The 54870-nt window shown below is 58.8% G+C and carries 63 protein-coding genes, 1 CRISPR repeat array and 1 riboswitch (2 of these 65 only partly in view); of the genes, 14 read left to right on the forward strand and 49 right to left on the reverse strand.

Annotated features, from left to right (window positions below):
• Positions 1–643: a CRISPR direct-repeat array (repeat unit 28 nt; unit sequence TTTCTGAGCTGCCTGGGCGGCAGCGCAC) (it extends 3046 nt beyond the left edge of the window).
• 129 nt (positions 644–772) lie between these two features.
• The 6 genes from cas6f to cas1f all read right to left on the reverse strand — a co-directional run bounded on the left by cas6f (position 773) and on the right by cas1f (position 9139).
• Positions 773–1342: a type I-F CRISPR-associated endoribonuclease Cas6/Csy4 gene (gene cas6f, locus IE061_RS08295; RefSeq protein WP_193461393.1), complete on the reverse strand. Its 570-nt coding sequence runs from the start codon at positions 1340–1342 to the stop codon at positions 773–775.
• A 3-nt stretch (positions 1343–1345) separates the two neighbouring features.
• Positions 1346–2371 (reverse strand): type I-F CRISPR-associated protein Csy3, encoded by a 1026-nt coding sequence (gene csy3 / locus IE061_RS08300; RefSeq protein ID WP_193461394.1) that lies wholly within the window; start codon positions 2369–2371, stop codon positions 1346–1348.
• 15 nt (positions 2372–2386) lie between these two features.
• Complete coding sequence (csy2, locus tag IE061_RS08305; protein WP_193461395.1) at positions 2387–3355, reverse strand: type I-F CRISPR-associated protein Csy2; 969 nt, start codon at positions 3353–3355, stop codon at positions 2387–2389.
• Positions 3348–4724 carry a type I-F CRISPR-associated protein Csy1 gene (csy1, locus tag IE061_RS08310; RefSeq protein ID WP_193461396.1) on the reverse strand — a complete coding sequence of 459 codons (1377 nt, stop codon included), beginning with the start codon at positions 4722–4724 and terminating at the stop codon, positions 3348–3350. The genes csy2 and csy1 overlap by 8 nt, the downstream gene beginning before the upstream one ends.
• Before the next feature lie 87 nt (positions 4725–4811).
• Entirely contained in the window at positions 4812–8156 is a 3345-nt protein-coding gene (cas3f, locus tag IE061_RS08315) for a type I-F CRISPR-associated helicase Cas3f (protein WP_193461397.1), read from the reverse strand.
• Positions 8153–9139 carry a type I-F CRISPR-associated endonuclease Cas1f gene (gene cas1f, locus IE061_RS08320; protein ID WP_193461398.1) on the reverse strand — a complete coding sequence of 329 codons (987 nt, stop codon included), beginning with the start codon at positions 9137–9139 and terminating at the stop codon, positions 8153–8155. The genes cas3f and cas1f overlap by 4 nt, the downstream gene beginning before the upstream one ends.
• Positions 9140–9296: 157 nt before the next feature.
• Here cas1f and IE061_RS08325 point away from each other — a divergent pair, with 157 nt between their 5' ends.
• From IE061_RS08325 to IE061_RS08345, 5 genes are all read left to right on the forward strand, one after another.
• A complete protein-coding gene (locus IE061_RS08325; protein WP_230478412.1) occupies positions 9297–9965 on the forward strand; it encodes a hypothetical protein in 669 nt (222 codons plus the stop codon).
• A gap of 158 nt (positions 9966–10123) precedes the next feature.
• A complete protein-coding gene (locus IE061_RS08330; RefSeq protein ID WP_167385702.1) occupies positions 10124–10273 on the forward strand; it encodes a hypothetical protein in 150 nt (49 codons plus the stop codon).
• Positions 10270–11004 (forward strand): metal ABC transporter ATP-binding protein, encoded by a 735-nt coding sequence (locus IE061_RS08335; protein ID WP_016915809.1) that lies wholly within the window; start codon positions 10270–10272, stop codon positions 11002–11004. Before IE061_RS08330 ends, IE061_RS08335 begins: the two co-directional genes overlap by 4 nt.
• The gene (locus IE061_RS08340) at positions 10988–11878 is read left to right on the forward strand and encodes a metal ABC transporter permease (protein ID WP_193461399.1); all 891 of its coding nucleotides are present in this window, start codon (positions 10988–10990) and stop codon (positions 11876–11878) included. Before IE061_RS08335 ends, IE061_RS08340 begins: the two co-directional genes overlap by 17 nt.
• A 22-nt stretch (positions 11879–11900) precedes the next feature.
• Entirely contained in the window at positions 11901–13028 is a 1128-nt protein-coding gene (locus IE061_RS08345) for a metal ABC transporter solute-binding protein, Zn/Mn family (protein WP_193461400.1), read from the forward strand.
• 20 nt (positions 13029–13048) lie between these two features.
• Here IE061_RS08345 and IE061_RS08350 read toward each other — a convergent pair whose 3' ends face one another.
• Positions 13049–13936, reverse strand: coding sequence for a LysR family transcriptional regulator (locus IE061_RS08350; RefSeq protein WP_193461401.1), 888 nt, complete (start codon positions 13934–13936; stop codon positions 13049–13051).
• Positions 13937–14119: 183 nt separating this feature from the next.
• Here IE061_RS08350 and ampC point away from each other — a divergent pair, with 183 nt between their 5' ends.
• Positions 14120–15271 carry a class C beta-lactamase gene (gene ampC, locus IE061_RS08355; RefSeq protein ID WP_373294958.1) on the forward strand — a complete coding sequence of 384 codons (1152 nt, stop codon included), beginning with the start codon at positions 14120–14122 and terminating at the stop codon, positions 15269–15271.
• Positions 15272–15407: 136 nt separating this feature from the next.
• Positions 15408–16100 carry a cupin domain-containing protein gene (locus tag IE061_RS08360; protein ID WP_039180601.1) on the forward strand — a complete coding sequence of 231 codons (693 nt, stop codon included), beginning with the start codon at positions 15408–15410 and terminating at the stop codon, positions 16098–16100.
• On the opposite strand, the gene IE061_RS08365 is transcribed toward IE061_RS08360, so the two are convergent.
• Positions 16081–16446 (reverse strand): DUF6164 family protein, encoded by a 366-nt coding sequence (locus IE061_RS08365; protein WP_193461403.1) that lies wholly within the window; start codon positions 16444–16446, stop codon positions 16081–16083. The two genes, IE061_RS08360 and IE061_RS08365, sit on opposite strands and share 20 nt — an antisense overlap.
• A 1-nt stretch (position 16447) precedes the next feature.
• Positions 16448–16981, reverse strand: a complete 534-nt coding sequence (gloA, locus tag IE061_RS08370) for a lactoylglutathione lyase (RefSeq protein WP_096921639.1) — start codon at positions 16979–16981, stop codon at positions 16448–16450.
• Between the two features lie 206 nt (positions 16982–17187).
• Here gloA and IE061_RS08375 point away from each other — a divergent pair, with 206 nt between their 5' ends.
• From IE061_RS08375 to IE061_RS08405, 7 genes are all read left to right on the forward strand, one after another.
• Positions 17188–17562, forward strand: a complete 375-nt coding sequence (locus IE061_RS08375) for a DUF2237 family protein (protein ID WP_039180609.1) — start codon at positions 17188–17190, stop codon at positions 17560–17562.
• Positions 17563–17682: 120 nt separating this feature from the next.
• Positions 17683–18027: a hypothetical protein gene (locus tag IE061_RS08380; protein ID WP_039180612.1), complete on the forward strand. Its 345-nt coding sequence runs from the start codon at positions 17683–17685 to the stop codon at positions 18025–18027.
• A gap of 48 nt (positions 18028–18075) precedes the next feature.
• Positions 18076–18167, forward strand: a riboswitch (TPP riboswitch).
• 26 nt (positions 18168–18193) lie between these two features.
• Positions 18194–19003, forward strand: coding sequence for a hydroxyethylthiazole kinase (gene thiM, locus IE061_RS08385; RefSeq protein WP_193461404.1), 810 nt, complete (start codon positions 18194–18196; stop codon positions 19001–19003).
• On the forward strand, positions 18993–19607 hold the full coding sequence (gene thiE / locus IE061_RS08390; RefSeq protein ID WP_039180618.1) for a thiamine phosphate synthase: 615 nt from the start codon (positions 18993–18995) through the stop codon (positions 19605–19607). The genes thiM and thiE overlap by 11 nt, the downstream gene beginning before the upstream one ends.
• On the forward strand, positions 19604–20524 hold the full coding sequence (locus IE061_RS08395; protein WP_016915797.1) for a LysR family transcriptional regulator: 921 nt from the start codon (positions 19604–19606) through the stop codon (positions 20522–20524). Before thiE ends, IE061_RS08395 begins: the two co-directional genes overlap by 4 nt.
• Positions 20525–20616: 92 nt before the next feature.
• Positions 20617–21027, forward strand: coding sequence for a DoxX family protein (locus IE061_RS08400; RefSeq protein ID WP_016915796.1), 411 nt, complete (start codon positions 20617–20619; stop codon positions 21025–21027).
• Between the two features lie 53 nt (positions 21028–21080).
• Positions 21081–21818, forward strand: coding sequence for a DODA-type extradiol aromatic ring-opening family dioxygenase (locus tag IE061_RS08405; protein ID WP_144984202.1), 738 nt, complete (start codon positions 21081–21083; stop codon positions 21816–21818).
• Here the strand turns inward: IE061_RS08405 and trhP are convergent.
• From trhP to rplA, 40 genes are all read right to left on the reverse strand, one after another.
• Complete coding sequence (gene trhP, locus IE061_RS08410; RefSeq protein ID WP_039180623.1) at positions 21811–23166, reverse strand: prephenate-dependent tRNA uridine(34) hydroxylase TrhP; 1356 nt, start codon at positions 23164–23166, stop codon at positions 21811–21813. The genes IE061_RS08405 and trhP overlap by 8 nt on opposite strands.
• Positions 23167–23267: 101 nt before the next feature.
• Entirely contained in the window at positions 23268–24143 is an 876-nt protein-coding gene (locus tag IE061_RS08415) for a DMT family transporter (RefSeq protein ID WP_039180630.1), read from the reverse strand.
• Positions 24144–24221: 78 nt separating this feature from the next.
• A complete protein-coding gene (locus IE061_RS08420) occupies positions 24222–25523 on the reverse strand; it encodes a D-alanyl-D-alanine carboxypeptidase family protein (protein WP_144984196.1) in 1302 nt (433 codons plus the stop codon).
• Positions 25524–25852: 329 nt separating this feature from the next.
• Positions 25853–26239 carry a 50S ribosomal protein L17 gene (gene rplQ, locus IE061_RS08425; RefSeq protein ID WP_016915791.1) on the reverse strand — a complete coding sequence of 129 codons (387 nt, stop codon included), beginning with the start codon at positions 26237–26239 and terminating at the stop codon, positions 25853–25855.
• A gap of 39 nt (positions 26240–26278) precedes the next feature.
• On the reverse strand, positions 26279–27274 hold the full coding sequence (locus IE061_RS08430) for a DNA-directed RNA polymerase subunit alpha (RefSeq protein ID WP_016915790.1): 996 nt from the start codon (positions 27272–27274) through the stop codon (positions 26279–26281).
• Between the two features lie 125 nt (positions 27275–27399).
• Positions 27400–28020: a 30S ribosomal protein S4 gene (gene rpsD / locus IE061_RS08435; RefSeq protein WP_016915789.1), complete on the reverse strand. Its 621-nt coding sequence runs from the start codon at positions 28018–28020 to the stop codon at positions 27400–27402.
• Positions 28021–28032: 12 nt separating this feature from the next.
• Positions 28033–28419: a 30S ribosomal protein S11 gene (gene rpsK / locus IE061_RS08440; RefSeq protein ID WP_009099028.1), complete on the reverse strand. Its 387-nt coding sequence runs from the start codon at positions 28417–28419 to the stop codon at positions 28033–28035.
• A 52-nt stretch (positions 28420–28471) separates the two neighbouring features.
• Positions 28472–28828 (reverse strand): 30S ribosomal protein S13, encoded by a 357-nt coding sequence (gene rpsM, locus IE061_RS08445; protein WP_039180640.1) that lies wholly within the window; start codon positions 28826–28828, stop codon positions 28472–28474.
• Positions 28829–28949: 121 nt separating this feature from the next.
• On the reverse strand, positions 28950–29063 hold the full coding sequence (gene rpmJ, locus IE061_RS08450; protein ID WP_081139244.1) for a 50S ribosomal protein L36: 114 nt from the start codon (positions 29061–29063) through the stop codon (positions 28950–28952).
• A 50-nt stretch (positions 29064–29113) separates the two neighbouring features.
• Complete coding sequence (gene secY / locus IE061_RS08455) at positions 29114–30445, reverse strand: preprotein translocase subunit SecY (RefSeq protein WP_016915787.1); 1332 nt, start codon at positions 30443–30445, stop codon at positions 29114–29116.
• The gene (gene rplO / locus IE061_RS08460; RefSeq protein WP_016915786.1) at positions 30446–30880 is read right to left on the reverse strand and encodes a 50S ribosomal protein L15; all 435 of its coding nucleotides are present in this window, start codon (positions 30878–30880) and stop codon (positions 30446–30448) included.
• Positions 30881–30883: 3 nt separating this feature from the next.
• Complete coding sequence (rpmD, locus tag IE061_RS08465; RefSeq protein ID WP_009723888.1) at positions 30884–31066, reverse strand: 50S ribosomal protein L30; 183 nt, start codon at positions 31064–31066, stop codon at positions 30884–30886.
• A gap of 6 nt (positions 31067–31072) precedes the next feature.
• Positions 31073–31573: a 30S ribosomal protein S5 gene (rpsE, locus tag IE061_RS08470; RefSeq protein WP_016915785.1), complete on the reverse strand. Its 501-nt coding sequence runs from the start codon at positions 31571–31573 to the stop codon at positions 31073–31075.
• An 11-nt stretch (positions 31574–31584) separates the two neighbouring features.
• Positions 31585–31935 carry a 50S ribosomal protein L18 gene (gene rplR, locus IE061_RS08475; protein ID WP_008959159.1) on the reverse strand — a complete coding sequence of 117 codons (351 nt, stop codon included), beginning with the start codon at positions 31933–31935 and terminating at the stop codon, positions 31585–31587.
• A gap of 9 nt (positions 31936–31944) precedes the next feature.
• Positions 31945–32475 carry a 50S ribosomal protein L6 gene (gene rplF / locus IE061_RS08480; RefSeq protein WP_016915784.1) on the reverse strand — a complete coding sequence of 177 codons (531 nt, stop codon included), beginning with the start codon at positions 32473–32475 and terminating at the stop codon, positions 31945–31947.
• 9 nt (positions 32476–32484) lie between these two features.
• Positions 32485–32877 carry a 30S ribosomal protein S8 gene (gene rpsH / locus IE061_RS08485; RefSeq protein WP_009723892.1) on the reverse strand — a complete coding sequence of 131 codons (393 nt, stop codon included), beginning with the start codon at positions 32875–32877 and terminating at the stop codon, positions 32485–32487.
• 32 nt (positions 32878–32909) lie between these two features.
• Complete coding sequence (gene rpsN / locus IE061_RS08490; protein ID WP_026001935.1) at positions 32910–33215, reverse strand: 30S ribosomal protein S14; 306 nt, start codon at positions 33213–33215, stop codon at positions 32910–32912.
• Between the two features lie 10 nt (positions 33216–33225).
• Complete coding sequence (rplE, locus tag IE061_RS08495) at positions 33226–33765, reverse strand: 50S ribosomal protein L5 (RefSeq protein WP_016915781.1); 540 nt, start codon at positions 33763–33765, stop codon at positions 33226–33228.
• 18 nt (positions 33766–33783) lie between these two features.
• Entirely contained in the window at positions 33784–34098 is a 315-nt protein-coding gene (rplX, locus tag IE061_RS08500) for a 50S ribosomal protein L24 (RefSeq protein ID WP_009723895.1), read from the reverse strand.
• Between the two features lie 14 nt (positions 34099–34112).
• Complete coding sequence (gene rplN / locus IE061_RS08505) at positions 34113–34484, reverse strand: 50S ribosomal protein L14 (RefSeq protein WP_009723896.1); 372 nt, start codon at positions 34482–34484, stop codon at positions 34113–34115.
• Between the two features lie 51 nt (positions 34485–34535).
• A complete protein-coding gene (gene rpsQ / locus IE061_RS08510; protein WP_009723897.1) occupies positions 34536–34796 on the reverse strand; it encodes a 30S ribosomal protein S17 in 261 nt (86 codons plus the stop codon).
• Position 34797: 1 nt separating this feature from the next.
• Positions 34798–34989: a 50S ribosomal protein L29 gene (rpmC, locus tag IE061_RS08515; protein WP_016915779.1), complete on the reverse strand. Its 192-nt coding sequence runs from the start codon at positions 34987–34989 to the stop codon at positions 34798–34800.
• The gene (gene rplP / locus IE061_RS08520; RefSeq protein ID WP_007112000.1) at positions 34989–35402 is read right to left on the reverse strand and encodes a 50S ribosomal protein L16; all 414 of its coding nucleotides are present in this window, start codon (positions 35400–35402) and stop codon (positions 34989–34991) included. Before rplP ends, rpmC begins: the two co-directional genes overlap by 1 nt.
• Positions 35403–35417: 15 nt before the next feature.
• A complete protein-coding gene (gene rpsC / locus IE061_RS08525) occupies positions 35418–36125 on the reverse strand; it encodes a 30S ribosomal protein S3 (protein ID WP_016915778.1) in 708 nt (235 codons plus the stop codon).
• Between the two features lie 11 nt (positions 36126–36136).
• The gene (gene rplV / locus IE061_RS08530; protein WP_010626471.1) at positions 36137–36469 is read right to left on the reverse strand and encodes a 50S ribosomal protein L22; all 333 of its coding nucleotides are present in this window, start codon (positions 36467–36469) and stop codon (positions 36137–36139) included.
• An 18-nt stretch (positions 36470–36487) separates the two neighbouring features.
• The gene (rpsS, locus tag IE061_RS08535; protein WP_009098993.1) at positions 36488–36763 is read right to left on the reverse strand and encodes a 30S ribosomal protein S19; all 276 of its coding nucleotides are present in this window, start codon (positions 36761–36763) and stop codon (positions 36488–36490) included.
• A 33-nt stretch (positions 36764–36796) separates the two neighbouring features.
• Positions 36797–37627, reverse strand: a complete 831-nt coding sequence (gene rplB, locus IE061_RS08540) for a 50S ribosomal protein L2 (protein WP_016915777.1) — start codon at positions 37625–37627, stop codon at positions 36797–36799.
• Between the two features lie 17 nt (positions 37628–37644).
• On the reverse strand, positions 37645–37941 hold the full coding sequence (gene rplW, locus IE061_RS08545; protein WP_016915776.1) for a 50S ribosomal protein L23: 297 nt from the start codon (positions 37939–37941) through the stop codon (positions 37645–37647).
• On the reverse strand, positions 37938–38543 hold the full coding sequence (rplD, locus tag IE061_RS08550) for a 50S ribosomal protein L4 (protein WP_096921646.1): 606 nt from the start codon (positions 38541–38543) through the stop codon (positions 37938–37940). Before rplD ends, rplW begins: the two co-directional genes overlap by 4 nt.
• A gap of 15 nt (positions 38544–38558) precedes the next feature.
• Entirely contained in the window at positions 38559–39197 is a 639-nt protein-coding gene (rplC, locus tag IE061_RS08555; RefSeq protein ID WP_016915774.1) for a 50S ribosomal protein L3, read from the reverse strand.
• A 150-nt stretch (positions 39198–39347) separates the two neighbouring features.
• Positions 39348–39659 (reverse strand): 30S ribosomal protein S10, encoded by a 312-nt coding sequence (gene rpsJ / locus IE061_RS08560; protein ID WP_009098983.1) that lies wholly within the window; start codon positions 39657–39659, stop codon positions 39348–39350.
• Between the two features lie 159 nt (positions 39660–39818).
• Positions 39819–41012, reverse strand: a complete 1194-nt coding sequence (gene tuf / locus IE061_RS08565; protein WP_039180669.1) for an elongation factor Tu — start codon at positions 41010–41012, stop codon at positions 39819–39821.
• Between the two features lie 29 nt (positions 41013–41041).
• Positions 41042–43165 (reverse strand): elongation factor G, encoded by a 2124-nt coding sequence (gene fusA / locus IE061_RS08570; RefSeq protein WP_193461405.1) that lies wholly within the window; start codon positions 43163–43165, stop codon positions 41042–41044.
• A 167-nt stretch (positions 43166–43332) separates the two neighbouring features.
• Complete coding sequence (gene rpsG / locus IE061_RS08575; protein ID WP_016915771.1) at positions 43333–43803, reverse strand: 30S ribosomal protein S7; 471 nt, start codon at positions 43801–43803, stop codon at positions 43333–43335.
• A gap of 141 nt (positions 43804–43944) precedes the next feature.
• Positions 43945–44319 (reverse strand): 30S ribosomal protein S12, encoded by a 375-nt coding sequence (rpsL, locus tag IE061_RS08580; RefSeq protein WP_009098973.1) that lies wholly within the window; start codon positions 44317–44319, stop codon positions 43945–43947.
• Between the two features lie 196 nt (positions 44320–44515).
• The gene (rpoC, locus tag IE061_RS08585) at positions 44516–48730 is read right to left on the reverse strand and encodes a DNA-directed RNA polymerase subunit beta' (protein ID WP_193461406.1); all 4215 of its coding nucleotides are present in this window, start codon (positions 48728–48730) and stop codon (positions 44516–44518) included.
• Positions 48731–48740: 10 nt separating this feature from the next.
• The gene (gene rpoB, locus IE061_RS08590; RefSeq protein ID WP_039180679.1) at positions 48741–52817 is read right to left on the reverse strand and encodes a DNA-directed RNA polymerase subunit beta; all 4077 of its coding nucleotides are present in this window, start codon (positions 52815–52817) and stop codon (positions 48741–48743) included.
• A 364-nt stretch (positions 52818–53181) separates the two neighbouring features.
• Positions 53182–53550, reverse strand: coding sequence for a 50S ribosomal protein L7/L12 (gene rplL, locus IE061_RS08595; protein WP_016915768.1), 369 nt, complete (start codon positions 53548–53550; stop codon positions 53182–53184).
• 112 nt (positions 53551–53662) lie between these two features.
• Entirely contained in the window at positions 53663–54169 is a 507-nt protein-coding gene (gene rplJ, locus IE061_RS08600; RefSeq protein WP_172515217.1) for a 50S ribosomal protein L10, read from the reverse strand.
• 326 nt (positions 54170–54495) lie between these two features.
• On the reverse strand, positions 54496–54870 hold the 3' portion of the coding sequence (rplA, locus tag IE061_RS08605; RefSeq protein ID WP_193461407.1) for a 50S ribosomal protein L1. It continues 318 nt past the right edge of the window; only the last 375 of its 693 coding nucleotides appear in the window; its start codon lies beyond the right edge, outside the window; its stop codon occupies positions 54496–54498.

Genomic DNA, 54870 nt, shown 5'->3' on the forward strand with positions numbered 1-54870 from the left:
GGCTTGGCGGGTTCATTTCTGAGCTGCCTGGGCGGCAGCGCACATAACCACCGATAGTTTGCGGAGTATCTACTCTTTCTGAGCTGCCTGGGCGGCAGCGCACGATGCGCGGGACATTTCGCGCTGGTACACGCTTTTCTGAGCTGCCTGGGCGGCAGCGCACAAGGCCGTTCGAAAACCGCGCGCCTGCTCGCCTTTCTGAGCTGCCTGGGCGGCAGCGCACGTGTCATGAAGAAGCCGGTGCCTTTGACGGGTTTTCTGAGCTGCCTGGGCGGCAGCGCACGCATCGAATCACCGACCTACGCCGATCAAGACTTTCTGAGCTGCCTGGGCGGCAGCGCACATCTGCGCCGCATCCTGGTCAACGCTGCCCTTTTTCTGAGCTGCCTGGGCGGCAGCGCACCTTTTTGGCGTTGATTCTCAATGCTGATACTTTTTCTGAGCTGCCTGGGCGGCAGCGCACCGTTACCCGGTGCCCATCACGGAACGGGTACTTTTCTGAGCTGCCTGGGCGGCAGCGCACGTGGATAGGTGCGCGGGCACCACAATCACCGATTTCTGAGCTGCCTGGGCGGCAGCGCACCTCGGAAGAAGACGGCCTGGCCGTTGGCACCTTTTCTGAGCTGCCTGGGCGGCAGCGCACTAGAGCATATCAAAATTAATGTGCTGATTGTTAAAGAGCTTTCACCAAAAAAAGCGGCATTACCCTTTCAGGAGCAATACCGCTAAGTCATTGATTATTAGCTGCCTATTTTCATGTTAGAAAAAAGGGTCAAAACCAGGGCACGGTGGCGCTGGGGCTCAAGCCGTAATGGCTGAATGAACCTTCCGATGAAGACGCTGCAGGTTTGCCATGTTCAATAAACAGGCTGAAACGCTGTTGAGTAGATCGACTATTGATCTGCACAAACGGTAGCTCAATTCGTCGAGCCGCCACCTTGGCGTAAATGCTCCTTGCCTCCTCTTCGCTAATGCTGTGCCGTTTGGCATAGCGCTTGGCACGGCTCTCGCTGCCCGTGTTGAACTGCTTCCGCGCTACGTTGATATGCTGAGCACGCGCAGGAACTTCCTGCACTTCGCTTACCTGCGTGTGATCCCGCATGCCTGTCAGCCAATCCATACTCATCAGTTGCTTTAGTCGCTCATGGGTGCCATGCAAACGCAAATGGCTGCCTAAAGTGCGGGCACGAACACCGTGTTTATGGGCTGGAAAGCTCACGCCTAGATCCGTTGCCTGTAGGTCGAATAGCGCTCGATGCAACTTGTTGTATAGCGCACCCATCAGCATGGCTTCGGGAAAGTCGGGGTCGGGCCTGAGCCGGATATCAATGTAATAATCCATGGCTTACCCCGCTTCGCCGAACACGCCACCACGGATGAGTGTTGCCATCACAAAGTGCTGGTTTTCCTTGGAAGGCACTTGGTCCTTGATCATCCAGTTATCCAGCAGTGAGTAGAAGTCGGCCTTCTGCTTGGGCTGGCGGTACGCTTTGCCCTGGGTGGTCACTGAACCATAAGGCTCGACAGCAATAGGCCCAAGATCTTCATCGCTTTCATTGGGGTACCAGGTGTCGATGGTACGGATGGCATTACCCAGCTTCTGCGAGTGAATACCGGCAATATCGCTGACGTGGTAAAGCGTTTTGCTTTTGTCGCCTCGGCCTCGGTCAAGAATCAGCTCTTGAGAAGGGAATACTTCTTGACCACTGCCCATGCGGACATAGGCCACCACTTCTAGCAGCAAGTGCTGCTCGCCCGCCAACGCAGCGGCGATGACACCCGCAAGCTCTTTAAGCTCGGCAGTATCCTCGAAGGCACGCAACGAAAGTGACAGTGCATCAAATGTCCACTCTTTGTTGGCTTTGCCTTGCGCTAACTGGCGAATGCTGACTTCTACTTGCTCTGCGCCCATGCGGTTGCGCCACAGAAAGCGGCCATTGGCGAGGTTATTGGCGTAACGATGCGCCAGTTCGCCGAAGCCTTGTGCTTGTTTATATTCGGCAACGGCCTGTTCCAGCTTGGCTTGGTACTCAGCGTTATTACAGGCTGACGGTGTTCCAGCACCCGCAAGTACGCGCAGAGTGAAGCGGGCAACTAGGGTATCTGCATCATGGGGCAGTGTGGCTACATCGACGGTTTGTAGGTTGGGGTTTTCAATCGCGGCATCTAGCTTGGCGGGGTCCTGGTCTTTGGCTTTCAAGCGATTGGAAATCGTGCCGCGCACCGACTTTTCACGCACCTTGACCGGCTGCCATTGCTGTTCTTCTTGCCGCTTATCCCAGTTGCTGGCGTACAGTAGCGCATCGGAAGGGTCGAGCTTGCGTTCGAAGGCGAGGACAGAAGCGGTTTTAAGGGTATCGTTTTTAGCCATGATAAAGCTCCTTGTTTACTGTGCTGAGGTGCGAAGGTGATAGTCGTTATTGAGACGGTAGAGGCCCGCTTCTTCGTCGTTATCAACGTACCAAAGCAGGTCTTCAGGTTGCTTCATACGGTGCGGGCTAACCCACTCACCGATGGAGTAGAGACTTTCGACAAAGCGGAACGGGGTCTTGGTATCGCGGGCGTTGGCGACTTCACCTGGCTGGAAAAGATCTGAAATAGCGCCATAACCGACTGGAATAGGCACCAACCAGCCACGATAGGGACGCTGCGCCTGCCAAACAGGCTTTTCGTTGGGTTTGCCTTCGTTCTCTAGCGTACAAACATGGTTAAGACGAGAGAGGTCTAACCATGCATCCAGTAAACTGGCGTCTGGATTTTGCTGTTGCAGTGTGTGAAGGTGCTCGGTGAGGTAATCATCCCGAAGGGTGAGGGCAAAGCCCGGCAGCCAGCGCCGCTTTAAGCGCGCGAACTGCTTTTGCCGCTCTTCTTCATCGTCATCAAGCGTGACCCATTGCGGACGTTGTTTATGGGTTGGCTCCGCACGGTTAGGGATGACACTGCCTCCGGCAATGCGCATGCCCGCTACAATCTCTCCGATTTTTTTAGCGATATTCTCATGCTCGCTTTCTGTAGCGCCGGTATCAATTGTAAAGATCAGCGTGATATCCAGATGGACACGCCCTTCTTCTACAATCGCTGCCGTACCACCTGTCTTATCCACCGGATTACGCGTCAGGTGAAAGCCACGGATGTAACCACCCTCAGTGGCCTGGGCTTCAAAGTCATGGCAAATAACCCCAACGCGGTCTAACGACACGGGAATACTCGCCTCTACCAGCTTCCGCTCCAGAGCATGCATCAAGCCCACAAATGCACTCATGGCAGGAAAGCCCCAGGTCATGGGGCTGGAAATCGCGTTGGCGTTTTGCACTCGCAGGCGCGGCAGAACCAAAAGGTTTTTTACTTTACTCATCGTCATCACCTCCTGGCAGGTTGGTTAAGTCTTCCATTAGGCTTTCCATCCAGCGGCGATCACGATCAAGCAAGCGTTGGTGGGTCACATCTTTCTCTAGCGCTTTCTTCCAGTGGCGGAATTCCACATCACCCAAAGGCAGCTTTCCGCCTAACGCGGCATTGAGCCAATTAGCGAATCGATGGCGAATATCGTCTGCCCATTCCATGCTGTTTCGCGCTTCACGAAAAGCAATATCACCTTCAGCACGACCGGGGTCTAGCCAATACATTTCTTCTACTGGTAATTCACACTTTTCATCGTCGCTCCACCCCGATGGCAGGCTATGCATCTGCATGGCAAACAGCGCCAGCTCGTCCATCAACATGGCGGTGTAGTCATCGCGCAGGTCGCGGGTGTGCATGTCTGGCGTAGGGTTCGTTTCAAGAAACTGTTTGAGGTCTCTAACCAGCGAGCGCACGTCTGAACGACTGCCAAAGATGCCGGGGTGAGAGAATACCGTCGCGGTTTTCAGCGGCGGACGAATATCTCGAACATTCCAACTGGGTGGCATGGAGGCCAGCAAATAGTTATTGCCACCCCGTTCGCTATTCAGCTGCGAGATATTCTGCGGCTTGGTACCGCCCATTTTCTGTGCAGCCAAGTTGGGGTAGCTGTGCACGGCCTGCCCAGCGTACTTGCTTTCTCGCTTGGCCTTACGTGCCTCTTTGGCCTCTTCGCTAAAGCGATCATGGTTAATGGTTTGGAATACACGGTGCGCCAGCGAAGTGGCGTAAAGCGGTGCGAGCAGATGAAAATTCTCAGCATCATTTTCCAGGTCTGCTGCATCCTCCCCCACCAGCCAATAGAGCTGTTTGCCTCGGGTATGTGAGGCATGCTCTCCACGCGGTTCGGTAATCGCCGCAAAGGCTTTGATCCATGCTTGAGCCTGCTCAGGATTGGCGCTTAACGCCTTTGCCAGCTCAGAGTCGTTTTCCAGCACCCGCTCAAGCAGTGACTTTCCTTCGAATTGCAGCTTCAAGAACTTATAAACATCCAGGGCGGCAGCGTTCCCCACCACATCGCCCGCAAAATCAGTGGATAGCGTGTGGCTGCCAACCAGAGAATGGTTATTTAGCGATTCAGGTGGGGCGTAAAGATTGGAGCCTTTGGCATCCGGGTGAATCGGCTTGAGAGAATGGGTGACGACTTGCAGTTGACCAACGCGCCTGGCTGCATCGTTGATCCAAGTATCGAATTGGAATTGCTCAACCAGCGCTTGGTATTTTGGATCGTCGGGAGCTAGCTTTTCCGCTTTGGTATCAAAGCGCTCTTTTAAGAAGGCTTCGATCCCAGAGCGAATTTCGGCTGCTCTGCTATTATCTGCCATACGTTTTCCCTTTGGTTATCAAACTCTGTTGGCATAAAAGTGATGATAAATCACAGCGGCCACAATAATTAACGAGCATGCTTAACCTCATTTGCTCCGCCAAAACCCCAATACAGGGTGATACCCCCATCGCTGATTTCTAGCCGAAGCAGTTACAGTGCCGAAGGTACGGGCGGCGCGATCCAGGGAGATATCCAGGTCTTCCGCCAAGTCGGCCAGGGCTGTTAAATAGTCGGTTGCACCCCAGGGCTGTATCCGCTCGCCCTGCTCTTTTTCTAGCGCTACCCGCACCAGCAGGCTCTCTTCCACCGGCACGTAGAGCTTTTCGCCTCGCCTTGCGCCATCGTCTACGCGGTGGAGTGTCCAGGTTTCACCGCCCTCATCGGGCAGCAGCGCTAGCGTGGTTTCAGATTCGAGCTGTTTGCGAAAGGGGTCGCGCTGTATGAATACACCCGTCAAATGCAGTTGCGGCATCACATGCCAGCTGTAGGCTCCTAACGGCGGTGGTTTGGGCGTTTTGCCAATTCGTAGCTCTTTTTTGGTCAATGGCTCGGCGGGCTGCTCGATCATCAGTTGATGTAGCCGCTCATGCTCCAGGTCGACAAGACTATCTTTGGCGCGCAGCACTTCCCGCGCCAGCACGCGGGGGCGGGCATCGATCACCTGGTACTCATCTTGCGTTAACAGCTCACTAAGCGAGTGGCTACTTAGCCGCCATTGCAGATCTGTTTCAAAGCCGGGTTTGTGGAAAGCGGGTTTTCCAGGCTGCTCTAAATGTTTGAGGTTGGTATCGAGCAGCAAAATATTGGGCGAATCACACGCCTGCTCGCGGTGTCGTCGAACACGGCCAGCCAACTGGATAATCGAGCGCATGGACGATGGTTCGACAATGGCCCAGTCGTAGTCGTGGTCGCGCCCCACCTCAGTGACTGGCGAGCCTAGAACGATAAACAGATGGTCTTGCTCTTCGCTGCCATCCAGAAGGTGACGAATATCCGGCTGCTGAAAAACGCGATCTGGTTCAGCCCGTTGCAGCGTTTTGTCTAACCGGCGCTCAATTTCTGAGCGCATGACCAACGGGTGACGAGAGTGGTAAACGCAGAGGTGAATGCGAAAACCCTCCGGCGCGCCCTGTTGAAACAGCGCTCTGGCAACATCCACTAATGGGTCGATATTCGCCATGCGAATCAAGCCAAAGCTGACGCGCTTGCCCGAGTGAGGGTCAACGGAGTGATGCTGCTGGTGAAGCGCTAGCGTATTCTCACGCAGTAGGGTCGCAATGGCAGGCCTTATCTCTTCAGGGCGCTTGCCCAGCGGCGGCAACGCTAAAATATCTGCACGGCGGCGTACCGGGCTTTTGGCCAGGCGCTCTAACCGACGCTTGGCAAAAGCATTGTGTGCGGCCTTGAAGGTCTCGCTACTGGCGCAGTTTTCATGCTGGCGGTCATGCTCGTCGAACCAGGCACAGCAAATATCCACCGCCAAGCCTGGTTCGCCTCGATGGCGTTGAAAAGCTTCACGACCGCTTCGGTAGGCTTCATACAACCCTTCAACCAGCGCAGGCGGCAAGGTGGCCGATGAAAGCAGCACCCGTGAACCTAGCAGCCCAGCCCAATTGACGAGCCGGGTAAGCGCCGGCAGGTCGTTGATATCGAAATCGTCTATTTCATCGAGCACCAGGTCGCTGCTCATCAGGCGCAGCATGGGCACGATCTGACGCCCGCCCCGAATGCTCTCGGTGGCAGGCACTAGATGGTCAACGGTACATACCAAAATGGGCGCAGCGATCAGCGCGCGAGTGCCCGGCTCATCGCTCAAGCGGCGCAGCACCGGGTGGTTATCAAAATTACCGTCGAACACCACGTGGGCATCTTCTTCGATCAACGCCTGTTGCGACGCCGAGCCTCGGGCTTCAGCCTGCTGCTCATAGTGTTCGAATAGGGCTTTATTGGCACTTCCCCCCACGCGTACGGCGAGTTCGTCTTCCCCCAAATTCAAGCGATCTCGTAAAGCCTGGCCAGTTTGAAGCGTCAGGGTGCGTAGCCCCAGCGCAATGCTAAACCGCGCGCCCTGCTGAGGGTCAGCCAACGCATACATGATGCGCCCATTGGCGAGGGTTTTACCGCAGCCAGTGGACGCCATGTTAATGCCAAAAAATCCTTGGCGCTGGCTGCGCTCCCTTAGCGACTGGGCAAGGTCAAACGCTTTATCTTGCCAGCGAAAACGTGAGTGGCTACTGCGCTTACGGAACCCTTTATGGCGCGCTAAACGGGGTAAGTGGCTGTCGACGCTGGGTAGCGCGCGAGCAACCGCCGCCGCATGTTTCTCAACCCCCAGAATATGCTCATCCAATGGCTGGTTGGGCTTGCCAGTTTTGCGCACGGTATTGGCAATTAACGGGTAGCTGGGCTCGCCGCGCACGCGATGCTGGAGGTCTTCAAGGCTTGAGTAGTGGTGGTCGGCCAACATCAAGCTAAGCCGTGCCAAGTGCATGACATAGCGGCTTTCCAACCAGTGGCAACCATTGGGCAGCCGTGCCTGTAATCGCATGGCAAGCTTTGAGGCACGCTCACGCCAACGTGGAGTACTAACAGGCAACCCGCCCTTGAACTGCCAGTAGGGCGTAATGCGTTTAGGGTCCTGGGTCTCGGGAAGCTCGTTCCATTCGGCATGAATGGAAGCAAACAGCCCGCCTAGTTGCTCTGATTGAAGTGGCGTATTTCCTCTGCCCCAGCGCCGTTCAGCCTCGCCATCGCGTTCCGGTGGCTTTAACGGTAGCCGATGGTGGCTAAGCACTAGCCAACCCAGCGCAGCCGCCAACGGGGGTAAACGGCTAAATACCGCAGAGGCGGGTGTATCTATCCCGTCACGCTCTAATCCACCCAGCCAGTCTTGCTCTTGATAACTGCCTTCAGCCAAGCGCGCCAACCAGGAGGCATCGTCATCACTTCCCACGAATGCCTGGAACAGGCGTAGGGATATCCACTCATGGCGGTATAAATTGCGCCCTTCCAACTTGCCCTTGAGCCGCTGCTGAAAGGCATCACAGGCTTTCCCCAAATCATGCAGCAACGCAGCCAGCGCGGTGAGCAGGAGAATATCTTCGCCGTTGTGCCAATCATTTTCATCGCGGCGTCGCAGGATATCTCGGGCGGTGGTGTTGGTCGGTACGGCGCCATTGAGATTGAACTGGGCAGCATCCCCCACCACCCACATCAACTCACTGTGGTCGTGGCCACGAATCCAGTGGCAGGCAACGGCCGTATTCTTACGGGCGGTTTTGCGCAGCAGCTTACGCAGCGTATCCAGCCCGGCCTGGGTAATCGGCGTTTGCCACGTGCGGTCGCCCCGGCGTTCGGCAAACTGGTCGAGGATACGGCGCGTTTCTTTCAGGGCATTTTTATTGCACTGGGAAATCAGCAGCACGTTCATGAATCGCCGCTCCCCAGTTCTTGCCCCAGCGCCTGGGCGACTTCCTTGAGCGTATCGATCATGAAGTCGAGGGATTCGGTGCGGGTCAAGCGTTCGATGCAGGCTTGGCGGAACTCCTGCTCTTCATCGCCGCGCATGGCGGAAATGAACGCTTGGGGCAGAATCACCGCGTCTTTCACCAGATCCGCCACATCGAACACTAACCCACCTCGACGGGTTTTACCGTGGAGTACCGCCAGGCCGTGGGGAATGCCCAATACCCAAGTGGCGGTCGCCGCCAAGCCATAGGCCAGGTAGTTGCCATGATCGAGAAAACGGTTGGCGGGGTCGGTACCCGCGCCGCGCTTGGCGCGGGTGAAGTCGCCGTAATCAACGGCGTTCACCGCTAGCTTGAACAGCGTTTTGGTCAAGCGCGCTTCCAGGGTGAGCAGGTCAACCGTGCTGGGGGCTTGCTTGATGGCTTCGCGATGATGGGTGAGTGCGTTGTGCAGGTGATCGGTGGCAATAGTAAAGCCTGCGTCTTTCATCACTCGGCTTGTCCACAGCGCTTCGATACGGGCCAAGCGCGCCTGCTGAAAGGCGCGCGCAGCATCCAGGCGTTTGGCATCATCAAACCAGAAGCGTACCCAGTATTGGAGATACTCCGTGGGCCGGTACTCGCTTTGTGGCGTCAGCCAGGCAACGTCCACATCCACTTCATTGGCGGCAAACAGCGGTGTGCCACCGCCACCACAAAACCCGACCAGTACGCCTGCCTTGGCGAGTTCGCGCATGGCCGCTTGGGTAATCGAGGTGCCTGTGCCCAGCAGTATCGAGGTGGTATTAGCAATGGGAATATTCCAGTAGCGCGACTTGCTACCTTCATCGGTGACGTACTCTACCCGCCCACCGTTCACCAACACTCGGCAGTGCTGGAGGTAGTACAGGTTCGCTCGCTTGGAGTGCAGGATGGTTTTAAGAGCAGAAGGTGAAAAGTCATCCATGGCGGCTCTCCTATTGTTCTTGCCACCATCTAAGCACTCTTCGCCCTGAAACACCATTGATCCTCATCACGCTTTGCCTACCCACTTTCCACGCTCATGGCACCTTTCCGCCGTGCTACGCTTAGCACTATCGTTTCGGTGACTCAGGTGTTTGGCCATGCAATTACGTCAACGTGTACAGAAGATGTTAGCGGCGGGGGCGTTGCTGGTGCTGACACTGCCCGCCCAGGCGCAAACTGGAGATGAGTGGGCCACGTACGACCGCGTGTTCGAGAACGGGGCGCGTCAGGCACAGTGGTGGGAGGCGGGCTGGAGCGGCATTTACGCGGCCAGCCTGGTGGTCGATGCCTACCAGTCCAGCGAGGCCAGTAGCCGCGATGACCGTTTCGATGCGCGTATTGGCGTGGTGAAGTCGGCGCTGGCGCTGGCGGGGACGCTCACCGATCGCCAGCCACATCGGGCGGCGCAGGCAGAGTATGAGCGGCTGAAGGCCCAGGGCGAGTTGAGCGGGGTGCAGGCGTTGGGCCTGCAGTTGGCCCAGGCAGAACGCGAACGCCGTGGCTGGGAAGCGCGGGTCAGCTCCCTGGTGGTGAACAGCGTGGCCGGCGCGGTGATTGCGGCCGATGGCCGGGAGCGGGATGGCGCGGTCAATTTTGCCACCGGCATGCTGATCAATGAATTACAGATCTGGACCCAGCCCCATCAGGCGTCCCGCGCGATCAACCACTTCCAACCGGCCCGTGTGTCGCTGGGCCCGGTCACGCTGGAAGGCGAATATGCCCTGCTGGTTACCCCCCAACAGCTGAGCGCGACCTGGCGGTTCTGAAGGTGGGCCAGGCTGCTTTTCGTGCTCGGCTTGCCGGGCACTTTTTATGGGTACGCTTGTCGTTGTCAGGGCCGCATGAGCGCGTAAAATATGCGGCTCTTTTTTTGTTTCTCTATTCGTTATGTTATAACTTATTTATTCGTGAGTGAGGTTGCTCGATGAGTGAGCACATGCATCGCCATAACAAGGAAGGTCCTTGTCATTTTTCGCTGATGTCGTTGTCGGCCACCAAACGGCTGGGGTTGGTTGCCCTTCCCCTGCTGGCGTTGTGGGGGCTGGTGGCGTGGGCAGGCGGGTGGCCGCTATGAGTGAGCGTTCCTCTTCGCGCCTGCAACTGCACGACCTGCACCTGGCACAGGGTGGTCGCACCGTGCTGGAGCATGTGGACGGCGACATCAAGCGCGGCGCGATCACCGCGCTGATTGGTGCCAACGGCGCAGGTAAAAGCACCCTGATTCAGGCCATCATGGGCGAACTCCGGCCCATCAGCGGCAAAGTGGTGTGCACGGTAGACAAGGCGCGTCGTGCCTGGTTGCCGCAGCAGTTGGCTCTGGATCTGACCTTCCCCATGAGCGTGGAAGAGCTAGTGATGACCGGCAGTTGGCCAAGCCATGGAGCCATGAAAGGTTACTGCGCGGCGCACTACCGCAAGGGTCGCGAGATCATGGCGCGGCTAGGCATCTCCCATTTGGCACATCGGCCACTGGGCGAGCTGTCTGGCGGCCAGCGCCAGCGGGCACTGATTGGCCGCACGCTGATGCAGGAAGCCGAGCTGCTGCTGCTGGATGAGCCGTTCGCCAACGTGGACAGCGACACGGTGGATATCTTGATCCGTATCCTGCGCCAGATGGCCGATGAAGGCGTGACGATCATCATCGTGCTGCACGACATGGACCACCTGCGCCGCCTGGCCGATGAGGTGCTGATGCTGAGCGGCGGCCATGGCCGTTGGGTGGCACCGAGTGCCTTGCACACGCATCACGCCCCCGCCCAGGTGGTGCCCTTCTCGTTGGGAGGTCGTCATGCTGGCACTGCTTGACGCGTGGTTTATCGCGCCGTTCGACTACGGCTTCATGCGCCGCGCCGTGGTGGGTGGGCTGGCACTTTCCTTGGCCGCGCCGCCGCTGGGTGTGTTTCTGGTGCTGCGCGGCATGAGCCTGATTGGCGATGCCATGGCCCATGCCATTTTGCCGGGGGTGGCGCTGGGCTTCTTGCTGGCGGGGTTTTCGCTGCCGGTGATGAGTGTGGGCGGCGTGCTGTTCGGGCTGATGGTGGCGCTACTGGCCGGGGCCGTTTCCAAAATGGGCGGCCAGCGGGAAGACGCAGCCATGGCGAGCTTTTTCATCATTTCGCTGGCGGCGGGCGTCATGTTGATTTCCATGGGCGGCAGCAGCGTGGATTTAACCCACGTGCTGTTTGGCTCCATTCTGGCCATCAACTCGACCGCCCTGCTGCTGATTGCCGGTATCAGCACGCTCATCGTGGTCACGCTGGCGGTCATTTTCCGCTCGCTGGTGGTGGAGTGCCTGGACCCGCTTTTCTTGCGCGGCCAAAGCCACCGCAGTGGCTGGGTGCATAGCGTGTTTCTGGGGCTGCTGGTGCTGAACCTGACGGCGGGCTTCCAAACCCTGGGCACGCTGATGGCCGTGGGGCTGATGATGCTGCCCGCCACGGCAGCCCGGTTCTGGAGCAAGCGGCTGGAAGGTTTAATCGGCATCGCGGTGGTGCTGGCCATGGTGTCGAGCACTGGCGGGCTGCTGCTGTCGTTCCATTTTGATACCCCTTCGGGGCCAAGCATTATCCTGCTCGCAGGGGTGGCTTACTTGTTGTCAGCACTGTTGGGTCGCTATCACAGCTTAGCGGCCAAGCTGCGACGCAAGACCAAGCCACTCGCCCTGGAGCAGACATCCTGATCATTCACTAAAGGAGTTTGTCATGTCCCTTTCCCATACGTCCCGCTGGCTGGTAGGCGTTTCGGCCATGCTGGCCCTGCCTGCCGCCATCGCCAATGAGCGTGTGCAGGTGGTCACCAGCTTCTCGATTCTGGCCGATATGGTCGAGAACGTGGGCGGCGAGCATGTCGAGGTCACTTCCCTGGTCGGCCCTGACGGCGATGCACACGTCTACTCGCCGCGCCCAGGTGATGCCCGTGCGCTGGCCGAGGCCGATCTGGTGGTCTTCAACGGCCTGCTGTTCGAAGGCTGGATGGAGCGACTGATCGACTCCAGCGACTATCAAGGCCCGGTGGTCACCACGACAGATGGCATCAACGCCCTGGCCTACGCGGGCCATGACGATCATGGGCATGACGATCGCGACCATGGACACGATCACGGGCATGATCATGGGCATAGCCACGATCATGGACACAGCCACGATCACGGGCACGACGATCATGAACATGGTCATGGCCATGATGACCATGAGCACGGCGACGATGATCCCCATGCCTGGCAGGACATGACCCAGGCGCGGGTCTACGTCGAGAACATCCGCGACGGCTTGATGGAAGTCGATGCGGACAACGCCGAGCAGTATCAGGCCAATGCCGATCGCTACCTGGCTGACATGGCGGAGCTGGATGCCGAGATTCGTGCGCTGATCAGTGAGATCCCGGCTTCCGCCAGCGTCATCACCGGCCACGACTCCTTCGGTTACTTCTCCCGTGCCTATGGGGTCAACTTCCTGTCTCCGGCAGGGCTCTCTACCGAAGCAGACCCCAGCGGCGCCAGCATGGCAGCGCTGGTGGACGTGATCGAGCAGGAGAACGTTCAGGCGCTGTTCCACGAGAACATGACCAACCAATCCATTATCGTGCAACTGGCCGAAGAAACCGGCCTGCCCATTGCTGGCACGCTTTACGCGGATGCGCTGGCCAGTGAGGGCGATGCCAGCACTTACCTGGGCATGATGCGCCACAACGCCACGGTACTCCACGCCGCCCTGGCCGAACCAGGCCACGATGATCATGGTCATGGCGACCACGACCACGACCACGACCACGACCACGACCACGACCACGACCACGACCACGACCACGGTGATCATGGTCATCGTCACTGATTATTGAGGTCAACGGCTGCTTACCGCTCAGCCTCACGCAGGTTGATCGTGGTGAGCAGCCACTGCCTGAAAGACGCCATGGCATGGGTTTCTGACCGCGCTTGCAGGCGTGTCAGCCAGTACCCACCTAGACTGACAGTGGTGTCGAAAGGCTGCACCAGCGCACCACTGCTCAGCTGCCGAGAAAACATCAACGGTGGCGCCAATGCCACGCCCACCCCTTGAAGCGCGGCTTCCACCATGGCAATGGAAGAGTCGAAGACGATGCTCTGGGTCGTGGGAAGGCTACGAGGCAATCCGGCGGCCAACAACCACTCGGCCCACTCATCGGCACGATACGAACGCAGCCAGGTTTCATGCAACACATCGGCTGGCGTGTCGAGCCGTACAGCAATATCCGGAGCACACAGCACCGAAAGCGATGCAGGCAGTAGTGGCTGAGCCGCCGTGCCATGCCAGGCTCCCGTGCCAAAGCGAATCGCAAAATCGAGACCTTCAGCGGCTAAATCGGCACGATTGTTGTGGGTGGAGAGCCGTAAATCGACGAACGGATACGCGTCATGAAAGTCGGCCAGCCGTGGCAGCAGCCAACCCACGGCAAACGTACCCACCACACCCACGTTCAAGACCTCACGATGACGGCTTTCGCCTAACCGCTCCAACGTGTGCGACATCTGATCGAACGCATTCTTCAGCACAGGCAACAGCAGCTCGCCTTCCTGAGTCAGCATTAGCCCTCGGGGCAAACGTGTGAATAGCGGCACCTTCAATAGCCCTTCCAGGCGCTTGACCTGATGGCTCACGGCCGCCTGTGTCACGTGCAGCTCTTCTGCTGCACGCGTGAAGCTCAAATGTCTGGCCGATGCCTCAAAGGCTCGCAGAGCCTTCAACGGCAAATAGGAACGCACTGCGCCACCCCCAAATTTTTCTAATAGCTCATGCAAAATCTTGCCATTTGTGGAGACCCATCGCGCTCTTTATTTTAGTCACCCGTGGCTTTTGTATCGACCAGAGCAGCCTTCCACCGACATGACTCATCGCAACAGGAGTTTTGCATGCGCACGCCGTTTTCAGCACGCCGCTGTCTTCTCATGGCCTCCTCCTTACTTTTCAGCGGGGCAGCCTGGGCGCTCGAAGAGCCTCACGAGGCCGATCTTCAAGCGTTGCTGGACAGCACGATCACCCCGCTGATGGAACAGTATCGTATCCCCGGCATGGCCGTCGCGCTAAGCATTCAGGGGCAGCCGTATTACTTTAATTATGGGCTTGCAAACCTGGAGACGGAGGAACCGGTCACGGATGAGACGCTTTTCGAACTAGGCTCCATCAGCAAGGTTTTCACGGCCGCCCTGGCGGGCTACGCGCAGGCCAGCGGTGCCCTTTCCCTCTCTGACCCCGCCAGCGGCTACTGGCCAGCCCTTGAAGGCAGTGCCTTCGATGAGATCACCCTGCTGGAACTGGGCACCTACACGGCAGGCGAGCTTCCGCTGCAGTTTCCGGACTCGGTGCAATCAGAAGAGCAAATGATCGATTACTATCGCCAATGGCAACCCGAATCGGCTCCAGGGGCACAACGTCTGTATTCCAATCCGAGCATCGGTTTGCTGGGCTATCTCACCGCGCAACGTTTGGGCAGCCCTTTCGAGACGCTGATGGAAGAAGCGCTGTTCATACCGCTCGGGCTCGAACACACCCATTTTCAAGTGCCCGACGCGCAACGGGCACATTATGCCTATGGCTACTCGAAGGAGGATGAGCCCATTCGGGTGAATCCAGGCGTGCTGGATGCCCAGGCCTACGGGCTGAAAGCCAATGCCGCCGACGTGCTGACCTTTCTGGAAGCGAACATGCGAGACCCGGCCAATGCCAGCGGCACGACGGAACGGCTGGATGACGCCTTGGCAACGACACGCACAGGCTACTTCGACGTTGGCCCCATGACCCAGGGCCTGGGCTGGGAGCATTATCACTACCCGGTGACCCTGGAGACACTGCTGGAAGGCAATTCGCTCGAGATGATTTTGGCGCCCAACCCGGCACATCGCCTCACGCCACCGCAGGCCCCTCGGCAAGCGGCCTACTACAACAAGACGGGCTCAACCAATGGCTTCGGCGGCTATGTGGTCTTCGTGCCCAGCGAGCAGATCGCTATGGTGATGCTGGCAAACCGCAACTACCCCAATCAGGCGCGTATCGAGACGACTCACCATATTCTCAGTGCACTGACCGACACCCCGCAATGAAAAACCGCCGCTTTCGAGCGGCGGTTTGTTTGCAAATGACGAGGTCAAGCATCAGGGAAGATTGCGTTTTGCAGCGCTGATAAAGGAGACTAGCCCCTCTCCCTGCTCATCTCACTCATTGCAAAGAGCCAAGCCCATGCGCCTGAACGCCGATTTTAGCCACTTTGCCTGTATGACGCCGGAGCAGTATCACTGGGTCGCGTCGCCCAGTGCAGGCGTGGAACGTATGATGCTGGACCGGATTGGCGAGGAAGTCGCCCGCGCCACCAGCCTGGTACGTTACGCGCCGCACAGCCAGTTCAGCCACCATACCCATGGCGGCGGTGAAGAGATTCTGGTGCTGGAGGGCGTGTTTGCCGACGAACATGGCCGCTACCCTGCGGGCAGCTACCTGCGCAATCCCATTGGCACTGGCCATACGCCCCATATTGGCGAAGAGGGGGCGCTGATTCTGGTGAAACTGCATCAATTCGATGACAACGACCTGCTGCAGCTGGCCATTCCTGCCCACCGCCTGCCCTGGCAGCCCGACCGGCGGCCAGGCATCGGCTACAAGATGCTGCACACCTACGCGCAGGAGCGGGTCAGCCTGGAACGCTGGGAGCATGAGGTGACCATCGATTACCCTGCGCTACCGGGCGGGCTGGAACTGCTGGTACTGGAAGGCTCGCTCTACGAGGCGGGCAACGAATACCCGCAGGGCAGCTGGTGCCGCTTCCCACCTGGGGCCACCCCATCGCTGCGGGCCGGTGAGCACGGCGTCATGATGTACATGAAACGCGGGCACCTGACGGATGCGGTGTGCCAGGCTAACGCGCCAGCCCAATGAACGGCAGCAGGGTCAGCAGCGCGATCAGGATCACGGCGACCATCACCAGCGCGATCTGAATCGGCTGCTCCCGTAAACGCCGCCCCCAGGTCGGCGCTTCGTTGCGGGCCAGCGCTTCCTGGTGGGCCTTTCGCACGCTGGCCTGGCGTTCGACCTGGTACTGCGCCAGCAGCGCCTCGGCGTCGTCTCGCTGGGCCGGGTTGCGCAGCCAGATGGCATCGACCCCCAGGCGGAAAAACCCCGCCTGGGTTTCATACACGTCGAAGCCGTGTTCATCCAGCAGTTGGCGCACTTCCATGGCCTCTTCATCGGTCACGTGGCGCAACCGGAACAGCAAATGTGCCATGTTAGCCGCCCAATGCCGCCATGCGATCCGCCTGAATCACTTCGATCCAGTAGCCATCCGCGTCCTTGACGAAAATGACGTCTTTCATCTTGCCCTGGTCGGCACGCTTCACGAAGGTGACATCGTGCTCGTCGAACCAGGCCTGGGCGGCCTCCAGGTCCGGCACGCTGAAGCAGATGTGGCCAAACCCCTGGGGCTCGGCATTGCCGTCGTGGTAGGCAAAGTCCTGCTCGGTTTCGGTGCCCCAGTTGTGGGTCAGTTCCAGCAGGCCCTTCTGGCTGAAAGTCCAGGCGGTGCGAGCGTTCTGGTCCTCCGGCACCTGGTCGTCGGCTTCCACGTTGGCCAGAAAATAGAGCGAGAACTGCATTTCTTCGAAATCCAGCCGCCGCAGCACCTGCATGCCAAATACGCGGGAATAGAACGCCAGCGCGCGCTCCGGGTCCTTGACCCGCAGCATGGTGTGATTCAACCGAAACCCTTGGGTCTGGGGAGCCGCAGGGGCAACACCGGGATGCTGTTCACCTGAAAACGACATGACTTTCTCCTGTTGCTGCGTGATGTATCTGGCAATTGGTGCCCAAGTAGGCACTTTGGTACGTAAATACTTTGACGAAGCCCATACCATGTACAAGGCTTTAGGCTGCTGCTAACGCGAACCCCATCGAATCCGCCGTTACCGCCCCTTGGATCATGTATGAGGGCGGCGCTGCGATAATTCTAGCCCCTGCCTGAGGAGGCCGCATGTCACGTGATCTCAATGTACTGGGTGAGCCGCTCACCCCCTGCTGTCACTCGCCCAAGACGGGGTTTTATCGTGATGGCTTTTGCCGGGTCGGCACCGACGATGTGGGGATTCATTCGGTATGTGCCATGGTCACCGAGGAGTTCCTGGCGTTTTCCCGCGCGCAGGGCAATGACCTGGTCACCCCGCGCCCCGAGTACGGCTTTCCTGGCCTGCGGCCCGGTGATCGCTGGTGCCTGTGTGCCCACCGTTGGGCAGAAGCCGCAGAGGTCGGTCTGGCCCCGCCGGTGATTCTGTCAGGCACCAATGCACGCACGCTGGACATCATTCCGCTGATCAAACTGCAACAACACGCCCTGGATGCAGTGCACTAGGCCTGCCAGCGCGCGGGGCGCTTCCCCAGGCATTGGTCGCAGTGGATTTTCTATGCAACTCTTCTACACTACTATCTCTATAGCTGTACATTCCGCGTATCGTTAGCCTGGGAGTGTGTCATGACCGACATTGAAATGACGCTAGATGATCGCCTGACGTTGAAGCAGTTGGCCAACGCGCTACAGAACGGCTTTTCCCCCATCGTGGAGGTCGTCTCGATGGATGGCATCTACAAGGTCCGCTTTCATCATGCCCACGGCGTCTCGGACCTGAGCAATGCACAGGGACAAGTCAGCACGTTTCTGGGCACCGGCGAAATCCGCGACACCCTCGGGCAACTGGGGCTGACCCACGGCGTATTGACCTGTTCCGACCAGTGTGGCGACGAGATGATCGGCGTCTCGGGCAGCGCCATGACGCCCGATGAAATGCTGACCTACGGCACACGCATCGCGTTTCGCTGATCTTTCCGCGCCATTGGCTTTACACATCCCGCCTGGCCGAGGATAGTACGCCTACGACAGGGGCGCCGCGACGCGGCTGAGAAGCACCCTTTGAACCTGAACCGGATAGCACCGGCGTAGGGAGTCGTGGTGCTTCCATTCACCACCTCCCTGCCGGGAGGAAGTCATGACCCTACCCAGCCCACGCGAGACGCTGCTCGCGCTGCGTGACCAGACCCCGCTGGTTCACTGCATCACCAACTACGTTGCCATGAACAGTACCGCCAACCTGCTGCTGGCCGCCGGGGCCTCCCCCGCCATGCTGCATGCCCAGGAAGAAGTGGCGGAATTTACCGCCATCGCGGGAGCGCTCTCGATCAACATCGGTACGCTCTCTACTCCTTGGGCCGAAGCCATGCAGCTGGCCGCCCAATCAGCCCAGGCCCACGCGGTGCCCTGGGTGCTGGACCCGGTTGCCGTAGGTGCCACGCGGCTGCGCCAGCAAACCTGCCTGTCCCTGCTGGCTTACCAGCCCAGTGTGATTCGTGCCAATGCTTCGGAAATCATGGCGCTGAGCGGCCTTGCCCACCAGGGCCGGGGCGTGGATGCCACGGTCAGCACCGACGATGCCACCCAAGCGGCCATCACCCTGGCGCGTCGGTATCACTGTGTCGTCGCCATGACCGGGGCCACCGATATCGTCACCGATGGCCAGTCGCTGTATCGTTTGACCGGCGGCCACCCGCTGATGCCACGGGTAACCACCCTGGGCTGCGGGCTCAGCGCGCTGGTCGCCGGTTTCGTGGCGGCCAACCGTCACGCCCCGCTGGCCGCCACGCTCGGCGCCCTGACCTACTTTAATCTGGCAGGCAGCCACGCCGGGCAGCAGGCCGAAGGGCCGGGCAGTTTCTATGTGGCGCTGCTGGATACCCTGTACTCGCTCACGGCAGATGACCTGCCTGCACTACCTCACTCGGAGACCCTACATGTCGGTTGATCTTACGCTCTACCTGGTCACGGATGCTCAGCTATGCGCCTCCACGGGCCTGGAACGTACCGTGGAAGCCGCCGTGGCAGGAGGCGTCACGCTGGTCCAGCTACGCGACAAGCAGGCCAGCGACGAGGCCATGATTGCCCAGGCCAAGCGTCTCAAGGAAGTGCTGGCAGGTAGCGGAGTGCCGCTGATCATCAATGACCGGCTGAACGTGGCGCACGCCAGCGGTGCCGACGGCTTGCACGTTGGCCAGAGCGATACGGACGTGATGCAGGCCCGCCAGGTACTGGGCGAGCAGGCGATCATCGGGCTCTCCATCAATACTCTGGAACAGTTGCAGCGTGCCCCCGTGGCGCTGCTGGATTACGTGGGGCTGGGGCCTGTGTTTGCCACCGGGAGCAAGCAGGACCACGCGCAGCCCATCGGTTTTACCGGGCTGGCCCAACTGGCCAGTGCCTGTCCGCTGCCCAGCGTGGCCATCGGTGGCTTGAAAGCCGAGCACGCCGCCCAGGTGAAAGCCGCCGGTGCCCACGGGCTCGCGGTGATCTCGGCCATTTGCGGCCATCCTGACCCACGTCAGGCGGCCCAGGCGTTCTTCAGGTCATGACCCAGTTCGACCAGCTGACAGCCTTCGTCAAGGTGGCCGAGTTGGGCAGTTACACGCGGGCGGCGGAGGCCCTGGACCTCTCGCGCACCTTGCTATCGCGCCGGGTCATGGCGCTCGAGGAATCGCTGGGCGCGCGGCTGATACAGCGCACCACCCGGCGGCTGCACCTGACGGAAGCAGGCGAGCGCTATCTGGCCCGCGCACAGGCGATCCTGCTGGCTCTGGAGGAGGCTGCCAATGAAGTGGGTAGCGGCCTTCAAAGCGTGAGCGGACGACTGCGCATCAACGGGCCCATGAGCTTTGGCACTCGCTACCTGGCTCCCGAGGTGGCTCGCTTCATGCGGGATCATCCCCACCTGGAGGTGCGCCTGGACCTCAATGACCGCCGTGTAGACCTGCTCGAAGAGGGATACGACCTGGCCATTCGCATTGGCAGCCTGCCGGATTCCAGCCTGGTGGCCAAGCGCCTGGCACGCTGCCAGATGGTGTTCTGCGCCTCTCCTGACTACCTGGCACAGCACGGCACTCCCACCCGCCTGGAGGCGCTGGCCGACCATCGTTGCCTACGCTATCGCAGCGGCCAGAACAGCGGCGACTGGCGCGTGGGGCAGCAGTGGTTGAGTGTCGACGGACCGCTGGAGAGCAATAACGGCGATATGCTGACCCATGCCGCGGAAGCCGGGCTAGGTATCGCCCATCAGCCCAGCTTCCTGGTGACCGAAAGCATCGCCCAGGGCCGCCTGGTGCCGCTATTGCAGGAGATACCTCCCACGTACCTGGACATCCACGCGCTCTATCCTGCCCGGCAGTTTTTGCCTGCCAAAGTGGCACGCCTGATCGACCAGTTGACGGTTGCCTGGGGCGACCCACCCGCCTGGGAGAAGGCGCTGGGATTGTCGCGCCCAGCGCAACAGTGAAGTGCCAAAAGCAGGGATTATCCAGACAGGCAGTCGTCGTAAAGTGGCGTCATCGCATCCAGAGGGGATGCCGACGACCACGAGAGAACACCATGACGACGACACTGACGACTCAAGCATCACACCTGCATGCCACTGCCCTGCTGCGCATCAGCCTGGGTATCATGACCCTGGCCCACGGGCTGTTGAAAGTATTCGTGTTCACCCTGCCTGGAACGGTCGGCTATTTTGAGTCGCTGGGCCTGCCAGGCTTTCTGGCCTACCTGACCATTGCGGCGGAAGTCGGCGGAGGCCTGGCCCTGCTGCTGGGTATCTATACGCGCTGGGTCAGCCTGGCCCTGGTACCGGTTTTGCTGGGAGCCGCCTGGGTACATATCGGTAACGGCTGGCTCTTTTCCAACCCGGGCGGCGGCTGGGAATTCCCGGTATTCTGGGCCATTGCACTGGTCGTGCAAGCCGGCCTTGGCAGCGGCAGCCTGGTCGTTGCACGCCGCTTCGCGTGAGCCACTGGCCTGCTGGCGTCCCTACGCTGGCAGGCCACACATCGAGGTGCCTTATGTTACCTAGCCTGTTTATCTCTCACGGCTCGCCCATGCTGGCGCTGACCCCCACGCCCGCTCACCAGTTCCTGCGTGAGCTGGGCCAGACGCTTCGCCCCAAGGCCATCGTCGTGGTCTCAGCCCACTGGGAAACGCCGGAGCTGCTCATCAGTCAGAGCGCTCACCCCGAGACCCTCCACGATTTTGGCGGTTTTCCGGCGGCGTTGTTCGCCGTGCAGTACCCGGCACCGGGGGACCCAGCCCTGGCCGCAACGCTGGGCAACACGCTCGGTGCCAGACTCGTGGAGCGCGGCATGGACCACGGCGCTTGGGTGCCACTTTCCCTGATGTACCCCGAGGCCAGGCTACCGGTCGTGTCGCTGTCGCTTCCCAGCCGGTGGAGCAACGCGGCGCTGATGGAGTTGGGCCAGCGGCTTGCCCACCTGCGCAGCGAAGGTATTCTGGTCGTGGGCTCCGGCAGCCTGACCCATAACCTGCATGCGCTACTGCCCCAGGGCAGCCAGGCACCAGGCTGGGTGGATGCCTTTGCCGATTGGGCACACACTCAACTGGAAAAAGACGCGCGGGAGGCGCTGCTGACATGGCAAACGGCTCCCCATGCCCAGCGCAACCATCCCACGCCGGAGCACTTCCAACCGTTACTGGTCGCCATGGGAGCCGGGGGCCAGGGCCAGCGGCTGCACCATAGCGTCGAGCACGGCGTGCTGGCGATGGATGTCTACGCGTTCAACTGACGGCCACGCCCAGATGGCTGGCCTGGGCGGGGGTGTGGGAGGGAGCGGTAGGAAGATCCCGCATCAACAGGGCAAACTCCCACTGCTCCGGGGCGATGGGCGCGCCAGGTAGCGCTATGCGGACACGATGCCCTGAGCCGGGTGCGGCAGTCTGATACTCACCGCGCCCGTTTTCCATCTGCTTCAGCACGAAACGACGATTGCCAGAGGGCAGCATCAGCTCCATGGCATCGCCCACCTCGAAGCGGTTCTTGACCTCGACGTCCAGCAGGCTGCCCGTGGCATCGACACCGATGATGTCGCCCACGAACTGCTGGTGTACGCCAACGGAGTGGCCGCGCTCGTAGTTCTGAAACTCATCGTGCACATGGCGGCGGTAAAAGCCCTCGGTATAGCCCCGGTTGGCCAGGTTTTCCAACTGATCCATCAAGCCCATGTCGAAGGGGCGGCCTGCCACGGCATCGTCAATGGCCTGACGATACACCTGCGCAGTACGCGCCACGTAGTAGTGGGACTTGGTACGTCCTTCGATCTTCAGTGACGCCACACCCAGGCGCGCCAAGCGTGCCACGTGCTGCACGGCGCGCAGGTCCTTGGAGTTGAACAGGTAAGTGCCGTGCTCGTCTTCGTAGAGGGGCATCCGCTTGCCCGGCCGGGAGACATCTTCGATCAACGCGGCCCGCTCGGTGTCCGCCGCCACGGGTATCAGGTCGCCGGTGGCATCCTGAGTGGCGTCCAGCGTCTTGTATTGCCAGCGGCAGGCGTTGGTGCAGGTGCCCTGGTTCGGGTCACGGCGATTGACGTACCCCGAGAGCAGGCAGCGCCCTGAATATGCGATGCACAGCGCACCGTGAACGAACGTCTCGATCTCGATATCCGGGCATTCGGTGCGGATCTCGGCCACCTCTTCCAGCGACAGCTCCCGAGAAAGAATGATGCGCTGGATCCCCTGCCGCTGCCAGAACTTGACCGCGGCCCAGTTCACCACGTTGGCCTGCACCGACAGGTGGATGACTTGTTCCGGCCAGCGCTCACGGATCATCATGATCAGCCCGGGGTCGGACATGATCAGAGCGTCCGGCCCAGCCTCGATCACCGGCTCCATATCCCGCAGATAGGTCGTGAGCTTGCTGTTGTGCGCAGCGATGTTGGAGGCCACGTAGAACTGCTTGCCTCTGGCATGGGCATACTCGATGCCCCGGTGCAGCGTCGCCACCTTGAAGTCGTTATTGCGCACCCGTAGCGAGTAGCGCGGCTGCCCGGCGTAGACCGCATCGGCCCCGTAGGCAAACGCGTAGCGCATGTTGTGAAACGTGCCCGCAGGCGAGAGAAGTTCGGGAGCTTGCATAACCGTCACCGTTGTTTGAACGGGCGGCATTATAGCCAGCGCACCTCGCCGGTTGCGGCCCGTCGGCCGGTTTGCTGACCTGGGTCAATTCCCGGTGCATATCAGGCCGTGGGGCGACGTTTCAGGGTGGTGCGACGGTCGTGATAGGCAATGGCCAGACCGCTGCACATGATCAGCGCGCTGCCTACCCAGACCCAAACGTCCGGCAGCTCCCCCCAGAACCACCACCCCAGCAGCACGGCCCACAGCATGGCGGTGTAATCGAAGGGCGCCGCAATGGCGGCGGGCGCATGGCGAAAGGCCAGGGTGATGAACGCCGTGGCCCCCACCCCCAGCACCCCGGAGGCGGCAAAGCCCAGCCAGTGCCAGGGATGGGGCGTTTGCCATACCCAGGGCAGGCTGAGGCCCGTCAGCACCAGCGGCACGGCCGTCATGTAGAACACCATGGCCCACAGGTGCTCGTTGGCGCCATAGCGCCGCGCGGTGACCATCATCAGCGCGTAGAACACCGCCGCTCCCAGCACCACCATGGCCCCCAGTTGAAAGGCATCACCACCTGGCCGCACCACGATCAGCACCCCGACAAAGCCAAGCAGCGAAGCGGCCAGCACTGGCGGGTCGATACGCTCACCCAGTAACGGCACCGACAGCAGCGTCACGAACAGCGGGGCCACAAAGGCAATCGCCGTGGCTTCCGCCAGCGGCAGCAGGGTCAACCCCCAGACGAAGCACACCATGGTGGCGGTATAAATGAGCCCGCGCAGCAGGTGCACGCCCGGGCGGCGCGTACGCAGCTTGCGCAGCCCACCACCAAAATGAGCCAGCAGGGCGATCAGCGGTAGCGACACCAACGCTCTGAAAAAAATGATTTGCAGCGGCGAGTGCACCTCACCCAACCATTTCGATACCGCGTCTCCCAAGGCCAGAAACAGTACGCCTGCACACATGCAGAGAATGCCTTTCAGGGAAGATGTCATGGCGTTACTCCTGTGGTCGCATAAAACAAAACGCCCCGCCAATGCTGCACTGGCGGGGCGTTGGCGTGCCGGGTCGCGTCAAAGGCTGGCGTTCACCACCATGCAGTCCATGCCCTGGGCCTGCAATGACTGACAGGCCTGACGGGCACGTGCTTCATCCAGGGCCACGACACGTGCTCGGAACACCGTCGAACGCCCCTCCAGGGTATCGATGGCGACTTGCCCTCCTACATCGCTGGGTAAGCGCTGGGCAGCCTGCTGGGCCAACTGTTCCGCCTGGTACGCCTGGCTGAATGCGCCCACCTGGATGCCCCAGTTACCGCCTCCGGAGGCAGGTGCCGCTCCCGCCGAGGCAAAGCCACGCTCCTGCTCGATCAAGGCCAGCAGCGGGTCACCCTGCGGGGAAGGCGTAGGCGCCATGGTTTGTGACCACTGGGCTTCCACGGCCGCCGCCGTGACCGGGGCGCTGGTGTCGATATGCGCCATCATCGGGCGGGACGGGGGCTCGGGAGGGGGCGGAGGCGAGATCGGCTGCTGTGAGCCCCCGAAGCCCATGTACTCCTGAGAGAAGCTGGTGTTGGCAATCCAGGTCTGGTGGTCACGTAGCGCTGCGCGCTCGAAACTGCGATCCAGCAGGCTGGCCATGTGCGTATCCCTGGAGGCGGCGGTGAAACCGCCCATCACCACCGCCACCATACGCCGACCGTTATGTACGGCAGTGGTCGCGACATTGAACCCGGAGGCACGGATGAAACCGGTCTTCAGGCCGTCGGCGCCGGGATAGTCACGCACCAGGCGGTTATGGCTAGTGTGGCGAGTGCCACGATGGGTGAACTCCTGCAGCCCAAAGTAGTGGTAGTACTGAGGAAAGTCCTGGATCACACGCACCGACAGGGTCAGCATATCCCGCGCCGTCGTGACCTGCTGGTCATCCGGCAACCCCGAAGCATTGCGGAAAGTCGTCCTGCTCATGCCCAGCTCTCGGGCCTTCTCCGTCATGATATGGGCAAAGCGCTGCTCACTGCCGCCCAAGGCCTCGGCCACCACCACGGCCACGTCGTTGGCAGAGCGCACCGCCAGGGCACGCATGGCGGTGTCCACGCTGATGGTACTGCCCGCTGACAACCAGAGCTTGCTGGCGGGCATGGCCGCCGCCTGAGCCGACACCGGCAGCGCCTGATCGAGCCGCAAGTCCCCTCTCTCCAGCGCTTCGAAGGTGAGGTACATGGTCATCATCTTGGTCAGTGAGGCGGGGTAGCGCGCTTCGTCGGCGTTCTCAGAATAGAGGACTTCACCATGTTCCAGATCGACGACGATGCCCGCATAGCGGGGGTTGGCCTGAGCTTTGGTGATACTGCCGATCACCAGTAGACCGAGCATCAACAGCCATACCGTTGCCGCTGTCCGTGAATACCTTGCCTCTGCTGCCATACCTGCCCCTTGATGAATGTACATCACCGCTAAACGTCACTCGCGCCTGATAACTTGGCACACACTCACTGATGGCCTGGCACCGCCTGACATGGCCATGCCCAGCCGAACAAGACTAGCATGGCCTGCCGACAAATGGATGTGCACGATGGCTTATATATAGATTAATCCAGGCCCGCCAGGCAATCCGTCTCTTTTCCATAGACATGAAACGATAGGCATAAAAAAACCGCCCGGTGAGGGGCGGTTTTCATTGTGCCTTGGAAGGGGCGCTACGCTTACTCTGCAGCGGCTTCTTCCTGGGCTACCGGGCGGTCTACCAGTTCAACGTAGGCCATGGGGGCGTTGTCGCCGGTGCGGAAACCGCACTTGAGAATACGGATGTAACCACCCGGACGCTCGGCGTAACGCGGACCCAGCTCGTTGAACAGTTTGCCGACGGCTTCTTTGGAGCGCGTACGAGCAAACGCCAGACGGCGGTTTGCAACGCTATCCTGCTTTGCCAGGGTGATCAGCGGCTCGATAACGCGACGCAGTTCCTTGGCCTTGGGCAGGGTTGTCTTGATGACTTCATGTTCGACCAGCGAGACAGACATGTTCTTGAACATGGCCTGACGGTGCGAGCTGGTACGATTCAGATGACGACCACTCTTACGATGACGCATGGTTGTGATTCCTTACCAAACTGGGACTCAAGTCGACGCTTACGCGGAGGCCTTGTCGTCCTTCAGGCTAGCGGGTGGCCAATTTTCCAGCCGCATACCGAGGGACAAGCCGCGCGCTGCCAATACATCCTTGATTTCATTCAAGGACTTCTTACCGAGGTTCGGGGTCTTCAACAGCTCCACTTCCGTGCGCTGGATCAGATCACCGATGTAGTAGATATTCTCGGCTTTCAGGCAGTTGGCGCTGCGAACGGTCAACTCGAGATCGTCTACGGGGCGCAATAGGATCGGATCAACGTGATCCTCTTCCTCTTCGACTTCCTGCTCTTTGTCAGCTTCCAGGTCGACGAAGGCGGCCAGCTGCTCTTGCAGAATGGTCGCACTGCGACGGATAGCCTCTTCCGGATCCAGTGTACCGTCGGTTTCCAGGTCGATAATCAGCTTATCGAGGTCGGTACGCTGCTCGACACGAGCGGCTTCGACCGAGTAGGAAACACGGCGAACAGGGCTGAAGGTGGCATCCAGCTGCAGGCGGCCAATAGCACGGGTCTCTTCATCAGAGCCACGAGCGTCAGCCGGTTCGTAACCACGACCCAGCGCTACCTTAAGCTGAATTTTCAGCTCGGCACCTTCATTGACGTGTGCAATGACGTGGTCCGGGTTGACGATTTCGACGCTATGATCAAGCGCAATGTCGCCAGCGGTGACGACGGCTGGGCCCTGCTTGTTCAGCGAGAGCACCGCCTCATCGCGGCTGTGCATCTTGATCGCAACATCTTTCAAGTTCAGGAGGATTTCGATGACATCTTCCTGCACCCCTTCGAGCGCACTGTACTCGTGCTCTACACCGGCGATTTCAGCCTCTACCACGGCAGCGCCGGGCATGGATGAAAGCAGAATGCGACGAAGTGCATTCCCCAGGGTGTGACCAAAGCCGCGCTCGAACGGTTCGAGAACGATTTTGGCATGATGTGCGCTGATCTCTTCGACCTTGATGTCGCGGGGGCGAAGAAACTCTGTCACTGAACGCTGCATATGAACACCTTTCAGGCTGCCAAACGGATACTGAGTACTCTAAAGCACAATACTCAAGAGCATCTGGGCGGTTAGCTTTGCTATCCCGCCCAGGCCTCAAGAAGCAGAAGCAACAAACAGACTGCTTACTTGGAGTACAGCTCGACGATCAGGTTTTCGTTGATGTCGGCAGTCAGGTCACCGCGTTCAGGCAGAGCCTTGAAAGTGCCTTCCATCTTCTTGGCGTCGATTTCGATCCAGGTGATATCGCCACGGTTGGCAGCAATGCTCAACGCGCTTTGGATACGAGCCTGGTTCTTCGCCTTTTCACGAACAGCTACCACGTCACCCGGCTTCACTTGGTAGGAAGCAACGTTAACGGTGCGGCCGTTGACGGAAATCGCCTTGTGGCTGACCAGCTGACGCGCTTCAGAGCGAGTCGAGCCGAAGCCCATGCGGTAGACGACGTTATCCAGTCGGGATTCAAGCAGTTGCAACAGTACTTCACCGGTCGCACCTTTCAGGCGAGCGGCTTCTTTGTAGTAGTTGCGGAACTGCTTTTCGAGTACGCCATACATACGGCGTACTTTCTGCTTCTCGCGAAGCTGCAAGCCGTAGTCGGAAAGACGCTGACGACGCTGGCCGTGTACACCCGGGATCTGCTCGGATTTACACTTTTTCTCGAAGGGGGTCACGCCACTCTTCAGGAAGAGATCGGTGCCTTCACGACGAGACAGTTTGCACTTCGGTCCAATATAACGAGCCATGAATCTGTCTCCTTAAACGCGGCGTTTCTTCGGCGGACGGCAGCCATTATGGGGGATGGGCGTCGCGTCTACGATGCTTTGCACGCGGAAGCCGGCGGCGTTCAGTGCGCGCACGGCGGATTCACGGCCGGGACCGGGGCCCTTGACCAGCACGTCTACGTTTTTCACACCATACTCGGCTGCAGCAGTTGCTGCACGTTCGCTTGCAACTTGCGCAGCGAACGGGGTGCTCTTGCGAGAACCACGAAAACCCGAACCACCGGCTGTTGCCCAAGAAAGAGCATTGCCCTGGCGGTCTGTGATCGTCACGATCGTGTTGTTAAAAGAGGCATGGATGTGCGCGACGGCGTCCACTACCTGCTTTTTAACCTTTTTACGGTTACTACGCGGGTTAGCCATGTTGATGTCTATTCCTGTCTTAACGTCAGCTCTCGATTAAAGAGCCTGCGTGTTATTTGCGGATCGGCTTACGCGGGCCCTTACGGGTACGCGCGTTAGTCTTGGTCCGCTGACCACGCAGCGGAAGACTACGACGATGACGCAGACCACGGTAGCAGCCTAAGTCCATGAGACGCTTGATGTTAAGCGTGACATCACGACGAAGGTCGCCTTCTACGGTGTACTTACCAACTTCAGAACGCAGGGTGTCCAGCTCGTCGCCAGACAGGTCTACGATCTTGGTAGTCGGCGCAATACCGGCAGCAACACAGATGTGTTGAGCGCGAGTACGGCCAATCCCGAAGATATAGGTCAGCGAGATCGCCGCATGCTTGTTGTCCGGGATATTGACGCCTGCAATACGGGCCATCAGCTTACTCCGAAATTTGAGCGGCTTGCTCGTTTATTCATCTACAAAAGGCGCAACAGCATACCCCTTTAGGAGCCCGAAGGCAAGGGGTATGCCTGCACCCGCTTAAAACAGCCCAGGTTTAGCCCTGACGCTGTTTGTGCCGCGGCTCGACACAGATGACGCGTACAGCGCCATTGCGACGAATGATCTTGCAGTTACGGCACATCTTCTTTACGGAAGCTCGAACTTTCATCGTTCTTTCTCCAAAAACGGCTCGCGGCGCGCCAATTCGTTAGGGGCGCCTCAGCGCATGATGCCGCCGCTACCGTAGCCTTTCAGGTTGGACTTCTTCATCACTGAGTCATATTGATGCGACATGAGATGCGACTGCACCTGGGCCATGAAGTCCATGATGACCACTACCACGATCAGCAGCGACGTACCGCCAAAGAAGAACGGAACGTTCCATGCTACGATCAGGAACTGGGGCATCAGGGAAACCGCAGTGATATACAAGGCACCGAACAGAGTGAGACGAGTCATCACTTTGTCGATATAGCGAGCGGTCTGCTCGCCGGGGCGAATGCCCGGCAGGAAAGCGCCTGACTTTTTGAGATTGTCAGCCACATCCTTGGGGTTGAAGACCAGCGCTGTGTAAAAGAAGCAGAAGAATACCACTGCCGCAGCGAAAAGCAAGATGTAAAGCGGTTGGCCAGGGCCTAACGCCTGCGAGGCACGCTGCAACCACTCCATGCCTTCGCCAGCGCCTACCCACTGACCGATAGAGGCCGGGAAGAGTAGGATACTGGAGGCAAAGATCGCGGGAATGACGCCCGCCATGTTCACCTTCAACGGCAAGTAGCTGCTTTGACCTGCATACATCTTGTTGCCCACTTGGCGACGTGGGTAGTTCACCTTGAGGCGGCGTTGGCCACGCTCGATGAACACCACGAATGCCACGGTGGCAATACCTAGCACGGACAGCGCTAACAGCGGAAGAACATTCCAGGCCCCTTCGTTACGAGCAAGCTCGAAGGCTTGCCCCACGGCACTGGGCAGCCCAGCGACGATCCCCGCGAAGATCAGCAGCGAAATACCGTTGCCGATGCCCTTCTCGGTGATCTGCTCACCTAGCCACATCATAAACACCGCACCCGACACAAACGTGATGATGGCGGTGAAATAGAAGCTGAAGTCAGCGCTGTAAGCGATGCCTTGGCTAGCCAGACCCACGGACATGCCGGTAGCCTGGACAAAAGCCAGTAGCACCGTGCCGTAGCGGGTGTACTGGCTAATCTTGCGGCGGCCAGCCTCGCCCTCTTTCTTGAGCTGTTCAAGATGAGGGGAGACTGCAGTCATCAGCTGCATGATAATCGACGCCGAAATATAGGGCATGATGCCCAGGGCGAGGACGCTCATGCGCTCCAGGGCGCCACCCGAGAACATGTTGAACATGCCCAGGATGGTGCCCTGTTGCTCCCTGAACAAGGCAGCAAGCTGGTCAGGATTGATACCGGGAACGGGAATGTGGGCACCGATACGGTACACCACGATGGCGAGGAGCACGAAGCGCAAACGCGCCCACAGTTCACTCAGACCGCTGCCCATCGCCGGCATGTTTCCTGACTTGGCCATTTAGTCCTCTACCTTGCCGCCAGCGGCTACGATCGCTTCACGGGCACCTTTGGTGACCTTGATTCCACGAACGGTAACCGCTTTGTTCAGTTCGCCAGAAAGGATGATCTTCGCATGCAGCGTCGCATCCTTCAGCACGTTGGCTTGCTTCAGGGTTTCCATGGTGACTTCGTCACCGGCAACCTTGGCAAGTTCCGCCAGGCGTACTTCTTCAGATACCAGCGACTTGGCAGACGTGAAGCCAAACTTCGGCAAACGACGCTGCAGAGGCATCTGACCGCCTTCGAAACCAGGCTTGACGCTACCGCCACTGCGTGATTTCTGACCTTTGTGGCCACGGCCACCGGTCTTGCCCAGACCGGAACCGATACCACGACCAACGCGCTTTTCAGCGTGTTTGGAGCCCGGTGCCGGGCTCAGGGTATTGAGTTTCATGGATTACTCTCCCTCAACGCGCACAAGGTAGTTAACCTTGTGGATCATGCCGCGTACGGCAGGGGTGTCTTCCAGCTCAACCGTATGACCGATGCGACGCAGGCCCAGGCCTTTCATAGTAGCCTTGTGCTTGGGCAAAACGCCGATGGTGCTGCGGATCTGGGTAACCTTGATCGTTGCTGCCATGGTGCCTTACCCCGTGATCGCTTCGACAGACAGACCGCGCTTGGCGGCGATGTCTTCCGGTGCTTGCATGGCAGAGAGACCTTTGACAGTCGCCCGCACCACGTTAACCGGGTTGGTGGAACCGTAGCACTTGGCCAGTACATCGTGAACGCCTGCCAGTTCCAGTACGGAACGCATGGCGCCACCAGCGATGATACCAGTACCTTCGGAGGCCGGCTGCATGTACACCTTGGAAGCACCGTGACGGGCTTTTACCGGGTACTGCAGTGTGTGACCTGCAAGGTTGACCTTGACCATGTTGCGACGAGCCTGGTCCATCGCTTTCTGGATTGCGACCGGCACTTCACGCGCCTTGCCACGACCGAAACCGACACGACCTTTACCATCACCTACGACGGTCAGTGCGGTGAAGCCGAAAATACGACCACCCTTGACCACCTTGGCGACGCGGTTGACCTGCACTAACTTCTCCTGCAGATCACCGTTTTGCTGTTCGTTCTTCGCCATCGTAAAACCCTTTAGAATTCCAGGCCGCCTTCACGTGCGGCGTCGGCCAGAGCCTTGACGCGACCGTGATACTTAAAGCCAGCACGGTCGAAGGCCACCTGGGTGATGCCTGCTTCTTTAGCGCGTTCGGCAATCAGAGCACCGACCTTGGAGGCCGCGTCTGAGTTACCGGTCGCACCCTCGCGCAGTGCTTTGTCCAGCGTAGAAGCGCTGGCCAGCACCTTGCCACCATCCGGCGAGATAATCTGCGCGTAGATGTGACGCGGGGTACGGTTGACGCACAGGCGATACACGCCCAGCTCGCGGATCTTGGCGCGAGCGCGGCGGGCACGACGGAGACGAGATTCTTTCTTCGCGTTCATAACCCTGCCTTACTTCTTCTTGGCTTCTTTGCGACGCACCTGCTCGTCGGCGTAACGTACACCTTTGCCTTTGTACGGCTCAGGCGGACGGAAGGCGCGGATTTCCGCGGCGCACTGACCGAGCATCTGCTTGTCCGCGCTTTTCAGCACGATCACGGTGTTCTTCGGCGTTTCCGCTGTAACACCTTTAGGCAGTTCGTAGTCGACCGGGTGCGAGAAGCCCAGTGAAAGATTGAGCGTCTGGCCCTTAGCTTGGGCACGATAACCGACGCCAACAATTTCGAGAGTTTTTGTGAAACCCTCGGATACGCCCGTAACCAGGTTCTGAACCAGGGCGCGGGTAGTACCGGCCATTGCCCAGCTCTTGGCAGACTCACTCGGGGCGAAGGTCAGCTGGCCGTCTTCTTGACCAATCACCACGTCCTGGTGAATGGGCATAGACAGCGTGCCCTGGCCGCCTTTGGCGGTCAGCTGGCCAGCATCGATTTTGACATCAACGCCAGCAGGCACTTTAACCGGATATTTCGCTATGCGGGACATTCCAGCCTCCTAGAATACGGTGCAGATGACTTCGCCACCGACGCCAGCCTGGCGCGCGGCACGATCGGTCATGACACCATTAGAGGTGGTGACAATCGCGATACCCAGGCCATCGGCTACCTTGGGCAGGTTGTCCTTGCCCTTGTACTGACGCAGAGACGGCTTGGAAACCCGCTGAATGTGCTCGATAACCGGCTTACCCTCAAAGTACTTGAGAGTAACGGTCAGCTCGGGTTTGACGCCTTCAGCCACCGTAAAGTCGGTAATGTAGCCTTCTTCCTTTAGCACTCGGGCCACTTCGACTTTCAGTTTGGAGGACGGCATGGTAGCCGTCTCCTTGGTGGCCATCTGCGCATTGCGGATACGGGTAAACATATCCGCCAGAGTGTCTTGCATGCTCATTTAATGTGCGCTCCTGATGATTCTACGTGGCGTTACCAGCTGGACTTTTTGAGGCCAGGGACGTCGCCACGCATGGCGGCTTCACGCAGCTTGTTACGGCCGAGGCCGAACTTGTTGTAAAAGCCGTGCGGACGGCCAGTCACGCGGCAGCGGTTACGCTGACGCACCGGGCTGGAGTCGCGCGGCAGTTGCTGCAGCTTCAGCGTCGCCTCGAAACGATCTTCTTCAGAAGCGTTCACGTCCGAGATGATTTTCTTGAGCTCTGCGCGCTTAGCCGCAAACTTCTCGACTAGCTGAGTACGCTTGAGCTCACGCTCTATCATACTTTTCTTAGCCATGATCCAACCCTTATTTCTTGAACGGGAAGTTCAGTGCTGCAAGCAGCGCACGACCTTCCTCGTCGGTGTTGGCGGTAGTAGTGATAGTGACGTCCAGTCCCCGTACACGATCGACTTTATCATATTCGATCTCCGGGAAGATGATCTGCTCACGCACACCCATGGAGTAGTTGCCGCGACCGTCGAAGGACTTCGGGTTGAGACCACGGAAGTCACGCACGCGTGGGATGGCAATGTTCACCAGACGGTCCAGGAAGTCCCACATACGCTCGGAGCGCAGTGTCACTTTGATACCGATCGGCCAACCTTCGCGCACCTTGAAGCCCGCGATGGACTTGCGTGCCTTGGTCACCAGCGGCTTCTGACCGGAAAGCTTCTCCAGGTCGCCGATGGCATTGTCGATCAGCTTTTTGTCACTGACCGCTTCGCCGATACCCATGTTCAGAGTCACTTTCGTGATCCGGGGTACCTGCATTACGTTGGCGTAGCTGAACTGCTCTTTGAGTTGAGCTACCACCTCGTTTTGATAACGTTCTTTCAAGTTCGCCATTATGCTACCCGACTCGCGTTAGGCGTCGATCTGCGTCTGCGTCGACTTGTAGATACGTACCTTGGTACCGTCTTCCTTCACCTGGAAGCCGACGCGATCCGCCTTACCGGTCTCCGAATTGAAGATGGCTACGTTGGACGCGTGAATCGGAGCCTCACGCTCGACGATACCGCCCTGATTTCCCGCCATGGGATTAGGCTTGGTGTGACGCTTGATCATATTCACACCGGACACCACGAAACGGTTTTCAAGTACCCGCTTCACCGTGCCACGCTTGCCCTTATCCTTCCCGGCGATGACGATGACTTCATCGTCACGTTTGATCTTTTGCATATCCGCCTCGCTCCTTACAGCACTTCAGGCGCTAGGGAAATGATCTTCATGAACTTCTCATTACGAAGTTCACGAGTTACCGGCCCGAAGATACGCGTGCCGATCGGCTGTTCGTTGGTGTTATTCAACAAAACTGCCGCATTTCCATCGAAACGGATCAGCGAACCGTCACTACGACGGACGCCACTACGGGTACGAACGACTACTGCCTTGAGGACCTGGCCTTTTTTGACCTTGCCACGAGGAATAGCTTCTTTGACCGTTACTTTAATGACGTCACCAACGCGGGCGTAGCGACGGTGTGAACCGCCCAGCACCTTGATGCATTGCACCCGGCGCGCTCCGCTGTTGTCGGCGACATCCAGCATTGTCTGAGTCTGAATCATCGGTTTTCTCCAAACCTAATCTGACTGCACTGGTTGAACAGACGCAGGGGATTAACCCTTGGCCTGCTCGACCACCTCGACCAGCGTCCAGGCTTTCTTCTTGGAAAGCGGACGGCACTCCTGAATGGAAACCGTATCGCCTGCCTTTGCCTGGTTCGCCTCATCATGGGCGTGCAGCTTGGTGGAGCGCTTGACGTATTTTCCGTAGATCGGGTGACGCTCACGACGCTCGATCATGACGACGATGGACTTGTCCATCTTGTCGCTGACCACCTTGCCGGTCAGCGTACGTGTTTTTTTCTCTTCGGCCATCTCAATCACCTGCCTTCTCGTTGAGCACAGTCTTAACGCGGGCGATATCCCGACGGACCTGCTTGAGCAGATGAGTCTGGCTCAGTTGGCCAGTGGCCTTCTGCATGCGCAGGTTAAACTGCTCGCGGAGGAGCTCGAGGAGCTGCTCTTGGAGCTCTCCTACGGACTTTTCACGAATTTCCTGGGCTTTCATCACATCACCGTCCGTTTCGCAAAGGTGGTGGACAGGGGCATCTTCTGGGCGGCCAGTTCAAATGCTTCACGGGCCAGCTCTTCGGATACACCTTCAATTTCATACAGGACCCGACCCGGCTGGATCTGGGCTACCCAGTACTCAACTGAACCTTTACCCTTACCCATACGAACTTCGAGCGGCTTCTTGGAAATCGGCTTGTCAGGGAAAACGCGGATCCAGATTTTACCGCCACGCTTGACGTGACGTGTGATCGCACGACGGCCAGCTTCGATCTGGCGCGCAGTGATGCGGCCGCGACCGGTTGCCTTGAGGCCGTACTCCCCGAAGCTGATCTTGCTTCCGCGATGCGCCAGGCCACGGTTGCGGCCTTTCATCATCTTGCGGAATTTCATACGCTTGGGCTGTAACATCGACTCGCTCTCCCCTTACCTGGAACCTTTCTTCTTGGGCGCGTTGCCGGCAGGCTGTTGCTGTTGCTTGGCCTTGGCACGTACTTCCTCGATACCGCCGAGGATTTCACCCTTGAAGATCCACACTTTGACGCCGATGACGCCGTAGGTGGTGTGAGCTTCGTAAGTGGCGTAGTCGATGTCCGCACGCAGAGTGTGCAGCGGAACGCGACCTTCGCGGTACCATTCGGTACGTGCGATTTCGGCGCCACCCAGACGACCTGACAGCTGAATCTTGATGCCGCCAGCGCCAAGACGCATTGCGTTCTGTACCGCGCGCTTCATGGCACGACGGAACATGACGCGACGCTCAAGCTGACCTGCCACGTTGGCAGCAACCAGCTTGGCATCCAGCTCGGGCTTGCGAACTTCTTCGATGTTCACATGCACCGGAACGCCCATCATCTCGGTCAGATCACGACGCAGACGGTCGACATCTTCACCTTTCTTGCCAATCACGATACCCGGACGGGCAGTGTGAATGGTGATGCGGGCATTGTTCGCCGGACGCTCGATGTGAATGCGGCTTACGGAGGCGCTTTTCAGACGCTCGTCCAGGAAGCTGCGCACTTCGAGATCGTTGTTGAGCTTATCGGCATAGGCGCCGCGCTCGGCATACCAGACAGAAGCATGGTCTTTGACGATGCCCAGTCGAATGCCTGTTGGATTGACTTTCTGACCCATCTGGTCGACTCCTACTTCTCGGCTACCTTGACGGTGATGTGGCAGGTGCGCTTCAAGATACGATCCGCGCGGCCTTTGGCACGCGGCTTGATACGCTTGAGCGTCATGCCCTCATCGACGCAGATGGTCGAGACACGCAGCTCGTCGATATCCATGCCGTTATTTTCTTCCGCGTTTGCAATGGCGGACTGCAGCACTTTCTTGACTAGCTTGGCAGCCTTCTTCGGTGAGAAGGTCAGCAGGTCGAGTGCTTCGGCGACCGGTTTACCGCGCACCTGGTCAGCCACCAAACGGGCCTTCTGGGCGGATAAACGAGCGCCACGCAGCTTAGCTGTGACTTCCATCTCTCAATCCTCTCTGGCTTACCGTTTGGCTTTCTTGTCCGCCGCATGCCCGCGATAAGTGCGAGTGGCAGCGAATTCGCCCAGCTTGTGACCAACCATTTCCTCGGAGACGTGCACCGGGACGTGTTGGCGACCGTTATGGACAGCGATTGTGAGGCCTACCATGTTTGGCAGGATCATCGAACGACGCGACCAGGTCTTGATCGGTTTACGGTCGTTCTTCTCCACTGCAGCCTCTACCTTCTTCAAAAGATGAAGGTCAATGAAGGGACCTTTCTTTAGTGAACGTGGCACAGCCGTTACCTCTTAATGTCTTGGCAATTTAGATCAACGCGTCTTGTTACGACGACGTACGATCAGCTTGTCGGTGCGCTTGTTCTTACGCGTCTTGTGACCCTTGGTCGGCACGCCCCACGGAGTTACGGGGTGACGGCCACCGCTGGTGCGGCCTTCGCCACCACCGTGCGGGTGATCCACAGGGTTCATCGCGACGCCGCGAACTGTCGGACGCACGCCTCTCCAGCGCTTCGCACCGGCCTTGCCAAGTTGACGCAGGCTGTGCTCGGAGTTGCTCACTTCGCCCAGGGTCGCGCGGCACTCGGCCAGGACCTTGCGCATTTCGCCAGAGCGAAGACGCAGGGTGGCGTAGTTACCTTCACGAGCAACCAGCTGAGCGCTAGTACCGGCACTGCGAGCAATCTGCGCGCCTTTACCCGGCTTCAGTTCGATACCGTGAACGGTAGAACCGAGCGGGATGTTACGCAGCGGCAAGGCATTGCCTTTCTTGATGGGCGCGTTGACACCAGATTCCAGCACGTCACCGGCGCTGACGCCTTTCGGTGCAATGATGTAACGACGCTCGCCATCGGCATATTTCAGCAGTGCAATGTGCGCACTGCGGTTCGGGTCGTGCTCCAGACGCTCAACGGTGGCCGGAATGCCATCCTTGGTGCGCTTGAAGTCGATCAACCGATAGTGATGACGGTGACCACCGCCCACGTGGCGGGTGGTGATGCGACCGTAGTTGTTACGGCCACCGGACTTGGACTGTTTTTCCAAAAGCGGTGCATAAGCACGGCCCTTGTACAGTTCCTCACCAACGATCTTGACGACGTGGCGACGACCGGCGGATGTGGGTTTGGTCTTGACGATTGCCATTATCCGTACTCCTGCCCTTATTCGGCGCCAGAGAAGTCTTCGAGTGTTTCACCCGCAGCCAGGGTCACATACGCCTTGCGGTAACCCTTACGCAGGCCAACGCCGTGAGCAGTACGCTTGGTTTTACCCTTGACGTTCAGTACCTGAACGCCACCGACCTTCTTGCCGAACAGTGCTTCAACGGCTTTCTTGATCTCGGGCTTGGTAGCATCGGGTGCCACCTTGAAAACGTACTGGTTGCGCTCGGCTGCCATCGCGGCCTTTTCGGTCACGTGCGGTCCAAGCAGAACCTTGAATACGCGTTCCTGGTTCATGCCAGCTTCTCCTCGAATTTACGCAGGGCGGAGACGGTGACCAGGACCTTGTCAAAGGCAACCAGGCTCACCGGATCAGCTGCAGCGACATCCACCACGTCAACGTGGGGAAGGTTGCGTGCGGCCAGATAGAGCGTTTCGTCGACTTCTTCAGTGACGATCAACACTTTCTCAAGGTTGAGCTCTTTCAGCTTGGCAGCTACCTGCTTGGTCTTCGGCGCTTCTACGCTGAACTCTTCAATCGCGACCAGGCGCTCTTGACGGACCAGCTCAGACAGGATGGAGCGCATCGCCGCGCGGTACATCTTGCGGTTTACTTTCTGGGTGTAGTCCTGAGGACGCGCCGCGAAAGTAACACCACCACTGCGCCACAGCGGAGAGCGGATAGTACCAGCGCGTGCACGACCGGTACCCTTCTGACGCCACGGCTTCTTACCACCGCCACGCACGTCGGAACGGCTCTTTTGAGCGCGTGTACCCTGACGACCAGCTGCCAGATAGGCAGTGACGACCTGATGCACCAGCGCTTCGTTGAATTCTTTGCCAAAAGTGGCGTCGGCTACTTCAACGGTACCCGTGCCTGCAGCAAGATTCAGATTCATTGGTAATTATCCCCTTCAGCCAGCTTTCACGGCGCTGCGAACGATAACGTTGCTACCGGTCGCTCCCGGTACAGCGCCCTTGATCAGCAGCAGGTTACGCTCGGCGTCGACACGGACGATTTCAAGGCTCTGTACGGTGCAACGGGTGTTACCCATTTGACCGGCCATTTTCTTGCCCTTGAATACGCGACCAGGTGTCTGACACATGCCGATAGAACCCGGCGCACGATGCGACAGGGAGTTACCATGGCTGTTGTCTTGGGTACGGAAGTTCCAGCGCTTAACAGCACCCTGGAAGCCTTTACCCTTAGAGGTGCCGGTCACGTCGATCTTTTGACCAGCTTCGAAGAGGGATACGGTGAGTTCGCCACCCACTTCAGGAGCTTCTTCGCCTTCTGCAAGGCGGAATTCCATCAGCGAACGACCAGCCTCGACACCCGCCTTGGCAAACTGACCCGCTTGCGCTTTGGTGAGGTGCTTGGCTTTACGAGAACCAGTAGTGACCTGAACCGCTGCGTAGCCGTCAGACTCAAGCGTCTTGACGCGCGTTACACGGTTAGGATCAACTTCAATAACGGTCACGGGCACGGATGCGCCGTCTTCGGTAAAGACGCGGGTCATCCCGGCCTTGATACCGACTAAACCGATAGTCATGCTCAGTCTCCTATAGTGTACGGGGCTATCACCCGCTATGGCTGCCCTTTCCAGAGCATTCCACTAGCACATTGTGTGGCGCCTCACGGCGCGGCGGCTGCTGCTCTCGACAGATGGCGATGAGCGCTGGGCCGCAAAGTGTCTAGTGTATTAGTCGAGCTTGATTTGCACGTCTACGCCAGCGGCGAGGTCGAGCTTCATCAGCGCATCAACGGTTTTCTCGGTCGGCTCAACGATGTCGAGCACACGCTTGTGAGTGCGAATCTCATACTGATCGCGCGCGTCCTTGTTGACGTGCGGAGAAATCAGGATGGTATAGCGCTCGCGGTTGGTCGGCAGCGGGATCGGACCACGAACCTGAGCACCAGTACGCTTAGCGGTTTCAACGATTTCCGCAGTGGACTGATCGATCAGGCGATGGTCGAACGCTTTCAACCGAATGCGAATCTTTTGGTTCTGCATTTGCCCTAAACTCCAATGGATGTCGACGGCGCGAGCCGTCTACCCACGCATTCAAAGGATGCGCATTATAGGCACGCCAATCGGCCATGTCAAACATTTGCGATTGGTGCGCAGAAAAGGGGGCTCTTGCGAGCCCCCTTGCATCATCAAGCCAACAGCTTACTTGACGATCTTGGCTACGACGCCAGCACCTACGGTACGGCCACCTTCGCGGATAGCGAAGCGCAGACCTTCGTCCATGGCGATCGGAGCGATCAGGGTGATAACCATTTTGATGTTATCGCCCGGCATTACCATTTCAACGCCTTCCGGCAGTTCACAAGTACCAGTTACGTCAGTGGTACGGAAGTAGAACTGGGGACGGTAGCCCTTGAAGAAAGGCGTGTGACGACCACCTTCTTCTTTGGACAGTACGTATACTTCGGCTTCGAACGTGGTGTGCGGGTTGATGGTGCCCGGCTTGGCCAGAACCTGGCCACGCTCGACGTCATCACGCTTGGTACCACGCAGCAGCGCGCCAACGTTCTCACCTGCACGACCTTCGTCGAGCAGCTTACGGAACATTTCAACGCCAGTAACGGTAGTTTTGGTGGTGTCGCGGATACCCACGATTTCCACTTCTTCACCGGCTTTAACGATACCGCGCTCTACACGACCGGTAACAACAGTACCACGGCCAGAGATAGAGAATACGTCTTCGATCGGCATCAGGAACGGCTGGTCGATAGCACGCTCCGGCTCAGGGATGTAGTCATCCAGAGCTTTGATCAGGTTGGTAACGGCGGTGGTACCCATGCCGTTCTCGTCTTCACCGTTCAGAGCCATCAGCGCAGAACCAGTGATGATCGGCGTGTCGTCACCCGGGAAGTCGTACTCGTTCAGAAGTTCACGAACTTCCATTTCGACCAGCTCGAGCAGCTCTTCGTCATCGACCATGTCCGCTTTGTTCAGGAACACAACGATGAACGGAACGCCAACCTGACGAGACAGCAGGATGTGCTCGCGAGTCTGCGGCATGGGGCCGTCAGCGGCAGAACATACCAGGATAGCGCCGTCCATCTGAGCAGCACCAGTGATCATGTTCTTGACGTAGTCAGCGTGCCCCGGGCAGTCAACGTGCGCGTAGTGACGCTGCTCGGACTGGTACTCAACGTGAGAAGTCGCGATGGTGATACCACGCTCACGCTCTTCCGGTGCGTTATCGATAGTATCGAATGCACGCCAGTCGCCGCCGAAAACCTCAGCAGACACGCGGGTCAGGGCCGCTGTCAGAGTCGTTTTACCGTGGTCGACGTGACCGATGGTGCCGACGTTGACGTGCGGTTTGGAACGTTCAAATTTTTCCTTAGCCACTGCTATAACCTCTTTACGTTAGCTAACGGTTAACCGTTTTGGTTGATGACGGCTTCAACGACGCTGGAGGGCGCCTCCTCGTACTTCGCGAACTCCATAGAGTAGCTCGCACGGCCCTGGGTCTGTGAGCGCAGATCGGTTGCGTAACCGAACATCTCACCCAGTGGCACCGTTGCACGAATGACTTTACCAGAGGAAGAGTCATCCATGCCCTGCACCAGGCCGCGACGACGGTTCAGGTCGCCCATGACGTCACCCATAAAATCTTCGGGGGTCACGACTTCGACCTTCATCACCGGCTCCAGCAGCACGGCCTTGGCCTTCCGGGCACCTTCTTTCACTGCCATGGAAGAAGCAATCTTGAACGCAGTCTCGTTCGAGTCCACGTCATGGTAGGAACCATCAAACAGCGTGACTTTGACGTCGATCATCGGGTAACCCGCGATGACACCGTTTTTCAGCTGCTCGAAAGCACCCTTTTCAACCGCAGGGACGTATTCCTTGGGAACCACACCACCCACGATTTCAGAGTTGAACTTGAAGAAGATTTCTTCTTCGCCTTCACCCTTCTCTTCTGCAGTCAGCGGCTCGATGCGCAGCCAGACGTGACCGAACTGACCACGACCACCAGACTGACGAACGAACTTGCCTTCCTGCTCGACGCTGCCGCGAATGGTTTCGCGGTAGGCGACCTGCGGCTTACCGATATTGGCTTCTACCTTGAACTCGCGACGCATACGGTCAACGATGATGTCCAGGTGCAGCTCACCCATACCGGAGATGATGGTCTGACCGGTCTCTTCGTCGGTCTTGACCTGGAAGGAAGGATCTTCCTGGGCCAGCTTGCCCAGTGCGATACCCATCTTTTCCTGGTCCGCCTTGGACTTCGGCTCGACGGCAACGGAAATAACCGGCTCCGGGAACTCCATGCGCTCGAGAACGATCTTGTTGTCGATATCGCACAGTGTGTCACCGGTGGTGACATCTTTCAGGCCGATACAGGCCGCGATATCGCCCGCGAGTACTTCCTTGATCTCTTCACGCGAATTGGCGTGCATCTGAACGATACGACCAACGCGCTCTTTCTTCTGCTTGACGGAGTTGTAGACGCCATCACCAGACTTCAGAACGCCCGAGTAGACGCGAATGAAGGTCAGGGTACCTACGAAGGGGTCGGTAGCAATCTTGAACGCCAGAGCGGCGAACGGAGCGCTGTCGTCGGCAACACGAGTGGCAATGGTGCCATCCTTGTCGTCAAGCTCACCTTCGATCGCCTTGACTTCTGTCGGCGAAGGCATGTACTCGATAACACCATCCAGAACCGCCTGAACACCTTTGTTCTTGAACGCAGAACCACAGGTGACCAGAACGATTTCGTTGGCCAGTGTACGAGCACGCAGACCTGCCTTGATTTCAGCGACGCTCAGCTCGCCTTCTTCAAGGTACTTGTCCATCAGCTCTTCGGACGCTTCGGCAGCGGCTTCGACCATCTGCTCGCGGTACTCTTCAGCGGTCTCTTGCAGCTCCGCAGGAATGTCCACCAGCTCGAACTTCATGCCCAGGCTTTCTTCGTCCCACAAGATAGCCTTCATCTCGATCAGGTCGATAACGCCCTTGAAGTCTTCTTCCGTGCCCCAGTTGATCTGGATCGGCACAGCGTTGGCACCCAGACGCTCTTTCAGCTGGTTGACAACCATGAAGAAGTCAGCGCCGGTACGGTCCATCTTGTTGACGAACACCATGCGCGGAACTTCGTATTTGTTGGCCTGACGCCATACGGTTTCGGTCTGCGGCTGAACGCCGGAGGAACCGCACAGCACAACGACCGCACCATCGAGAACACGCAGCGAACGCTCGACTTCAATGGTGAAGTCAACGTGCCCAGGGGTATCGATGATGTTGATACGGTGCTCGTCGAACTGCTGAGCCATACCCCGCCAAAAAGTGGTTACTGCAGCAGAGGTGATAGTGATCCCACGCTCTTGCTCCTGCTCCATCCAGTCAGTTGTAGACGCACCCTCATGCGTCTCACCCAACTTGTGGTTCAGACCCGTATAGAACAGTACGCGCTCGGTTGTTGTGGTTTTACCCGCATCAACGTGCGCCACGATACCGATATTACGATAGCGATTCAGTGGAGTCTTGCGTGCCACGGTGAAACTCCCGTTAGTTGGTGATGCTCGTTAATCCAGCGGTGCCATTTCTGCTTATGCTACCGCCGCCATCGACAACGATAGCGGCGGCGTGTTGCAACATGACGATAAAACCCTTTAACGCACTGCAACCGACAGAAAAAGACACGAGCCCAGAAACGTCGAGCTTAGAAACGATAGTGAGAGAAGGCCTTGTTGGCTTCTGCCATACGGTGCACGTCTTCACGCTTCTTGACAGCAGAGCCCTTGCCTTCAGCGGCATCCAGCATTTCACCTGCCAGGCGCTGAACCATCGTTTTCTCACCGCGACGACGCGCAGCGTCTACCAGCCAGCGCATTGCCAGCGCTTGGCGGCGTGACGGACGAACTTCAACCGGCACCTGATAAGTAGCACCACCCACGCGGCGCGACTTTACTTCGACCATCGGCTGGATGGTTTCCAGCGCCTTGTCGAAGATTTCCAGCGGCTCTTCTTTACTACGCTCGGCAACCTTGTCCAACGCACCATAGACGATGCGCTCAGCTACGGACTTCTTGCCGCTGACCATCAGGTGGTTCATGAACTTCGCCAGACGCTCACTTCCGAACTTGGGATCCGGCAGGATTTCGCGCTTAGCTACAACTCTTCTTCTAGGCATGATAAGCCCTCAATTAAGGATCCTTCAGGTAAACCCGGAACCTGTTTGCGCCTTTGGCGCCGCCCGACCTTACTCTTATCAGACCATCATATTCGGTTAAAAGGTAACACCGCAGCGCTCCATGAGGCTGCGTTCAGCGCCTTAGGACTTCGGACGCTTGGTACCGTACTTGGAACGACCCTGCTTACGGTTCTGTACGCCAGAGGTGTCAAGGGCGCCACGAACGGTGTGATAACGCACACCTGGCAAATCCTTTACACGACCGCCGCGAATCAGAACAACAGAGTGCTCCTGGAGGTTGTGACCTTCACCACCGATGTAAGAAGAGACTTCGAAACCGTTGGTCAGGCGCACACGGCAAACCTTACGCAGGGCCGAGTTCGGCTTCTTGGGGGTGGTGGTGTAAACGCGCGTACAAACGCCGCGCTTTTGCGGGCATGCCTGAAGCGCAGGCACGTCACTCTTGGTGACGGGGCGCTTGCGCGGCTTGCGCACTAGCTGATTAATCGTTGCCATGGTGTTTAGCTGACTCCAATGGTTGCCTTGGCCTATTAACAAATGCAAGCAGCGGATGCGGGCGCACCCACCCCACTGTTAAAGGCTGCGCATTCTAAAGGCTGACCCTGCCTGGCGTCAAGCCCTGGCGGTGGTTTACCACCAGGTTCTGCCATTCAGGGCCAGCCGCTCTTGGCTGCTCTTGGCCTGTCCTGGGTTACAGATCGTCGTCTGAATCCAGGGCGGTCAACTGAGCACCCAGCTCCTGCTCAACCTCGGTAGCCGAGGGGTTGAACAGACGCTCTACGTCTTCGCGCTTGCGACGACGCTCTGCGTGGTGAGTCAGACCGGTACCTGCCGGAATCAGACGTCCAACTACCACGTTTTCTTTCAGGCCACGCAGGTAATCGCGCTTGCCGGTTACCGCCGCTTCGGTCAATACACGGGTCGTTTCCTGGAACGACGCCGCCGAAATGAACGATTCGGTGGCCAAGCTGGCCTTGGTGATCCCCAGCAGCAAGCGTTGGTACTTGGCCGGGAACTTGCCTTCTTTCTCCAGACGCTCGTTCTGCTCCAGCACGCGCACCAGTTCTGCCTGGTCGCCGGTGATGAAGTCAGAGTCGCCGGAATCGGTGATCTCTACCTTGCGCAGCATCTGACGCACGATAACTTCGATGTGCTTGTCGTTGATGCCTACGCCTTGCAGACGGTATACGTCCTGTACTTCGGCAGTGATGTACTTGGCCAGCTCCGCCACACCCAGCAGGCGCAGGATGTCGTGCGGGTTGCTCGGGCCATCGGAAATCACTTCGCCCTTCTCGACCGTCTCGCCTTCGAAGACGGCGATTTGACGCCATTTCGGAATCAGCGCTTCGAACGGATCGCCAGATTCCGGGGTGATCGTCAGACGACGCTTGCCCTTGGTCTCTTTACCGAAGCTCACCACACCGCTGATTTCCGCCAGGATGGCCGACTCTTTCGGCTTACGCGCTTCGAACAGGTCGGCTACGCGCGGCAGACCACCGGTGATGTCCTTGTTACCCGAGGCTTCTACCGGGATACGGGCAACGACTTCACCCACACCGATGGTCGAGCCGTCGTCCACGGAGATGATCGAGTTGCCGGGCAGCAGGTACTGTACCGGCGTGTTGGAACCGGACACGGACACGTACTCGCCTGCGGCGTCCTGCAGCATCACCATCGGGCGCTTGTCGCGGCCGGCCATCGGGCGGGCGGCCGACTCGATGACCTCGATGGAGGAGAGACCGGTCATTTCATCGACGCTGCGGTGCATGGTGACACCTTCGTCGAGATCGATGAACTGGGCCTTACCTTCCACTTCCGCAATGATCGGATGGGTGTGCGGGTCCCACTTGGCCACGACCGTGCCAGCGTCGACGACGTCACCGTCGCGAACCGACAGCTCGGCACCGTAAGGCAGTTTGTAGTACTCACGCTCACGACCATGATCGTCGGCGACGGCCAGGGCGCTTGAACGAGACACCACCACCAGTTTGCCGTCGGCACGCTCAACGTGCTTGATGTTGTGCAGGCGTACTTTACCGCCGTGCTTCACCTGTACGCTGTCGACCGCCGAAGAACGCGATGCCGCACCACCGATGTGGAACGTACGCATGGTCAGCTGGGTACCCGGCTCACCGATGGACTGGGCAGCGATGACACCCACCGACTCACCGATGTTGACCTGATGGCCACGCGCCAAGTCACGACCGTAGCAGGACGAACAAACGCCGTGCGCGGTGTCACAGGTGATGGTGGAGCGCACGATGATCTCGTCCACACCCATGGTGTCCAGCGACGCACACCACTTCTCGTCGAGCAGCGTGTTGCGCGGGATCAGTACTTCTTCGGTGCTCGGATCGATGACGTCCTGCGCCACCACTCGGCCCAGTACACGCTGTGACAGCGGTACGATGATGTCGCCACCCTCGATAATCGGGTGCAGCGTCAGACCGTTCTCGGTGCCACAGTCGATTTCGGTGATCACCAGATCCTGGGCCACGTCGACCAGACGGCGAGTCAGGTAACCGGAGTTGGCCGTTTTCAGGGCCGTATCCGCCAGACCTTTACGCGCACCGTGGGTCGAGATGAAGTACTGCAGTACGTTCAGACCTTCACGGAAGTTGGCCACGATGGGGGTTTCGATGATCGAGCCATCCGGCTTGGCCATCAGGCCACGCATACCCGCCAGCTGACGGATCTGGGCGGCGCTACCACGGGCACCGGAATCGGCCATGATGAAGACGCTGTTGAAGGAGTCCTGCTCCACTTCATTGCCTTCACGGTCGACGACGGTCTCCTTGGAGATACCTACCATCATCGCCTTGGCCACCTTGTCGTTGGCCTTGGACCAGATGTCGATAACCTTGTTGTATTTCTCGCCTGCGGTCACCAGACCGGACGAGAACTGGTCTTCGATCTCTTTGACTTCGGCTTCGGCCGCTTCGACGATATCGGTCTTGGCGTCGGGAATGACGAAGTCATTGACACCGATCGAGGCGCCGGACCAGGTCGCCAGACGGAAGCCGGTGTACATCAGCTGGTCAGCGAAGATGACCGTGGGCTTGAGGCCCGCGCGACGATACACCTCGTTGATCAGGCTGGAGATCGCCTTCTTCTTCATCGGCTGATCGATCAGCGCGAACGGTACGCCTTCCGGCAGAATGCGGAACAGCAGGGCACGACCCACGGTGGTGTCGTACAGGCGACGATGCTCGGAGCGCTCGCCGGTCTCTTCGTCGACGTCCACTTCATCCAGGCGCACTTTGACGCGGGCATGCAGCGAGACGGACTGAGTACCGAAGGCACGCTCTACCTCGTTGAGGTCGGAGAACACCATGCCTTCGCCCTTGGCGTTGATCTTTTCGCGGGTCATGTAGTACAGACCCAGAACAACGTCCTGCGACGGCACGATGATCGGCTCGCCGTTGGCAGGCGACAGCACGTTGTTGGTGGCCATCATCAGCGCACGCGCTTCGAGCTGGGCTTCCAGGGTCAGCGGTACGTGGACCGCCATCTGGTCACCGTCGAAGTCGGCGTTGTAAGCCGCACAGACGAGCGGGTGCAGCTGGATCGCCTTGCCTTCGATCAGCAGCGGTTCGAACGCTTGGATACCCAGACGGTGCAGGGTCGGTGCACGGTTGAGCAGTACCGGGTGTTCGCGGATGACGTCGGCCAGAATATCCCACACTTCCGGCAGTTCACGCTCGACCATCTTCTTCGCGGCTTTGATCGTGGACGCATGGCCCAGCGACTGCAGCTTGGAGTAGATGAACGGCTTGAACAGCTCGAGGGCCATCTTCTTCGGCAGACCACACTGGTGCAGACGCAGGGTCGGGCCCACGGTGATGACCGAACGGCCGGAGTAGTCGACACGCTTACCCAGAAGGTTCTGACGGAAACGGCCCTGCTTACCCTTGATCATGTCGGCAAGGGATTTCAGCGGACGCTTGTTGGAGCCAGTGATGGCACGGCCGCGACGGCCGTTGTCCAGCAGCGCATCCACCGCTTCCTGCAGCATACGCTTCTCGTTGCGTACGATGATGTCCGGCGCATTGAGGTCCAGCAGACGCTTCAGGCGGTTGTTACGGTTGATCACACGACGGTAGAGGTCGTTGAGATCGGAGGTCGCGAAGCGGCCACCGTCCAGCGGTACCAGCGGTCGCAGATCCGGCGGCAGCACGGGCAGCACTTCCATGACCATCCACGCCGGCGCATTGCCGGAGTGGTAGAACGCTTCGAGCAGCTTCAGGCGCTTGGAGAGCTTCTTGATCTTGGTTTCAGAGTTGGTCTGCGGAATTTCTTCGCGCAGCGTGTTGATCTCTTCTTCCAGATCAATGTCCTTGAGCAGTTCCTGAACGGCTTCGGCACCCATGCGGGCGTCGAAGTCATCGCCGAACTCTTCCAGGGCTTCGAAGTACTGCTCGTCGTTGAGCAGCTGACCACGCTCCAGCGTGGTCATGCCCGGGTCGATGACCACGAAGCTTTCGAAATAGAGCACGCGCTCGATATCACGCAGGGTCATATCGAGGAACATGCCGATACGCGACGGCAGTGATTTCAAAAACCAGATGTGAGCGACCGGCGAGGCCAGCTCGATGTGGCCCATGCGCTCACGGCGCACGGCCGCCTTGGTGACTTCGACGCCACACTTCTCACAAATGATGCCACGGTGCTTCATGCGCTTGTACTTGCCGCACAGACACTCGTAGTCCTTGACCGGGCCAAAAATCTTGGCGCAGAACAGACCATCCCGTTCCGGCTTGAAGGTACGGTAGTTGATGGTCTCGGGCTTCTTCACCTCGCCAAACGACCAGGAGCGAATCATGTCCGGCGACGCGAGGGTAATCTTGATCGCGTCGAACTCTTCGGACTGAGACTGCGATTTGAGTACTTTCACCAAATCTTTCATATGACGGCTCCTAGCTCTCTAACTCGATATCGATGCCCAGCGAGCGGATTTCCTTCACGAGTACGTTGAAGGATTCCGGCATGCCTGCCTGCATGGTGTGGTCGCCATCCACGATGTTCTTGTACATCTTGGTGCGGCCTTCGACGTCGTCCGACTTGACGGTGAGCATCTCTTGTAGCGTGTACGCAGCGCCGTAGGCTTCCAACGCCCACACTTCCATCTCACCGAAGCGCTGACCACCGAACTGTGCCTTACCACCCAAGGGCTGCTGAGTCACCAGCGAGTAAGAACCGGTAGAACGCGCGTGCATCTTGTCGTCTACCAAGTGGTTGAGCTTCAGCATGTACATGTAGCCAACGGTGACCGGGCGGTCGAAGGCATCGCCGGTACGACCATCGTACAGCGCCATCTGACCGGATTCCGGAATGTCTGCCAGCTTCAGCAGGTGCTTGATCTCGTGCTCTTTGGCACCGTCAAACACCGGCGTGGCCATGGGCACACCGCCTTTGAGGTTTTTCGCCAGCGCGATGATTTCCTCGTCGGTCAGCGAATCGATGTCCTCCATGCGGGTGCCAGGCGTGTTGTAGACCTGCCCCAGGAAGTCACGAATTTCCGCAACCTGCTGGCCACGCGCATCACGCAGCATGGCCTCGATCTTGACGCCCAGGCCACGTGCCGCCATGCCCAGGTGGGTTTCCAGGATCTGACCGACGTTCATGCGCGACGGTACACCCAGCGGGTTCAGTACCACGTCCACCGGCTCGCCCTTCTCGTCGAACGGCATGTCTTCGATGGGCATGATCGCAGAGATAACACCCTTGTTACCGTGACGACCGGCCATCTTGTCGCCTGGCTGGATGCGACGCTTGACCGCCATGTAGACCTTGACGATTTTCAGCACGCCCGGCGCGAGGTCGTCGCCCTGGGTCAGCTTGCGTTTCTTGTCTTCGAAACGCTCGTCCATCTCTTTACGGCGGTTTTCGAGCTGCTCATCGGCCTGGGCCAGCAGTTCGTTGTAGGCTTCGTCCTGCATGCGCAGCTTGAACCACTGCTGACGGGGCAGTTCGTCCAGGTACGTCTCGCTCAGCACGTCGCCTTTTTTCAGGTTCGGGCCACCGTTGACGGCCTGACCTTCCAGGGTGCGTTTCAGACGCTCGAACGTCGCGTCTTCGGCGATCCGGTAGGTCTCCTGCAGGTCCTTGCGTACTTCGTCCAGCTGCATCTGCTCGATGGACAGGGCACGGGAGTCCTTCTCGACGCCGTCACGGGTGAACACCTGAACGTCGATGACCGTACCCTTCATGCCGGTGGGGGCGCGCAGGGAGGTGTCTTTCACGTCAGAGGCTTTCTCACCGAAGATGGCGCGCAGCAGCTTCTCTTCCGGTGTCAGCTGGGTTTCACCTTTCGGCGTTACCTTACCCACCAGAATGTCGCCGGGGCCGACTTCGGCACCGATGTACACAACGCCCGCTTCGTCCAGCTTGCCCAGCGCCGATTCACCGACGTTGGGGATATCGGAAGTGATCTCTTCCGGCCCCAGCTTGGTGTCACGCGACACACAGGTCAGTTCCTGAATGTGAATCGTGGTGAAGCGATCTTCCTGAACGACACGCTCGGAGAGCAGGATGGAGTCTTCGAAGTTGTAACCGTTCCAGGGCATGAACGCGATGCGCATGTTCTGGCCCAGGGCCAGATCACCCATGTCGACAGACGGACCGTCGGCCAGAATATCGCCGCGTGCCACGCTGTCGCCAGGCCGCACGATGGGGCGCTGGTTCATACAGGTGTTCTGGTTGGAGCGGGTGTACTTGGTCAGGTTGTAGATGTCGACGCCGGCTTCACCGCCGATGATTTCATCTTCGTTGACCCGCACCACCACACGACGCGCATCCACGGAGTCGATGACACCGCCACGGCGCGCCACGGCACAAACGCCGGAGTCACGGGCAACGAAACGCTCCATGCCGGTACCGACCAGCGGCTTGTCGGCACGCAGGGTCGGAACGGCCTGACGCTGCATGTTCGCACCCATCAAGGCGCGGTTGGCGTCATCGTGCTCCAGGAACGGGATCAGGGCCGCTGCGACCGATACAACCTGACGCGGAGACACGTCCATCAGCGTCACTTGCTCAGGACGCATGAAGGTGGTTTCGCCGCGGTGGCGTACCTGCACCAGGTCATCGATCAGCTTGCCGGACTCGTCTACCGCCGCCGACGCCTGGGCGATAACGAAGTCGCCCTCCTCGATCGCCGACAGGTGAACGATGTCGTCGGTGACCTGACAGGCATTCACTTTGCGGTACGGCGTTTCCAGGAAGCCATAGCTGTTGGTATGGCTGTAGGTGGCCAGCGAGTTGATCAGACCGATGTTCGGGCCTTCCGGCGTTTCGATCGGGCACAGACGACCGTAGTGCGTGGCGTGTACGTCACGTACTTCGAAGCCTGCACGCTCACGGGTCAGACCGCCCGGGCCGAGTGCCGATACACGACGCTTGTGAGTCACCTCGGAAAGCGGGTTGTTCTGGTCCATGAACTGGGACAGCTGGCTGGAACCGAAGAACTCTTTAACCGCCGCCGCCACGGGCTTGGCGTTGATCAAGTCCTGGGGCATCAAGCCTTCGCTCTCCGCCATGGACAGACGCTCTTTCACCGCACGCTCGACGCGCACCAGACCTACACGGAACTGGTTCTCGGCCATTTCGCCAACGCAGCGGATACGACGGTTGCCCAGGTGGTCGATATCGTCGACGTCACCAAAACCGTTACGGATGTTGATCAGCTCGCGCAGCACATCGAGGATGTCCTTGCGGTCCAATACACCGGAGCCCACGTCGGAGTCACGACGCAGACGACGGTTGAACTTCATCCGGCCCACGCCCGACAGGTCGTAGCGGTCTTCGGTGAAGAACAGGTTGTGGAACAGCGTTTCGGCGGCTTCCTTGGTGGGCGGCTCGCCAGGACGCATCATGCGGTAGATTTCGACCAGCGCTTCCAGCTGCGAGCTGGTGGTGTCCAGCTTCAGGGTGTCGGAAACGAAGGAACCGCAGTCCAGGTCATTGGTGTAGAGCGTTTCGATCAGGGTAATGCCGCCCTGAGCCATGCGCTCCAGCACTTCTGGGGTAATTTCGGTGTTGCACGGGCAGATCAGCTCGCCCGTTTTGGTGTCGATCTGATCTTTGGCCAGCGTCTTGCCGAACAAGTACTCCATCGGCACTTCCAGACGCTCCAGACCCGCTTTTTCCAACTGGCGGATGTGCTTCTGGGTGATCCGACGGCCTTCTTCGACGATCAGCTCACCATCGGCATCCTTGATGTCGAAGGTGGCGGTTTCACCGCGCAGGCGCGAAGGAACCAGCTCCACGGAGAAGCCAGACTTTTCGATATGGAAGGTACTGGTTTCGAAGAACTCGTCGAGGATCTCTTCGGTGCTCATGCCCAGCGCGCGCATCAGCACGGAAGCCGGCAGCTTGCGACGACGGTCGATACGCACGAAGACGTTGTCTTTCGGGTCGAACTCGAAGTCGAGCCATGAGCCACGGTAAGGAATCACGCGAGCAGAGTAGAGCAGCTTGCCGGAAGAGTGGCTCTTGCCCTTGTCATGATCGAAGAACACACCGGGTGAGCGGTGGAGCTGGGAAACGATTACCCGCTCGGTACCGTTGATGACGAAGGTACCGTTCTCGGTCATCAGGGGGATTTCCCCCATGTAGACTTCCTGCTCTTTGATATCCTTGATAGCCTTGTTCGAGGAGTCGCGATCATAGATGATCAAGCGAACCTTGACGCGCAGCGGGGCGGAGTAGGTCACGCCACGCAGCTGACACTCCTTCACATCGAACGCCGGCGTACCGAAGCGATAGCTGACATATTCCAGCGCGGCGTTACCCGAGAAGCTCTCGATCGGGAACACGGACTTGAATGCCGCGTGCAGACCCACTTCGTGCCGCTCATCAGGCGAACGATCCTGCTGGAGAAAGTCGTAGTAGGAATCAAGCTGGATGGCCAGCAAGTAAGGCACATCCATCACTTGGGGCAGTTTGCCGAAATCCTTGCGGATGCGTTTTTTCTCAGTATATGAGTAAGCCATCTGTATTCCCCAGCTTGTTCACCATGGGTGACCGATGCGTGGTCATCTGCCCGCGGGCGTTTCAGACGCAGACAGCAAGCTCCTCAATCGGTAGCTCGCCGTCAAAAATCTTGATAGATAACAGTGTTACGGTAGTGCTGTCCGCGCTTCGTTGTTGCCTGCCGACACGCTCACGCTTTACAACTGACGCATTACAACAACGTACGCTTCACAACAACGGTCCTGCTATTGTGCTGCTTTTTACCGCAGCGGCTCTGTCGTTTCGCTGCACGGCAGCATATTACAACAGAAAAAGGCCGGCAGCGGGATAGCCCGCCGCCAGCCGTGGAAGCTTACGCAGCGCGTAAAGCCATCAGCACAAGGATTACTTGAGCTCGACGGTTGCGCCAGCTTCTTCCAGCTTCTTCTTGGCAGCTTCAGCGTCGTCCTTGGACATCGCTTCTTTGATGGTCGCCGGAGCGCCGTCAACAGCGCCTTTGGCTTCTTTCAGGCCAAGACCGGTGATTTCACGAACGGCTTTGATGACGTTAACTTTCTTGTCACCAGCAGACGCCAGTACCAGGTCGAATTCGGTCTGCTCTTCAGCAGCTTCGCCAGCAGCAGCCGGACCAGCCATAACGGCTGCGGCAGCAGAAACGCCGAATTTCTCTTCCATCGCTTCGATCAGCTCGACAACTTCCATTACGGACATGTCGGCTACAGCATTGATGATATCGTCTTTGGTCAGTGCCATTGTTTCATTCCTAACTTTGCGGGAGTCTCGGTCGACCGAGAACTCAGGGTTCATTGCTTGGTTCAGGCAACGCTACAACACGATCGTTCACGCCGCCTGCAAGAAACGCTGCTTAGGCAGCTTCGGCTTCTTGCTTCTGGTCGCGCAGGGCGGCCAGGGTACGAACCAGCTTGCCAGCGGAGGCTTCTTTCATGACCGACATCAACTTGGCAATTGCCTCGTCGTAAGTCGGCAGGGTTGCCAGACGATCGATGTCAGCAGCCGGAATCAGCTCACCTTCGTAGGCCAACGCTTTGACTTCGAAGTTCTTCTCATCTTTGGCGAAATCCTTGAACAGACGAGCGGCAGCGCCCGGATGCTCAGTGGAGAAAGCCAGCAGAGTAGGACCAACGAAGCTCTCGTTCAGACACTCCCACTGGGTGCCTTCGAGTGCGCGGCGAGCCAGCGTGTTACGAACAACACGCAGCTCTACACCATTCTCACGCGCCTGCTTGCGCAGATCGGTCATTTTACCGACCGTGACGCCGCGAGAATCGGCAACTACGACGGAGAGTGCGCCCTTGGCCGCTTCACTGACCTCGGCAACAATCGCTTTCTTGCCTTCAAGTGCTAGTGGCACAGTGATCACTCCTTCGTGCCGAAACCCGTCAAGGTTCCGGAGGTTACCATCTCTTCCAGGCCCAACAGCGGCACAGGAAGCCTTAGGGGATGGTGCTCACCAGAAAGCGGTTGCTAAAAGCGTTAACCAACTGGCGGCCACACCATCTGCGCAGGCGCTTTAGGGCGATTAAGCCGCCACTTCAGAAAAGCGGCGGCACCTGCGGTCTTTGACGGTGCCTCATCTGGCATAAAGCTCAGCGAGGGACCGCAAAGTTCTTGCTCGGTTCCAGCCACCGGCAACACGAGATTTCGCTCGTGCCGCCAGCGGGACTATCCTCGACTCGCTTAAACCAGCGAGGAGTGGTCGATAGTCAAACCCGGGCCCATGGTAGTGGACAGGGTGAATTTCTTGAAGTAGATGCCTTTGGAAGAGCTCGGCTTGAGCTTCTTCAGGTCAGCTACCAGTGCTTCCAGGTTACCCTGAACAGCGGTCGCGTCAAAATCGACCTTACCCAGCGTAGTATGGATGATGCCGTTCTTGTCGGTACGGAAACGCACCTGACCCGCTTTGGCATTCTTGACCGCAGTGGCCACATCAGGCGTCACGGTACCGACCTTCGGGTTCGGCATCAGGCCGCGCGGACCGAGGATCTGGCCCAGCTGACCGACAACGCGCATGGCATCCGGAGAAGCGATGACGACGTCGAAATCCATCACGCC

Source organism: Vreelandella hamiltonii (assembly GCF_014651795.1).
In the GTDB taxonomy this organism is placed as follows: Bacteria; Pseudomonadota; Gammaproteobacteria; order Pseudomonadales; family Halomonadaceae; genus Vreelandella; species Vreelandella hamiltonii.

Bases quoted from the DNA above. Each gene is read 5' to 3' on its own strand.
- cas6f (WP_193461393.1), bottom strand. From the start codon at position 1,342: ATGGATTATTACATTGATATCCGGCTCAGGCCCGACCCCGACTTTCCC.
- csy3 (WP_193461394.1), bottom strand. From the start codon at position 2,371: ATGGCTAAAAACGATACCCTTAAAACCGCTTCTGTCCTCGCCTTCGAA.
- csy2 (WP_193461395.1), bottom strand. From the start codon at position 3,355: ATGAGTAAAGTAAAAAACCTTTTGGTTCTGCCGCGCCTGCGAGTGCAA.
- csy1 (WP_193461396.1), bottom strand. From the start codon at position 4,724: ATGGCAGATAATAGCAGAGCAGCCGAAATTCGCTCTGGGATCGAAGCC.
- cas3f (WP_193461397.1), bottom strand. From the start codon at position 8,156: ATGAACGTGCTGCTGATTTCCCAGTGCAATAAAAATGCCCTGAAAGAA.
- cas1f (WP_193461398.1), bottom strand. From the start codon at position 9,139: ATGGATGACTTTTCACCTTCTGCTCTTAAAACCATCCTGCACTCCAAG.
- IE061_RS08325 (WP_230478412.1), top strand. From the start codon at position 9,297: ATGCAATTACGTCAACGTGTACAGAAGATGTTAGCGGCGGGGGCGTTG.
- IE061_RS08330 (WP_167385702.1), top strand. From the start codon at position 10,124: ATGAGTGAGCACATGCATCGCCATAACAAGGAAGGTCCTTGTCATTTT.
- IE061_RS08335 (WP_016915809.1), top strand. From the start codon at position 10,270: ATGAGTGAGCGTTCCTCTTCGCGCCTGCAACTGCACGACCTGCACCTG.
- IE061_RS08340 (WP_193461399.1), top strand. From the start codon at position 10,988: ATGCTGGCACTGCTTGACGCGTGGTTTATCGCGCCGTTCGACTACGGC.
- IE061_RS08345 (WP_193461400.1), top strand. From the start codon at position 11,901: ATGTCCCTTTCCCATACGTCCCGCTGGCTGGTAGGCGTTTCGGCCATG.
- ampC (WP_373294958.1), top strand. From the start codon at position 14,120: ATGGCCTCCTCCTTACTTTTCAGCGGGGCAGCCTGGGCGCTCGAAGAG.
- IE061_RS08360 (WP_039180601.1), top strand. From the start codon at position 15,408: ATGCGCCTGAACGCCGATTTTAGCCACTTTGCCTGTATGACGCCGGAG.
- IE061_RS08365 (WP_193461403.1), bottom strand. From the start codon at position 16,446: ATGGCACATTTGCTGTTCCGGTTGCGCCACGTGACCGATGAAGAGGCC.
- gloA (WP_096921639.1), bottom strand. From the start codon at position 16,981: ATGTCGTTTTCAGGTGAACAGCATCCCGGTGTTGCCCCTGCGGCTCCC.
- IE061_RS08375 (WP_039180609.1), top strand. From the start codon at position 17,188: ATGTCACGTGATCTCAATGTACTGGGTGAGCCGCTCACCCCCTGCTGT.
- IE061_RS08380 (WP_039180612.1), top strand. From the start codon at position 17,683: ATGACCGACATTGAAATGACGCTAGATGATCGCCTGACGTTGAAGCAG.
- thiM (WP_193461404.1), top strand. From the start codon at position 18,194: ATGACCCTACCCAGCCCACGCGAGACGCTGCTCGCGCTGCGTGACCAG.
- thiE (WP_039180618.1), top strand. From the start codon at position 18,993: ATGTCGGTTGATCTTACGCTCTACCTGGTCACGGATGCTCAGCTATGC.
- IE061_RS08395 (WP_016915797.1), top strand. From the start codon at position 19,604: ATGACCCAGTTCGACCAGCTGACAGCCTTCGTCAAGGTGGCCGAGTTG.
- IE061_RS08400 (WP_016915796.1), top strand. From the start codon at position 20,617: ATGACGACGACACTGACGACTCAAGCATCACACCTGCATGCCACTGCC.
- IE061_RS08405 (WP_144984202.1), top strand. From the start codon at position 21,081: ATGTTACCTAGCCTGTTTATCTCTCACGGCTCGCCCATGCTGGCGCTG.
- trhP (WP_039180623.1), bottom strand. From the start codon at position 23,166: ATGCAAGCTCCCGAACTTCTCTCGCCTGCGGGCACGTTTCACAACATG.
- IE061_RS08415 (WP_039180630.1), bottom strand. From the start codon at position 24,143: ATGACATCTTCCCTGAAAGGCATTCTCTGCATGTGTGCAGGCGTACTG.
- IE061_RS08420 (WP_144984196.1), bottom strand. From the start codon at position 25,523: ATGCTCGGTCTACTGGTGATCGGCAGTATCACCAAAGCTCAGGCCAAC.
- rplQ (WP_016915791.1), bottom strand. From the start codon at position 26,239: ATGCGTCATCGTAAGAGTGGTCGTCATCTGAATCGTACCAGCTCGCAC.
- IE061_RS08430 (WP_016915790.1), bottom strand. From the start codon at position 27,274: ATGCAGCGTTCAGTGACAGAGTTTCTTCGCCCCCGCGACATCAAGGTC.
- rpsD (WP_016915789.1), bottom strand. From the start codon at position 28,020: ATGGCTCGTTATATTGGACCGAAGTGCAAACTGTCTCGTCGTGAAGGC.
- rpsK (WP_009099028.1), bottom strand. From the start codon at position 28,419: ATGGCTAACCCGCGTAGTAACCGTAAAAAGGTTAAAAAGCAGGTAGTG.
- rpsM (WP_039180640.1), bottom strand. From the start codon at position 28,828: ATGGCCCGTATTGCAGGCGTCAATATCCCGGACAACAAGCATGCGGCG.
- rpmJ (WP_081139244.1), bottom strand. From the start codon at position 29,063: ATGAAAGTTCGAGCTTCCGTAAAGAAGATGTGCCGTAACTGCAAGATC.
- secY (WP_016915787.1), bottom strand. From the start codon at position 30,445: ATGGCCAAGTCAGGAAACATGCCGGCGATGGGCAGCGGTCTGAGTGAA.
- rplO (WP_016915786.1), bottom strand. From the start codon at position 30,880: ATGAAACTCAATACCCTGAGCCCGGCACCGGGCTCCAAACACGCTGAA.
- rpmD (WP_009723888.1), bottom strand. From the start codon at position 31,066: ATGGCAGCAACGATCAAGGTTACCCAGATCCGCAGCACCATCGGCGTT.
- rpsE (WP_016915785.1), bottom strand. From the start codon at position 31,573: ATGGCGAAGAACGAACAGCAAAACGGTGATCTGCAGGAGAAGTTAGTG.
- rplR (WP_008959159.1), bottom strand. From the start codon at position 31,935: ATGAACGCGAAGAAAGAATCTCGTCTCCGTCGTGCCCGCCGCGCTCGC.
- rplF (WP_016915784.1), bottom strand. From the start codon at position 32,475: ATGTCCCGCATAGCGAAATATCCGGTTAAAGTGCCTGCTGGCGTTGAT.
- rpsH (WP_009723892.1), bottom strand. From the start codon at position 32,877: ATGAGCATGCAAGACACTCTGGCGGATATGTTTACCCGTATCCGCAAT.
- rpsN (WP_026001935.1), bottom strand. From the start codon at position 33,215: ATGGCTAAGAAAAGTATGATAGAGCGTGAGCTCAAGCGTACTCAGCTA.
- rplE (WP_016915781.1), bottom strand. From the start codon at position 33,765: ATGGCGAACTTGAAAGAACGTTATCAAAACGAGGTGGTAGCTCAACTC.
- rplX (WP_009723895.1), bottom strand. From the start codon at position 34,098: ATGCAAAAGATCAAACGTGACGATGAAGTCATCGTCATCGCCGGGAAG.
- rplN (WP_009723896.1), bottom strand. From the start codon at position 34,484: ATGATTCAGACTCAGACAATGCTGGATGTCGCCGACAACAGCGGAGCG.
- rpsQ (WP_009723897.1), bottom strand. From the start codon at position 34,796: ATGGCCGAAGAGAAAAAAACACGTACGCTGACCGGCAAGGTGGTCAGC.
- rpmC (WP_016915779.1), bottom strand. From the start codon at position 34,989: ATGAAAGCCCAGGAAATTCGTGAAAAGTCCGTAGGAGAGCTCCAAGAG.
- rplP (WP_007112000.1), bottom strand. From the start codon at position 35,402: ATGTTACAGCCCAAGCGTATGAAATTCCGCAAGATGATGAAAGGCCGC.
- rpsC (WP_016915778.1), bottom strand. From the start codon at position 36,125: ATGGGTCAGAAAGTCAATCCAACAGGCATTCGACTGGGCATCGTCAAA.
- rplV (WP_010626471.1), bottom strand. From the start codon at position 36,469: ATGGAAGTCACAGCTAAGCTGCGTGGCGCTCGTTTATCCGCCCAGAAG.
- rplB (WP_016915777.1), bottom strand. From the start codon at position 37,627: ATGGCAATCGTCAAGACCAAACCCACATCCGCCGGTCGTCGCCACGTC.
- rplW (WP_016915776.1), bottom strand. From the start codon at position 37,941: ATGAACCAGGAACGCGTATTCAAGGTTCTGCTTGGACCGCACGTGACC.
- rplD (WP_096921646.1), bottom strand. From the start codon at position 38,543: ATGAATCTGAATCTTGCTGCAGGCACGGGTACCGTTGAAGTAGCCGAC.
- rplC (WP_016915774.1), bottom strand. From the start codon at position 39,197: ATGACTATCGGTTTAGTCGGTATCAAGGCCGGGATGACCCGCGTCTTT.
- rpsJ (WP_009098983.1), bottom strand. From the start codon at position 39,659: ATGCAGAACCAAAAGATTCGCATTCGGTTGAAAGCGTTCGACCATCGC.
- rpsG (WP_016915771.1), bottom strand. From the start codon at position 43,803: ATGCCTAGAAGAAGAGTTGTAGCTAAGCGCGAAATCCTGCCGGATCCC.
- rpsL (WP_009098973.1), bottom strand. From the start codon at position 44,319: ATGGCAACGATTAATCAGCTAGTGCGCAAGCCGCGCAAGCGCCCCGTC.
- rpoC (WP_193461406.1), bottom strand. From the start codon at position 48,730: ATGAAAGATTTGGTGAAAGTACTCAAATCGCAGTCTCAGTCCGAAGAG.
- rpoB (WP_039180679.1), bottom strand. From the start codon at position 52,817: ATGGCTTACTCATATACTGAGAAAAAACGCATCCGCAAGGATTTCGGC.
- rplL (WP_016915768.1), bottom strand. From the start codon at position 53,550: ATGGCACTGACCAAAGACGATATCATCAATGCTGTAGCCGACATGTCC.